The sequence below is a fragment of the Bacteroides clarus genome, assembly GCF_015555825.1.
In the GTDB taxonomy this organism is placed as follows: domain Bacteria; phylum Bacteroidota; class Bacteroidia; order Bacteroidales; family Bacteroidaceae; genus Bacteroides; species Bacteroides clarus.
Genome location: NZ_JADNLF010000003.1, coordinates 288,357 through 346,027, shown reverse-complemented (window position 1 = coordinate 346,027; position 57,671 = coordinate 288,357). Strand labels below are relative to the sequence as shown.

The window sequence follows — 57,671 nt, the reverse complement described above, 5'->3', positions numbered from 1 at the left end:
CGGAGCTTTCGAGCAAGTGAACCTTCTCTATGGTGAGAACCCTAACAAGGCAGTCCGCGCCTTTACCAAACCTTTCAACGATGCGGGCATACAGACCCACATGCTCGACCGCGGACTGAATGCGCTGCGTATGTATCCCGTTCCCGCCGATGTGCGCCGGCTGATGTACAAGGTGAAGCATGCGCAAGGCGTGGATATCACCCGTATCTTCTGCGGACTGAATGAAACGCGCAACATCATCCCTTCCATCCGCTATGCGCTCGAAGCGGGCATGATACCGCAGGCAACGCTCTGTATCACTCATTCGCCCGTACATACGGTGGAGTACTACGCCAGCATAGCCGACAAACTTATCGAAGCGGGAGCGCCCGAAATCTGCTTGAAGGACATGGCGGGCATCGGCCGTCCGGGTATGCTGGGCGAACTGACGAAAGCCATCAAGGAGAAACATCCCGACGTGCTGATACAGTATCACGGCCATAGCGGACCGGGGCTTTCAATGGCTTCCATCCTCGAGGTATGCGAAAACGGAGCCGATATCATAGATGTGGCCATGGAACCCATGTCGTGGGGAAAGGTGCATCCGGACGTTATTTCCGTACAGGCCATGCTGCGCGACAAGGGTTTCCGGGTGCCCGACATCAATATGAAGGCCTATATGAAAGCGCGCGCCATGACGCAGGAGTTTATAGACGACTTCCTTGGTTACTTTATGGACCCCACCAACAAGCATATGTCGTCCCTGCTCTTGAAGTGCGGGCTTCCGGGCGGTATGATGGGCTCCATGATGGCGGACTTGAAAGGTGTACATTCCGGCATCAACATGATACTGAAAGGTAAGAACCAGCCCGAACTCAGCATAGACGACCTGCTGGTGATGCTTTTCGACGAAGTGGAATATGTATGGCCTAAGCTGGGCTATCCGCCTTTGGTAACTCCGTTCAGCCAGTACGTGAAGAACGTGGCGCTGATGAACGTAATGCAACTGGTGAAAGGAGAAGAACGCTGGACGATGATCGATAATCATACCTGGGACATGATTCTGGGCAAGAGCGGACGTCTGCCGGGTGAGCTGGCTCCCGAAATCATAGAGCTTGCCAAGTCCAAAGGTTACGAGTTTGTCGACACAGACCCGCAATCCAACTATCCGGACGCTTTGGACGAATACCGCAAGGAAATGGACGAGAACGGCTGGGAATATGGTGAGGATGATGAGGAGCTTTTTGAACTGGCTATGCACGACCGCCAATACCGCGATTATAAGTCGGGTGTTGCCAAGAAACGTTTCCGTGATGAGTTGGAGCGTGTAAAGGATGCTTCTATGGCAAAGAGCGGATACTCGGAAGAGGAGATAAAGAAGCTGAAACGCGCCAAAGCAGACCCCGTTATTGCGCCGTCCAAGGGGCAGGTGCTTTGGGAAGTTTCCGTGGAAGGTCCGTCTGCGGCGCCGTTTATCGGGCGTAAGTATCAGCATGACGAGGTGTTCTGCTATCTCTCTACGCCGTGGGGCGAGTACGAAAAGGTAATGACCGGATTTACAGGCCGTGTTGTCGAAGTATGTGCCCGGCAGGGTGCTAACGTCAACAAGGGAGACGTGATAGCGTACATCCAGCGAAGCGATATCTTCGCGTAGCGGTTGTTATTCGGAACGGAGCGAGGAATCTCTTCTCTTCACATCGATAAAGAGAGGGGATTCTTCGTCGCTACGCTCCTCTGAATGACAGGATGTAAGCCTTATCCGGGCATTGGCGTATGCTTTCCTACTTTAAATATTTCTTTATCATTTCTTTCAGAACTTCTTGCGTATAGGGCTTTGTCAGGAAGTCATTGCATCCCGCGTCAATCGCGGCCTGTTTGTCGTGCTCGTAGGCATAGGCGGTGAGGGCGATGATGGGTGTCTTTGGCGAAAGCTCACGAATGATTTTCGTTGCGTCCAATCCGCCGAGATTGGGCATTTTCATATCCATCAGAATCAATTCAGGATGCAGTTCCTCGAACATGGTTACGGCTTCCATACCGTCTTTGGCACGTTCCAGGCGGCATAGCTTTCCTAAAATGGCTTTGACGAGGACGTAGTTGCTGTCCGTATCTTCGGCTATCAGTATGGTGGGGGCTTTAGAGGCTTCGGGCTCTTGAGGTTCTTGAAGCTCTTGCGGCTCTTTACGGGAGCCGGAAACCGTATCGCTCTTTTCTGTATTGCCGGATGCGTTCAAGCTTGTTCCGGACGTCTTGTTTTGTTCGTCTGCCGTTTCTTTTTGTCCGTCTGTCGTTTCTTTTTGTTTGGCTGCCGCTTCTTTTTTACTCTCCGACAGAGGCAGGGTAAAGAGGAAAGTCGTCCCTTTTCCCATTTCCGAGCTGACGGATATGGTGCCGCCCAACCGTTCGATAATGGTTTTGCAGATAGACAATCCCAGTCCCGTACCTTGCGCAAAATTATTCACCTTCACAAAGCGTTCAAAGACCTTTGACAGTTTGTCGGCCTCGATGCCGATACCCGTGTCGCTGACGTGGAACTCTATTTCGCTTCCTTTGCGGCGGTATCCGTAACTGACGCTGCCGTTTGTGGTAAATTTGAAGGCATTGCCGATAAGGTTGGACACCACCTGGAAAATACGGTTCTTGTCTCCCTCGATGACAATATCCTCGTCCGAAGCCTCGTAGACCAATTCTACTCCCATCGGACAACGGAATTTCAGCGCGTTGTATATCTCGTTGCAGAGCAGATGCAGACGCATCGGAGCAATGGTGAACTCTACCATGCCCGCCTCAATCTTGGAGAGGTCCAGAATTTCGTTTATCAGTTGCAGGAGCCTTTCGTTGTTGGCTTCCACGATGTCGTAGTAGTTTTTGCGTTCTTCGGCATCGGTACTCTCGGCGATGATTCTGGAGAAGCCTACGATGGCATTGAGCGGGGTGCGTATCTCGTGGCTCATGTTGGCAAGGAATGCCGACTTCAATTGGTCGGAAGTCTCCGCTTTCTCTTTGGCCACGAGCAGTTCCCGCTTCATCCGTTCCATTTCGGTGATGTCCCATTCGATGCTCAGCAGGATAGGGGGGAAGTCGTCGCTTTCGATGCGCATCTTCCGTTTGTCCAGAAAGATGGACTTGCCGTTTTGGTCGTGCTCCTCGGTAATCCAGTGTTTCTCTACTCCGGTTCGGGCTATTTCGATGTCCTGCGTTCTCTTTTCCTGTGCGACGTCGAAGGGGTAGAAGTCGAAGTCGTCCTTGCCCAGCGCTTCTTTCAGGGGAATGTTGCGGTTGTATGATTCACGGTTGCGGTACAGGTATTTAAAGCCGCTTCGGATGTCTTTTACCACGATGCCGGCGGGAAGATTCTCGATGGTCTTGTCCAGAATCTGACTGAACCGCTTGATTTGCTGCTCATTCTTGATGCGCTGGGTGATGTCCCGGCCGAAACCCCAGAGAATGGCTTCGCCTTTGTCGCTTGTCACCCAATAGGCGCTTCCTTCCATGGCCAGTACTTCGGGATGGTCGGGCAGGGGATTGTAGAGGACGAAACCGCTGCGTTTTTCTCCCTTTTTGAGGGAGTGGAGCAGTCCCTGCCAGAAGTTTCCGCCCGGCGTATTCATGTCTATCCGGTAGATGTTCAGTTCGCTGATGTCGTCTGCCACGCCGATGTTGTGATGCTCCCGGAAGCGGCGGTTGGCAAAGACGAGCGTACCGTCCTCGTGGGCGGCGAAGATGTCTTCGGTGGAGTTGTTGATGGCGTGTGTCAGCAGGTTGATGTCGTTGCGCCGCTGCTGGATGTCGGTGATGTTTTGTATGTACCCTTCCAGAAGGATGTTTCCGTCGGGTTGTTTCTCGTGCGAGAAGGTTTTCAGGCGGATATAGAACACCCGCTTCCGGAAATGGATGCGATAGTCTATGCTGGCTTCCATATCTCCTTGCAGGTTCTGTATCAGCCATTTGCCGAATACTTCCCTGTCTTCGGGCAGTATGTGCGTCTTGTAGTCTTCGAGCAGGATTTCCTGCTCCTCTTCGGTACACATCACGCCGGAGTGTCCGGTGTAGCAGAAAGATTTCTTGCCGGAGTCGTATTGCCATCTGCCGATGAGGGCGGCTTTCTGTATTTCGTTGAGTTCGCGATTCGTCTTTTCCAGTTTCAGTTTGCGCTGGCTTCGCTCGGTGATGTCACGGTATTGGCAGAGCACCATATCTTCGTAGGGGCGCATGATGCACTTGAAGAAGTAGGTGGTGTCGCCGATGGCCAGCTCGTAGTTCCGGCTGGAGACTTCCCTGCGCGTAAGTACTTTCTTGAACTCGGGGTATACCTGCCGGTAGGTGACTGGGGGAAGCAACCGGAGTATGTTCTTGCCCAGCAACCGGTCTTCTTTCAGGAACCACATGTCTACGTTGTACACTGCGATATCCACGCATATGCCGTTCCTGTCCAATAAAATCATGGTGTCCGAGGTCAGTTTCAGCAGCTCTTCGGCCTTCTCTGCGTTTTTCAGGATGTTTTTCATATTTCTCTTGTTTTATGCCCTTCGTGCTTTTTCCCATGCACCGCTGGTTTGCCCCCGTCGTTTGCGCAGATAGTTGAAACCACGGATAACGTTGATGTTCATGAAAAGGAAATAATAAGGAACAAAGAGTATCTTGTTTTTGATGTGTTTCGTTGACAGGTAATAACCCAGGCTCGCCATGAGGTAGAACAGCGTTTGCAACAGCCAGATGACGGCATAGAGCAGAGGACGGTCTGTCGTAAAAATAAGAATCGCGTTGAGAGGGAGCAGCAGGAATAACAGGACGGGCGTAAGCGACCACCTCAGTACGCGGTGGGATATGTATTGAAAGCTGAATACGCCGTAGCGGAACGGGTTGAGCAACGCACGCAGACGCCGGACGGACTGCAGGCCGCCGGCAGCGATGCGCACTTTGCGTTTTTCTTCTTCGCGCATGTCCGCCGAACCGCTTTCCACGGCATAGGCGTCGGCGCAATAGGCAATGGTATATCCACGCATCACGATGCGCAGAGAGAGGATGAAATCGTCCAGTAATGTGTCCGCAGGCATTTCCTCGAACAGCTCGCGACGGATGGCAAACAGCTCTCCGGCTGCTCCTACGGCCGAGTAGAGGCGGGAGTCGAGCTTCTTGAGGGCGGATTCGTATTTCCAGTAAAGACCTTCGCCGCCGGATGCGGCATTGTCTTCGGCCTGTACGGCGATGCGCTTTTCTCCGGCTACGCAGCCCGTTTCGGGATTGGCGAATGCGTGTACAATTTTACGCAGCGCTTCACGGTTGAGGTGCGTATTGGCGTCGGTGAATACGACAATCGGCGTGGTGACGAAGTGAATGCCACGGTTCAGAGCGGCGGTCTTGCCCTGTCTTTGGGGCTGATGAAGCACGGTGGCCTGAGGCCAGCGCGAAAGACGCTCGTTGGTACGGTCGTTGCTGCCGTCCGTAACCCAAAGGATGTGCAGCTTGTCTGCCGGATAGTCCAGCGCAAGGCAGTTGCGCATCTTATCGTCTATGACATCTTCTTCGTTGTAGGCGGCGATGAACAGGGTCAGTTCGGGAAGCCGGCTGTCTGCCGGCAGGGGCGGGATGACTGTTTTGCGAAAACATTCCTTTAGTCTGACCAGAACGTAAAGGAGCATTCCATAACCTATATACGTATAGAATACAATGAATAAACTTATCCAAAAGATAATTTCGCAAGTCTTCATCTGTATCAGATTCTTATATTTCTATTTCGGGAGCTTGGGGATTAACGCCCAAAATTATGGATAATCTTTTGGCGGTGCAAGGAAAAAGGAGAATTTATTAGTGGTTAGCGATTTAGGGCGGATGATTGGCATTTAGTGTTTAAAACGCTTCTGTCATGTTGAAGTAGAACAGCGTTTGTTTGTTTACCGTATTCTTGCCTAAGTCCAGACGAACGTTCATACGGGGCTGAACTTCGATGCGCAGACCTACGCCGTAGTTGGGCAGTACGCCTTCTATCTTGCCCATGGTAGGACCCATGAAGCCGCATCCCGTCCAGGCTACGAAGCCGATGTGGTGCAGCAGGCGTTTCATCCAGTTGCCGCGGTCGGTGTTTATCATCTGGCGGTATTCGGCCATGACGACGTGCGAGGATTTGTCACGATATTGTCCCATGTAGTAGCCGCGCAGGTCGAAAGGGGTACCGGTCAGCGAATACTGGGTGAGGGGGACGTTTCCGAATACGTTCTTGCTTTGCGCGGTCCAGGCGAATACCTTGCGGTGGCCTACGGACTTGTATTGGCGGTAGTCCAGTTCCAGACGGTAGAAATTGTTGTCGCTGCCGAACGCCTTGCTGTACATCATGCCCCGGAAGTCCAGATACACGCCCTTGTAGGCATTGGCGGGGATATCGCGGCTGTCGTAGGTCAAGAGGAAGCCGAGGCCGGAGTTGAAGTTCTTGTAACCGTTGGCTGTACCGCCGGCTGCCATGTAGTCGGGCTCTTCGATGAGATGTTTGGCGGGGTCGGTTATCTTGTCGTAGTTGATGTCTACCTGCGGACCGGCGAAGACGTTGCTTTCTCCCAGACGGAACAGGAACCACGGGTTGATTTGTATGCCGCTGTAACGGTATTTGCTGGTACTGTCGCTGCGGACATAATTCTTGTTGGTACTGTAACCGATGCCGTAGAAGTTGTCTTCCGTATTCTTGTAGACGAACTTTCCGAAGATACGGAAACGGTCGCCTTTAAAGAAAAGCTGCGGCTTTACCATCAGATTGACGCCGCCTTTAAACATATAGGCTATGGACATGGGCAGCACCGAACGCAACTGTGTGGTATCGCTGGGGTTCATGCGGAAAGTCATCAGCGCGCTTCCGCCTACCAGCGCGCCGAAATCGGGCGTATAGCTGGGACCGCCTAATATGTTATAATGGAAATTTCTGCGAGCCACCCTTTGTTTGCGCAATTCCTTTTTGGTCAGTGCGGGAGTAGTGTCGTTGGTAGCTGTAACGGTCTGCTCTTGTGCTGAAACAGTCGTCAGTATCAATATCAGAGTAAATATACCCAGTATGTATCTTTTCATATCGTACGAATGTGGCTGCAAAGAAAACTATTTTATTTGAATTGGTTTTGAGCGGAATAGATAATAAATCTAAAGAGGGCACTAAAATTATCAAAAAAGACATTACATTTGCTTTCCATTCCATGGTGAGGCAGTTTTTTCGGCCTGTCTTCATTATCGGATAACCTGCATGACAACTATTTTGAAATAAACAAACATATATTTGAAATGAACAAACGTATTTTATCCGTAATTGTTTTCAGCGCCGCGCTGCTGTCGGTGCAGGCGCAGGACGGCAAGGGCGGGATAAGCCCCGCCATGCTCGGCCGGATTCAACAGAGTTATCGAGGCACGCCTTCCGACAAGGCGCTGCGCAATGCCATTGGCAATAACGACATCCGCAAACTGGCGCTCAACCAGGAGAATATGCAGGACATGGACACCCATTTCTCCATCAAGGTGGACTCCAAAGGCATCACCGATCAAAAGTCTTCCGGCCGTTGCTGGCTCTTTACAGGGCTGAACGTAATGCGTGCCAAAACTCTTGCACGCTATGGCTTTCAGTCGTTTGAGTTCTCGGAGATATATCCTTTCTTCTGGGACCAGTTGGAGAAGTCCAATCTGTTTCTGCAAGGCATCATCGACACCGCCAAAAGTCCGCTGGAAGACCCGACCGTGGAATGGCTTCTGAAACATCCGTTGAGCGACGGCGGTACATTCACCGGAGTGGCGGACATCGTTTCCAAGTATGGCCTTGTGCCCAAGAGCGCCATGCCGGAAACGAACAGTAGCGAGAATACCGCCCGTATGGCCGCTCTCATCTCTTTAAAACTGAAGGAGTACGCCCTTCAACTCCGTAACCTTGCCGCCAAAGGCGCTACGCCTGCCGCCCTGGAGAAAGAGAAAACCGCCATGCTCGGTACCGTCTACCGTATGCTGGTGCTGAACTTGGGTGTTCCGCCTACGGAATTCGACTACGTGCGTACCGATGCCAAAGGCAACCCGGTAGAAACGGAACATCACACCCCGATGTCTTTCCTTGAGAAATACGGTGACAAACAATTGCTCACCAACTACGTAATGCTGATGAACGACCCCAGCCGGGAGTATTACAAATGTTATGAAATAGACTACGACCGCCACCGCTACGACGGCAGGAACTGGACTTACGTCAACCTGCCCGTAGAGGACATCAAGCAAATGGCTGTCGCCTCGCTGAAAGACAGTACCATGATGTATTTCTCCTGCGATGTCGGTAAGTTCCTGAATTCGGAACGCGGCTTGCTCGATGTGAAAAACTATGACTACGAGTCGCTCATGGGCACTATCTTCGGAATGAATAAGAAACAACGCATCCAAACCTTCTCCAGCGGCTCTTCCCACGCCATGACGCTCATGGCGGTAGACTTGGACAAAAACGGAAAACCCGTCAAGTGGATGGTTGAAAACAGTTGGGGCGCTGACAGCGGCTACAAAGGCCATCTCATCATGACGGACGACTGGTTCGACGAATATATGTTCCGTCTGGTCGTAGAAACCAAATACGTCTCCGCCAAGATAATGGAGCTCTTCAAACAGAAACCCGTCCGCCTGCCTGCATGGGACCCTATGTTCGCCGAAGAGAAAGAAATAGGGGTTAGTGATTAGCGATTAGTGATTAGCGATTAGTGATGAGTGATTAGGGGGTAGTAATGGGGGATGGGTACCCTGCGGAGTTATAGCGCAGCCCACTAATCACTCATCACTAACCGCTCATCACTATTCTCGTGTTCGTTAACGAAAGGAATTACGGAAATTTCTCCGTAATTCCTTTCTTTTTTGCTCTTTATTCACATTCTTTTTTGCTACTTTTGCGGGCAAATTAATGAAACCATTATTTTATATAAACGCATGGCAAATGTAATTAAGTTACGCAAAGGCCTTGACATTAACCTGAAAGGTAAAGCTGCCGAAGAGTTCATGTCTGTGAAAGAGCCGGGATTCTACTCGTTGGTTCCCGATGATTTTACAGGTATCACTCCGAAAGTGGTGGTGAAAGAGCAGGAGTATGTAATGGCCGGGGGACCCTTGTTTATTGACAAGAATCATCCTGAATTGAAATTTGTTTCGCCCGTAAGCGGCGTAGTGACGAGCGTGGAACGCGGTGCACGTCGTAAGGTGCTGAACATCGTGGTAGAGGCTGCCGCCGAGCAGGACTACGAGGAATTCGGCAAGATGGATCCGTCCAAGATGAGCGCGCAGGAAGTAAAGGACGCATTACTGCAAGCCGGTATGTTCGCTTTCATCCGCCAACGTCCGTACGATGTAATCGCCGACCCGACGGTAGCTCCGAAAGCTATCTTCATTTCAGCTTTCGACAGCAATCCGCTGGCTCCCGACTTCGAATTCGTTTTGAAAGGCGAAGAAGCAAACTTCCAGACAGGACTTGACGCTTTGTCCCGAATGGCAAAGACGTATTTGAACATCAGTGTAAAACAAAAAGCCGCCGCGCTCGTGCAGGCAAAGAACGTTACCGTTACCGCATTCGACGGACCCAATCCGGCAGGTAACGTAGGTGTGCAAATCAACCACATTTCGCCCGTAGTGAAAGGTGAGACGGTATGGACTATCGGAGCGGAAGCCGTACTCTTTATCGGCCGTTTGATGAACACCGGTCGCGTAGACCTCACCCGCACCGTAGCCGTAACAGGCAGTGAAGTGCTGAAACCCGCTTACTGCAAGCTGCAGGTGGGAGCATTGCTGACCAACGTCTTCAAGGGCAACGTAACCACCGATAAAGACCTGCGCTACATCAGCGGTAATGTGCTGACGGGCAAGAAGGTTTCTCCCAACGGCTTCCTCGGCGCTTTCGACAGCCAGTTGACCGTAATTCCCGAAGGAGATGAAATCCACGAAATGCTGGGTTGGATTATGCCGCGTTTCAATCAGTTCAGTGTCAACCGCTCTTATTTCAGCTGGTTGATGGGCAAGAAAGAATATGTAATCGACGCCCGTATCAAGGGTGGCGAACGCCATATGATTATGTCGGGTGAATACGACCGCGTGTTCCCCATGGACATCTTCCCCGAATATCTGTTGAAGGCCATCATTGCAGGAGACATCGACCGCATGGAAGCTCTGGGCATCTACGAAGTAGCTCCCGAAGACTTCGCGCTCTGCGAATTCGTATGCTCTTCCAAAGTAGAGGTTCAACGTATCGTTCGTGCCGGACTTGACATGCTTCGTGCCGAAATGGCGTAATTGAATTAAGAATTAAAAATTAAGAATAAAAAATGATAGTTGAAACATTGCGATATAACCTGCCAAGTGTATACGGTGCAGCCTATTTCTCAATTTTCAATTCTCAATTATCAATTTAATAAATGAAAGCGTTAAGAAATTATCTCGACAAGATAAAGCCGAACTTTGAAGAGGGCGGCAAATTCCACGCATTTCGTTCGGTGTTCGATGGCTTCGAGACATTCTTGTTCGTGCCCAACGCCACTGCGAAATCGGGAACGCATATTCACGACTCCATTGACAGCAAACGCATCATGTCGATGGTGGTTATTGCGTTGATACCGGCGCTGTTGTTCGGTATGTATAACGTAGGTTACCAGCATTTCCACGCTACCGGCGCTACCGGCAGCTTTATTGAAATGTTCGCTTACGGTTTCCTGGCAGTATTGCCTAAAATCATTGTGTCTTATGTAGTGGGTCTGGGCATTGAGTTCGTTGTGGCTCAGTGGAAGAAGGAAGAAATTCAGGAAGGTTTCCTGGTTTCGGGTATCTTGATTCCGATGATTGTGCCGGTAGACTGTCCGCTGTGGATTCTGGCGGTAGCCACCGCGTTCTCTGTAATCTTCGCCAAGGAAGTATTCGGCGGTACGGGTATGAACGTGTTCAACGTCGCCCTGATTACACGCGCCTTCCTGTTCTTCGCCTATCCTACGAAGATGTCCGGTGATGCCGTTTGGGTATCGGGCGACAGTATCTTCGGTTTGGGACAGACGGTAGACGGACTCACCGTTGCCACTCCGCTGGGAGCTGCCGCTACTGCGGGGGCTTATCCGGAGTTCTCGTGGGACATGGTGACCGGCCTCATTCCGGGCTCTATCGGCGAAACCAGCGTTATTGCCATCGCCCTCGGCGCTATCCTGCTGTTGTGGACAGGCATCGCAAGCTGGAAAACCATGTTCTCCGTATTTGTGGGCGGTGCATTCATGGGATGGGTGTTCAACACTATCGGTCCGGACACCGCAATGGCTCAGATGCCGTGGTACGAACACCTCGTATTGGGCGGTTTCTGCTTCGGCGCCGTGTTTATGGCTACCGACCCCGTAACTTCAGCCCGTACGGAAACAGGTAAGTATATCTTCGGATTCCTCATCGGTGCGATGGCTATCATTATCCGTGTGCTGAACCCCGGTTATCCCGAAGGCATGATGCTTGCCATCCTGCTGATGAATATCTTCGCTCCGCTGATTGACTACTGTGTGGTACAGGGCAATATCAGCCGTCGCGAGAAACGTGCAACCGCTAAGTCTAACAATTAAAATACCGGAAAAAGAAATGAATACCAATAGTAATAGTTATACTATCATTTATGCTTCGGTAATGGTTGTTATCGTTGCATTCCTGCTGGCATTCGTAAGCTCTTCTCTGCGTGCCACCCAGAACAAGAACGTAGAGCTGGACACGAAGAAGCAGATTCTTGCCGCCCTCAACATCAAGGATGTGAAGGATGCCGACGCAGAATATAATAAGTACATCAAAGGCGATATGCTGATGAACGAGGACGGTACGCTGACCGAGAACACCGACGCATTTGCCACCGCTTACGAAAAGGAAGCCAAGGAAAACCACCGTCTGCACGTATTCGTTGCCGAAGTGGACGGAGAGACCAAATATGTATTCCCTGTTTACGGCGCAGGTCTTTGGGGCGCTATCTGGGGCTATGTCGCCCTGAACAGCGACAAGGACACCGTTTACGGCGTTTACTTCTCTCATGCCAGCGAAACTCCGGGTCTGGGTGCTGAAATCGCGACCGCTCAGTTCCAGGCAGAGTTCAACGGCAAGAAGACACTGGAGAACGGCGAAATCGCCCTCGGCGTTGTGAAGAACGGAAAAGTAGAGAAACCTGACTATCAGGTGGACGGTATCTCAGGCGGTACTATCACCTCCGTAGGTGTGGATGCCATGCTGAAAACCTGTCTGAACAGCTACAAGAACTTTTTAACTAATAATAATGAGGAGAAATAAGAATATGGGAGCATTGTTTTCAAAAAAGAATAAAGAAGTATTCTCCACTCCGCTCGGACTGAACAACCCCGTTACTGTACAGGTGCTGGGTATCTGCTCTGCCTTGGCCGTTACCGCCAAGCTGGAACCGGCTATCGTGATGGGACTTTCCGTAACGGTGATTACGGCATTCTCCAACGTCGTGATTTCATTGCTGCGCAAGACTATTCCCAACCGCATCCGTATCATTGTTCAGTTGGTAGTAGTTGCGGCGTTGGTAACTATTGTAAGTGAGATTCTAAAGGCTTTTGCCTACGATGTAAGCGTACAGCTTTCCGTATACGTAGGTCTGATTATCACAAACTGTATCCTCATGGGACGTTTGGAAGCGTTTGCCATGCAGAACGGTCCGTGGGAGTCCTTCCTCGACGGTGTGGGCAACGGTTTGGGATATGCCAAGATTCTGGTTATCGTGGCTTTCTTCCGCGAGTTGCTGGGTTCGGGTACGTTGCTCGGGTTCAACATCCTTAACTACGAGCCTTTGCAGAAGATAGGTTATGTGAACAACGGCTTGATGCTGATGCCGCCTATGGCGCTGATTCTCTGCGCCTGCATCATCTGGTATCAACGTGCACGTCATAAAGAATTGCAGGAAAAGTAATATAAATGAAGAATGATGAATGAAGAGTGAAGAACGGGGCGGTGCTGTGGCGCTGTTATGTAGATTCTTGATTCTTAATTCTTAGTTCTTAATTAAAGGAATTATGGAACATTTATTAAGTTTATTCGTCCGCTCCATTTTTGTGGACAATATGATATTTGCGTTCTTCCTCGGTATGTGCTCTTATCTGGCCGTATCAAAGAATGTAAAGACTGCCGTAGGACTGGGTATCGCCGTAACCTTCGTGTTGGTGGTGACGCTTCCGGTCAACTATTTGTTGCAAACTAAGGTGCTGGCTGCCAATGCAATCGTTGAAGGCGTTGACCTCAGCTTCCTGAGTTTTATTCTTTTCATTGCCGTTATCGCCGGTATCGTTCAGTTGGTGGAAATGGTCGTGGAGCGTTTCAGCCCCTCGCTGTATGCTTCACTGGGTATCTTCCTGCCGCTGATTGCCGTAAACTGCGCCATTATGGGTGCGTCGCTCTTCATGCAGCAACGTATCAACGTGGGTGAGAGCGATCCGAAATACATCGGTGACGTTTGGGATTCCATCTCTTACGCATTGGGTTCGGGTATCGGCTGGTTGCTGGCTATTGTCGGTCTGGCCGCCATCCGCGAGAAAATGGCCTACTCTGACGTGCCTGCTCCGCTGAAAGGCTTGGGCATCACTTTCATCACAGTAGGTTTGATGGCAATGGCATTCATGTGTTTCTCTGGTTTGAACATCTAAAAGAAAGGAATAAGACAATGGATATGAATTTAATATTAGCGAGCATTGGAGTATTCCTTGTGGTTATTCTGTTGCTTGTGGTTATTCTGTTGGTAGCCAAGCAATTCTTGCTGCCGTCAGGTAATGTAAAACTGACTATCAACGGCGACAAGGAGCTGGAAGTGGCTTCCGGTTCGACGTTGCTGAACACGCTGTCTGTAAACGGCGTGTTCCTTTCCTCTGCTTGCGGTGGTAAGGGCTCATGCGGGCAGTGCAAATGCCAGGTTGTAGAAGGCGGCGGTGAGATTCTGCCTTCCGAAATACCTCACTTCAGCCGTAAGCAAGTCCAGGACCATTGGCGTCTGGGTTGTCAGGTAAAGGTGAAAGGCGACATGGGAATTAAAATCGACGAGTCCGTACTCGGCGTAAAAGAGTGGGAGTGCGAGGTTATCTCCAACAAGAACGTGGCTACGTTCATCAAGGAGTTTATCGTTGCGTTGCCTAAGGGCGAACACATGGACTTCATCCCCGGTTCTTATGCGCAGATTAAGATTCCTAAATTCTCTATGGATTATGACAAGGACATCGACAAGTCTCTTATCGGTGAAGAGTATCTGCCTGCATGGGAGAAATTCGGTCTGCTGGGCTTGAAGTGCCGTAACGACGAAGAGACCATCCGTGCCTACTCCATGGCGAACTACCCCGCAGAGGGCGACCGCATCATGCTGACGGTACGTATCGCTACTCCGCCGTTCAAGCCGAAAGACCAGGGTCCGGGCTTTATGGATGTAATGCCGGGTATCGCTTCATCTTATATCTTCACCTTGAAACCGGGTGACAAGGTAATCATGAGCGGTCCTTACGGAGACTTCCACCCGATTTTCGATTCCAAGAAGGAAATGATGTGGATTGGCGGTGGTGCCGGTATGGCTCCGTTGCGTGCGCAGATTATGCACCTCACGAAGACATTGCATACCACGGACCGCGTGATGAACTATTTCTACGGTGCACGTGCGCTGAACGAGGTGTTTTACCTGGAAGACTTCCTGCAAATAGAAAAGGATTTCCCCAACTTCAAGTTCCACCTTGCGCTGGACCGTCCGGATCCGGCAGCCGATGCGGCGGGCGTGAAGTATACTCCGGGCTTCGTTCACAACGTAATCTACGAGACTTACTTGAAAGACCACGAAGCTCCCGAAGATATCGAATACTACATGTGCGGTCCCGGCCCGATGTCCAAAGCCGTTGAGAAGATGCTCGACGACCTCGGCGTTCCGGCTCAGAACTTGATGTTCGATAACTTCGGCGGATAAGACGATACGTTGTTAAGACACATACAGGTAAAATAGTGAAGAAACTCCGGCAGGGCTGCGGCTCTTGCCGGAGTTTTTTTATAACCAAGTAGCGGGGCACTTCGGAAGAAATGACTATCTTTGCTTTATCGTAATCTAAAAACAGTGGACGGTATGAGCAATAAAATATATCCTATCGGAATACAGAACTTCGAGAAAATCCGCAAAGACGGATATTTCTACATCGATAAAACCGCCTGGGTTTATCAGTTGGCTAAGACAGGCAGCTACTATTTCCTCAGCCGTCCGCGTCGCTTCGGTAAAAGTCTTCTGATTTCCACCTTAGAGGCCTACTTTCAGGGGAAAAAGGAATTGTTCAAAGGATTGGCCATCGAGAAACTGGAGAAAGACTGGATACAGTATCCGATATTTCATTTGGATTTAAATATTGGTAAATATGATACTCCTGATAGCTTGGACAAAATATTGAACGACCATTTGGAACAATGGGAATCACAATATGGTACTCGTCCATCCGAAGTGACTTTTTCTTTGCGTTTTGCCGGAATCATTAAGCGTGCTTGCCAACAGACAGGTCAGCGTGCAGTCATTCTTGTGGACGAATACGACAAACCGATGCTCCAGGCCATCGGCAACGAGGAACTGCAAAAGGAATACCGAAATACGCTGAAACCTTTCTACGGCGTACTGAAAACCATGGACGGTTGTATCAAATTGGCTTTCCTTACCGGGGTCACCAAGTTTGGCAAGGTCAGCGTATTCAGTGACTTGAATAATCTGGACGATATTTCCATGCAGGAAATGTATGTCGGACTTTGCGGAGTGACCGAGCAGGAAATCCACGATAATCTTGAAGAAGAACTGCACGAATTGGCGGATGCGCAGAAAATGACCTACGAGGAAGCCTGCGCCGAGTTGAAGCGGAGATATGATGGTTATCATTTTGTAGAGAACACTGAAGGGGTCTATAATCCTTTCAGCCTGCTGAATACTTTTAAATATAAAAAGTTCGGCAGTTACTGGTTCGAGACGGGTACACCTACTTACTTGATAGAACTGCTGAAACGCTATCACTATGACTTGGAACACATGGCACACGCCGAAACCTATGCCGATGTACTGAACAGTATTTATGGGGATGAAGAGCCGTTGCCTGTAATCTTCCAGAGTGGTTATCTCACGATAAAAGGGTATGATGAAGAGTTTGGCATTTACCGTCTCGGTTTTCCGAACCGTGAGGTGGAAGAGGGATTTATCAAGTTCCTTATTCCTTATTATACACGCTTCAATAAGATTGAAGCGCCGTTTGAGATACAAAGATTTGTGCAGGAGATACGTGCGGGTGAGCCCGACGCTTTCTTCCGCCGCCTGCAAAGTTTCTTTGCAGATACGCCTTACGAGCTGGTGAAGGATTTGGAGCTGCATTATCAGAATGTGCTTTTCATCGTCTTTAAGCTGGTAGGTTTTTATGTGAAAGCGGAATATCACACTTCGCAGGGCAGGATAGATTTGGTGCTGCAAACCGACAAGTATATTTATGTAATGGAATTCAAACTGAATGGCACGGCGGAAGAGGCTTTGCTGCAAATCAATGATAAACGGTATGCGTTGCCTTTTGCTGCGGATAGTCGTAAAGTGTTTAAGATAGGAGTGAACTTCAGCAATGTTACGCGTAATATTGAACGCTGGGTGGTAGAGGAACTTTAGCGGAAACCATTCCTTTTGATATTTGATGTATATCAAATGGAATTATCAAGCGCATCAAACGATATTATCAAGCATATCAAACGGAATTATCATCGTAGAAAAAGATATTATCATCTTGACAAAAACATACTGTCTGTTTAAGGTAAACGCATTATCTGTTACACCCAAACAGATAATGCGTTTACCTTAAACAGATGGTGCGTTTTCCGCTAATCTTTTCGTATCTTTGCTCCACTAAATAAAAGAATTTTATGGAACAATCTGATATACTTCGTAACTTACGGATAGAACAGCTCACTCCGATGCAAGAGGCTGCGCAGGATGCCTATCAATCGGACAAAGACCTCGTCCTGCTGTCGCCCACGGGTTCGGGTAAGACACTGGCATTCTTGCTGCCGCTGGTACAGTCGCTCAAAGCGGAAATACAAGGCGTTCAGGCGGTGGTGCTTGTCCCTTCGCGCGAACTTGCCTTGCAGATAGAAACAGTTTTTAAGTCAATGAGTACGCCCTTTAAGGCAATGAGTTGCTACGGCGGACGTCCGGTAATGGAAGAGCACCGCACGATGAGAGGCGTTAATCCTGCCGTTATCATCGGTACGCCCGGTCGTATGAACGACCACTTGCGAAAGCGAAACTTTGATACCCGTTTCGTCACTGCGCTGGTAATAGACGAGTTCGATAAATGCCTTGAATTCGGTTTCCATGACGAAATGGCAGAGGTTATCGGGCAGTTGCCCGCCTTAAAGAAGCGCGTGCTGCTTTCGGCTACGGATGCCGAGGAAATTCCGCAATTTGCGGGAGTAGGGGGTGAAGCATCCGGTAACGCTGCATCATCGTCACGGGTCATTAAGTTGAACTTCCTTCCGGAAGAAGTCGTTTCCGAACGTCTGAATTTACAGAAAGTAATCTCACCCGAGAAAGATAAGCTGGAAACGCTGTACCGCCTGCTTTGTACGCTTGGCGACCATTCTACACTGGTGTTCGTAAACTACCGCGAAAGCGTGGAGCGTGTGGTTTCCTACCTGAAATCGAAGAAATTCCCTTGCGACGCTTTTCATGGCGGTATGGAACAGGACGACCGGGAACGGGCGCTTTACAAGTTCCGTAACGGCAGTTGCCCCGTTCTGGTATCTACCGACCTTGCTGCACGCGGATTGGACATTCCGGGTATCGACAATGTCGTGCACTACCACATACCCGTCAACGAAGAAGCCTTTACGCATCGTAACGGACGTACGGCACGTTGGGAAGCGCGCGGCTCGTCTTTCATTCTTCTCCATGCGGAAGAACGCCTTCCCGATTATATCCCGGAAGACATCCCCGTATTCGGGTTGCAGGAGCAGACGCCGAAACCAGCCAAACCCCGCTGGACTACCTTATATATAGGTAAAGGCAAGAAAGACAAACTGAACAAGGTGGATATCGTGGGCTTTCTATATAAGAAAGGCGGGCTGGTGCGCGAGGATGTGGGACAGGTAGACGTAAAGGAGCACTACGCTTTTGTGGCGGTTCGTCGCGGCAAGGTGAAGCAACTGCTCACGCTGTTGCGCGGAGAAAAGATAAAAGGCATGAAAACGCTGATAGAAGAAGCCCGGTAACTTCATGTTATGAAGCATGTCCGGTGATGTTATTAAGCATAGGAGAATAGTTTGTTTCTAATAATTATGCACTTTCTTTTCGGTTTTAATTCTTAGTAGAAAGTTATTTCCGTTTCTATCTTTCAGTTTACCTTTTAATAGCTTTTTTGGTAAGTATACATAACAGATTGGTGTATATTTCTTGTATATACCAATAAAAAGTAAGGTAAATGTGCTTTAAAGAAGGATTTTTATAAGGAAAGATTTGCAATACAGAAATAATTCCGTAATTTCGCCATGTCGTAAGACACAAAATGAACGAAATTGTATAACCAAAACAAACTTCAAATGAAAAAGCATAATTTCAATGCAGGACCTTCCATTCTTCCGCGTGAGGTGATAGAGGATACAGCGAAGGCTATTTTAGATTTCAATGGATCCGGTCTCTCTCTTATGGAGATTAGCCACCGTGCTAAAGACTTCCAGCCCGTAGTGGACGAAGCCGTAGCACTGTTCAAAGAACTACTTAACATTCCCGAAGGCTATTCGGTACTGTTCCTGGGTGGTGGTGCAAGTCTGGAATTCTGCATGGTACCTTTCAACTTCCTCGAAAAGAAAGCCGCTTACCTCAATACGGGTGTGTGGGCCAAGAAAGCTATGAAAGAGGCCAAAGGTTTTGGCGAGGTTGTAGAAGTTGCCTCTTCTGCTGAAGCCACTTATACTTATATTCCGAAAGATTACACGGTACCGGCCGATGCGGATTATTTCCATATCACTACCAACAATACTATCTATGGTACGGAATTGAAAGAAGACCTGGATGTAAACGTTCCTATGGTTGCCGATATGTCATCCGATATTTTCTCCCGTCCTATCGACGTGTCTAAATATATCTGTATTTACGGTGGCGCACAGAAGAATCTGGCTCCTTCGGGCGTGACATTCGTTATCGTGAAGAATGATGCGGTAGGTAAGGTGTCCCGTTACATCCCGACCATGCTGAACTATCAGACTCACATCGACGGCGGTTCAATGTTCAATACTCCTCCGGTTGTTCCTATTTATGCGGCATTGCAGACTTTGCGCTGGATAAAGGCTCAGGGCGGTGTGAAAGAAATGGAACGTCGTGCCATCGAGAAGGCTGATATGCTGTACGCCGAGATAGACCGCAACAAGATGTTCGTGGGTACCGCCGCCAAGGAAGACCGTTCTCGCATGAATATCTGCTTCGTAATGGCTCCCGAATACAAAGAACTCGAAGCCGACTTCCTGAAATTCGCTACTGAAAAGGGTATGGTAGGTATCAAGGGACACCGTTCCGTAGGTGGCTTCCGTGCATCTTGCTACAACGCCATGCCGAAAGAAAGCGTACAGGCTTTGATAGACTGCATGCAGGAATTTGAGAAACTTCATTAACAATATTCGTTCACCACAGAGGGCGCAGAGTCCCGCAGAGATTGGATAAAAGGAGAACTCTGTGAAACTCTGTGCGACTTTGTGGTGAATCTTTTTTTAATACCATTAAATCATGAAAGTATTAGTTGCAACAGACAAACCGTTTGCAAAAGTTGCGGTAGACGGTATTCGCAAAGAGATTGAAGCGGCAGGTTATGAACTTGCTTTGCTGGAAAAATATGGCGATAAAGCAAAACTGCTGGATGCTGTGAAAGACGCCAACGCTATTATTATCCGCAGCGACATCATTGATGCCGAGGTTTTGGATGCCGCCAAAGAACTGAAAATCGTGGTACGCGCCGGTGCGGGCTATGACAATGTAGACTTGGCTGCCGCCACCGCCCACAACGTATGTGTCATGAACACTCCGGGACAGAACTCCAACGCCGTAGCCGAACTGGCTTTCGGACTTATGGTAATGGCTGTCCGCAATATGTACAACGGTACTTCCGGTACGGAACTGATGGGTAAGAAGCTGGGTATCCATGCTTACGGTAATGTCGGTCGTAATGTAGCCCGTATCGCCAAAGGTGTCGGTATGGAGATTTACGCATTCGACGCTTTCTGCCCGAAAGAAGTTATTGAGAAAGACGGTGTAAAGGCTGTGGCCTCTGCCGAGGAACTTTACTCTACTTGTGATGTCGTTTCCCTGCACATTCCCGCAACGGCGGAAACCAAGAATTCCATCAACTATGCTTTGGTGAACAAGATGCCGAAAGGCGGTTTGTTGGTGAATACCGCCCGCAAGGAAGTTATCAACGAAGCCGAACTGATTCAGCTTATGGAAGAACGCGCCGACCTGAAGTACATGACTGACATCATGCCCGCAGCCAACGAGACATTTGCCGCCAAGTTTGCCGGCCGTTATTTCTCCACACCGAAAAAGATGGGTGCGCAGACTGCCGAAGCCAATATCAATGCCGGTATTGCCGCTGCCAAGCAGATTGTAGGATTCCTGAAAGACGGTTGCGAGAAGTTTCGTGTAAATAAGTAAATAGATTAATAATCTGATAGCCATGGCTACAATTAAACCTTTTAAAGGCGTTCGCCCGCCCCAAGACTTGGTAGAGCAAGTTGCATCCCGTCCTTACGATGTACTGAACTCCGCCGAAGCCCGTGAAGAAGCGGCAGGAAACGAAAAATCCTTGTATCATATCATTAAGCCCGAGATAGATTTTCCTGAGGGCACGGATGAGCATGATGAACGTGTTTACCGGAAAGCCGCCGACAACTTCCGAATGTTTCAGGACAAAGGCTGGCTGGTACAGGACGATAAGGAAAATTACTACGTATATGCCCAGACCATGAACGGCAAGACGCAATATGGTTTGGTGGTGGGCGCATACGTGCCCGATTATATGAATGGCGTCATTAAGAAGCATGAGCTTACCCGTCGCGATAAGGAAGAAGATCGCATGAAACATGTGCGTGTGAATAATGCCAACATCGAACCTGTATTCTTCGCCTATCCCGATAATGCCACGCTGGATGCTGTCATTGCCCGTTACACGGCTCAGAAACCTGTTTATGATTTTATTGCTCCGGGTGACGGCTTCGGTCATACATTCTGGATTATCGACAAACAGGAAGATATCGATGTCATAACCAAAGAGTTCGCCAAGATGCCCGCGCTCTATATCGCAGACGGACATCACCGTAGCGCGGCCGCTGCTCTGGTTGGCGCGGAGAAAGCCAAGCAAAATCCCAATCATCGCGGAGACGAGGAGTACAACTACTTCATGGCGGTTTGTTTCCCCGCCAATCAGTTGACTATCATCGACTATAATCGTGTGGTGAAAGATTTGAACGGTATGACGCCCGAACAATTCCTGGCTGCCGTAGGTAAGAATTTCACGGTGGAAGAGAAAGGAACGGAAATTTACAAACCGACAGGCTTGCATAATTTCTCCCTTTATCTGGAAGGCAAGTGGTATAGTCTTACTGCCAAGCCGGGTACTTACAACGATAACGATCCTATCGGTGTGCTGGATGTTACCATTTCATCCAATCTGATACTGGATGAAATCCTCGGTATCAAAGACCTCCGTTCCGACAAGCGTATTGACTTCGTAGGCGGTATCCGTGGTCTGGGCGAATTGAAGAAACGGGTGGATAGCGGCGAAATGAAAGTAGCTTTGGCTCTTTATCCCGTATCCATGAAACAATTGATGGATATCGCCGATACCGGTAATATCATGCCGCCCAAGACTACTTGGTTTGAACCGAAGCTACGTTCGGGACTGGTAATTCACAAACTAGACTAATCAGATATAATCTTGAAGAATGAATAGGAAACGGAGCATTGCATTACGCGATGCTCCGTTATTTTATTGGCCGTTTTCTTTCCTGTTATATAGAAAATGCTGACCTTTGCCGAAAAGGCCGGATTATATTTATGAAGATATTAATACTCAACAGCAGTCCTCGCAAAAATGGCAACATCTCGAAGATGCTGGAAACGATGAAACAGGAAATAGAATGTTGTAATGCCGAAGCGGTCTATGTCAGAGTGCCGGAGCTGAAAGTGCGTCCTTGTATCGGCTGTATGAAATGCCGCAGTTCGTTACGGTGCTGCTTGCCGGAAGATGACGCGCAGCGGGTATTGCAAAGTATCAGGGATGCTGATGCGCTGATAATAGGCGCTCCGTGTTATTGGGGAAATATGCCCGGAGAATTAAAAGTGTTGTTCGATCGTATGGTGTACGGCATGATGGGAGAGAATTCATTGGGTATGCCTCTTGCGCTTCATAAAGGAAAGAAAGTAATTATTGTAAGTACCTGCACAACTCCTTATCCTTTTAATATTCTTTATAACCAGACACGCGGGGTAGTGAAAGCCCTCAAGGAAATATTAAAGTGGAGCGGCTTCAAAGTTGTGAAAGCCATAGAGAAGGGTGGCACCAGAAAGCATCCGGATTTGACCTCCAAAGAGATATCACATTGTAAAAGAGCTGTACATAAGTTATTATAATACTGAATCGATATGAGCAAAAAAGAAGAATACAAGCTGAAGAACGAACAGTTTCTGCAAAGCCTGCGTACCGAAGAGGGCGTAAAAGAGTTGGGCGGCGGTGTGCTTTACCGTGTGCTGGAAAACGGGCAGGGCAGTGGCGCCACTCCCCGCTTAAACAGCATTGTGTCGGTACATTATAAGGGAACGCTCATCAGCGGCAGAGAGTTTGACAACTCCTGGAAGCGTAACTGCCCGGAAGCTTTTCGGCTGAACGAAGTAATTGACGGTTGGCAGATAGCTTTGCAACGGATGCGCGTGGGTGACCACTGGATGGTCTACATTCCTTATACCGTGGGATACGGCACACGTACCAGCGGACCTATTCCGGCTTTCTCCACACTGATATTTGAAGTGAAACTATTGGGTATTGCCTGAGAGAGCGTGAACAATCCTTCTTCTTCACATGTTACATTACTTATAACTTAAACTTTAACAATAAGTATGAATCAGGAAAAGAAGAAAAAGGAGTGTGATATCTTGAACGCATCCATCTCCCCGGAACAGCCGGTAAATGAAAACGAGAAAGAAACGCTACCCGGACAGCAAATCGGGCTGTATGGAAAAGCGGATAAGAAAGATGTTCGTCAAATGGTTAAGATATTGAACCCGGACAAGCACAGCATGGAAAGCAGAGGATAACCCTCTGCTTTTTATTTTATCCCTTTATCGGGTAGGTTACACCGCTATGTTTCGTATCTTTGCGGCAAAATACGAAACGGAATACGAAAATATCGAAATACGGTAGCGAATGTTACGGAACGGAGACCTTACCCAAGGCGGCATAACGAGTACGCTGTTGCGTTTTACCTTGCCTATGATGGCAGGTTCGTTGCTGCAACAATGTTATAATATAGCCGATACCCTTATTGTAGGACAGTGTATCGGTGCGGACGCCCTGGCGGCGGTAGGTTCGGCGTATACGCTGATGGTTTTCCTTATCTCCGTTCTTCTCGGTTTGTCCATCGGCAGCGGTACGGTATTTTCATTGCACTACGGCGCGGGAAACAGCTCTGTTTTGCGTCGCAGCATTTTTGTTTCATTCGTGCTGATAGGAGCGGTTACATTTTTGCTGAATGTGGCCGCATTTGTATGGTTAGACCCTATTCTCCGCCTGCTGCAAGTACCGCAGGACATCTACGGCATGATGCGCAGCTACTTGTGGATAATCTTTTGCGGCATTGTTTTCACATTCATCTATAATTTCTATGCGGCGCTGCTGCGTGCGGTGGGAGATTCGGTAACTCCTCTCTGGTTTCTGGCCGTCTCTGTCGTACTGAATATCGTGCTCGACCTGTTCTTTATCCTGCAATTGGGTTGGGGCATCGAGGGAGCGGCGATAGCCACAGTCATAGCGCAGGGAGCGGCTGCGGCGGGAATACTGCTCTATACCTGCAAGAAACGTCCGGAGCTGCGGCTGCATCGCGAAGACATGCACTTCGACCGTTGCAGTCTGAAAGAGATAGTTTCTTTCTCCACACTGACCTGTGTACAGCAATCGGTCATGAATTTCGGTATCCTGATGATACAAGGGCTGGTCAACAGTTTCGGTACAGCCGTTATGGCGGCCTTTGCTGCCGCCGTAAAGATAGACTCCTTCGCATATATGCCCGTACAGGAGTTCGGAAATGCTTTCTCCACTTTCATTGCGCAGAATTTCGGGGCGAAACGTTACGAACGTATTCGCCGGGGTGTTCGCAGCGCGTTTCTCACTACGGTTATCTTTTCGCTTATCGTCTCCGTAGTTGTATTCGTCTTTGCAGAACCGCTGATGCTGATTTTCGTTCATCCGAGCGAGACGGAAATCCTTGCTACCGGAGTGGAATATCTGCGTATAGAGGGTGCGTTCTACTATGGCATCGGCATCCTTTTCCTGCTTTACGGCTATTATCGCGCTATCCGCAAACCGGGGATGTCGGTCGTGCTTACGGTGATTTCGTTAGGTACTCGCGTCGTGCTTTCCTATATACTCGCCGCCATTCCTTCCATCGGGGTAACAGGCATCTGGTGGTCTATTCCCATCGGTTGGCTGCTGGCGGATGCGGTAGGAGTACTGTATTATAAAATGAAGAATGAAAAATGAAGAATTTCCTTGCGGCATACTTGCGCAGCGAAATTCTTCATTTTTCATTTTTCATTCTTCATTTAAAAGCAGTATCTTTGCGCCCGATTTTTAGAAAGAGATACTGCCATGACTAATGAGCGTTTGAAAGGATTTACTTACGGAGCTATTGCCGCAGCCAGCTACGGAATGAATCCGTTGTTTGCGTTACCCTTGTACGGGGCGGGGATGAATGCGGATTCCGTCTTGTTCTACCGTTATTTTCTTGCTATTGTGATGCTGGGCGTTCTGATGAAAGTAAAGAAACAGTCCTTCGCTCTGAAAAAGACGGATATACTGCCGTTGGCGGTGATGGGGTTGCTGTTCTCTTTCTCTTCGTTGTTCCTGTTCGAGAGTTATAATTATATGGATGCGGGCATCGCGTCTACCATTTTGTTTGTCTATCCGGTGCTGGTGGCTATCATTATGGCGGTGTTCTTCCATGAGAAAGTCTCGTTCATTACGATGTTTTCCATCGCAATGGCTTTTACGGGCATCTCATTGTTGTATGAGGGGGGCGACGGCAAGACGTTGAATATGTTCGGCGTACTGCTCGTTATTTTGTCCTCGCTGACGTATGCCGTATATATAGTAGGGGTCAACCGCTCTTCCCTGAAAGACCTGCCTACGGCGAAGCTGACTTTCTATGCTTTGCTGTTCGGTGTCATCATTTACGTGGTGCGTCTGGATTTCTGTGCGGCCTTGCAGCCTGTCCCTTCTCCGGTGTTGTGGGTGAATGTCCTTTCACTGGCTTTGTTCCCCACTATCATTTCATTGATTATGATGACGCTTTCCATTCATAGCATAGGCTCTACGCCGGCTGCCATTTTGGGAGCGTTGGAGCCTGTAACGGCTCTGTTCTTCGGGGTAGCGGTGTTCGGTGAACAACTCACGCCGCGCATCATGCTCGGTGTATTGATGATATTGACTGCCGTAACACTGATAATCGCGGCCAAACCCTTGCTGGAGCTGGCGAAGAAGCATACCCGGCACTGACGGGCGGTTAGCGGATAATCCTGCATATTTGCTCTACGGTACGGCGGATATTCATGCGCGCGAATTCCGGTTGCATGGCTTGTTCCAAAACGACGGGGCTTGGAGTGATGGAGAATATCCCGTGAAATCCGGCACGGGTAAGAATGTCCGTATCTTCTATGCCGCCCGCTATCAACACGACGGGAATATGCTGTTTTCTTGCTTCCGTCAGTATGCCGTACGGTACTTTCCCCATGACGGTTTGTCTGTCCGATTTCCCTTCTCCGGTGATAATCAAGTCGGCGTCTTTTATCTGTTCTGCAAAATTCTGCATTTCCAGTAAGAGCTGTATGCCCGGTTTCAGTTCGGCATTGAGGAATGCCGACAGACTTCCGCCCATTCCGCCGGCTGCTCCTGCTCCGGGACAGGAAGATATATCCTTACCGGTGGTTCGGAAGATGACCGCGGCCAAATGTCGCATACCTGTATCCAATGCCTCTATCATAGCCGCGTCGGCTCCTTTCTGCGGGGCGAATACGTATGCCGCTCCGTCTGTCCCGTAGAATGGGTTGCGTACATCGCAGGCGGCGGTAAAGGTACATCCGGAGAGCAGGGGATGAACGGACGAGGTGTCTATGCTATCGACCTTACCCATCATCTGTCCGCCATAGCCCGAAACATTCCCCGTTTTATCCGGGAAACGGAAACCTAATGCCCGAAGCATGCCCAATCCTGCGTCGTTCGTGGCGCTTCCGCCCAGACCGATAATGAAATGCCTGCATCCGCGTTGCAATGCGTCCCGTATCAGTTCGCCCGTTCCGAAAGTTGTTGTCTGCATCGGGTTACGCTTCTCCGGGGTGACGAGTGGAAGTCCGCTGATGGCTGCCATCTCGATGAAAGCCGTCTGCCCGTCACCGGAAATGCCGTAGCGGGCTTCGCGAAGTTCCATTAAAGGACCGTGAGCCTGCACGCTGATGCTCTTTCCGTGAGTGGCGGCAATCAGGACGTCCAGCATGCCTTCGCCGCCGTCGGCTACGGGGATACGGATAACTTCACATTCCGGCAGTGCGGCGTGTACGCCTTCGGCAGCCGCCGCTTCGGCTTCCGCGGATGTAAGGCAGCCTTTGAAGGAGTCTATGGCAAGAACCGCTTTTTTCATCGGGGGATAATATGGTTTCATAAGAGGATACTCTTTTTTCGTGGGAAGATAACTTCTTTCTCCTGCAAAGATAAAGTTTTTTGATAGCTATCAAAAGGCGGATAGCGAAAAGTATAGTATCTTTGCGGCATGAGTGAAGATACGTATAAAACCATTGCCACCCCGTCCGAAGGAATTTACACCGAGAAGCGCAGCAAGTTCATCGCTATCGCCTTGCCGGTACGTACGGTTGAAGAAGTAAAGGCGCATCTGGAAACTTATCAGAAGAAATACTACGATGCCCGCCATGTGTGTTATGCCTATATGCTGGGGCACGAGCGCAAGGATTTTCGCGCCAATGACAACGGAGAGCCGTCCGGTACGGCGGGAAAACCTATCCTGGGGCAAATAAATTCGAACGAACTGACGGATATTCTGATTGTCGTAGTCCGCTATTTCGGTGGTATAAAGCTGGGTACGAGCGGGCTGATAGTGGCTTATAAGGCTGCCGCCGCCGAGGCTATCGCCGCCGCTACCGTTGTTGAAAAGACTGTGGACGAAACGGTGACCGTTCTCTTCGAGTATCCTTTTATGAACGATGTAATGCGCATCGTGAAGGAAGAAGAACCGGAGCTGTCGGAACAGTCGTATGATATGGACTGCCGTATGACGCTTCGCATCCGCCAGTCGATGATGCCCAGGTTGCGGGCGCGTCTGGAGAAAGTGGAGACTCTACGTTTTGAGGAGGAGTAAAGTCTCCGGTTTCTTTTCAGACAACTCTTTCAATCCTCTTTACGGATAAATCGTTATAATGGATTTTGCGGTGCGTGCCGTCGCAAAAAGGTTGTTTGCAGGAGCGTCCGCAGCGGCAGAGGGCTATCCGGCCTTCCTGCATTTCCGCCTTTCCTTCCCTGTCTACCAGTTTAAAATTGCCTTCTACGATGAAAGGCCCGTTGGGTGTAGCTGTAATCGTTACTGTATTTTCTTCTTTTTCCATGTTCTCGGTCTTTATGTTTTACGTACTTGGTAGAACGTCTCCGCATGGAAATAGTTTGTTAATTCCATATCTTTTGTATGGATTTACTTATCTTTGCACACTTATTTAATCAAAATCGAGTTGATATGGCATTTGAAGCAACTAAGCGCGAATTGGGCGAGCTCTATACATTCTTCCGTCTGCTGGCGGACGGAAAAGTCTTTCCGGGTACTCCGAACGCCCAGAGAGAGGATAAAAAATGTTGGCCTGTGGCGCTGATACAGAGAGAGGAACATGACGGCACACGCCGCTATTATATCGGGGAAGAGGATGTACGCATTGTCAGCGGTACGGTGGAAAAGGACGGCACATTCACAGCGTCGGCAGAGAAGAAGGAGCTTTCGTTTCCCCGTGCGGACTTTGGCGACGCGGCGGAAATCATACTCCATCTGTTGAGAAATGAGCAAGGCGAGGAAGTGGAAGTCTCCGAAGGATTGGAAGCCTTTCTGGATGCTGTGAACATCTACGACCTGGAGTCCAAGACCGATGACCGTACAGACTTCTCCGTAGCTTTTTGGAGCGCGGACGCTCCGCTGACGGGATTTACCGTCCGCTGCCGTCTCGGCCGCATGAATCCTTTGCTGGACGGCGGGCGCACAGCCAACCTGAAGCTGGAGCAGAGCGGCGTGAAGTTTGCCGTGCCCACTGTGAACAAGGTGAACGCCTTGCCCGAATCGCCTGCGGAAGTTGCCGAACGCATGCTGATGATTGAGCGTCTGGGCGGTGTGTTGAAGTATTCCGACGTTGCCGACCGCGTGTTCCGTTGCAACCTGCTGATGATAGACCTGCACTTTCCCCGTATGCTTGCCGAAATGGTGCGTATCATGCATCTGGACGGTATCACCCGTGTTGCCGAGCTGACGGAACGCATCAAGGAAATGAATCCCCTGAAGATAAAGGACGAACTGATAAACAAACACTGCTTCTACGAGTTCAAGATGAAACAGTTCTTGCTGGCGCTTGCGCTGGGCATGCGTCCGGCAAAGATTTACAACGGTACGGACTCTGCCGTGGAAGGGTTGTTGCTGACCAACGGAGACGGTGAGGTGCTCTGTTATCACAAGTCCGACAGACAGACGTTTGCCGACTTTCTCTACAGGAACACCCGTTTTGAAAAAGGCTCGGTGGATAAAGACAAATACGGCTTCCTGGAACGGGAGAACGGTGTGTATTACTTTAAGCTGAATGTAAAGATAGGGTTGCTGAAACGCTGACCCGGTCATAGAATCCTAAAAACGAACGTACAATGTTGAACGAAGTATTGGAAAACATTAAGTCGCGCCGCAGCGTGCGCGCTTATACGGAACAACAGGTTTCCGCCGAAGATTTGAACCTTATACTGGAAGCGGCGACGTATGCTCCCAGCGGTATGAATTTCCAGACCTGGCATTTTACCGCCATTCAGGATGCCGCCGTACTGACCGAACTGAATGAGAAGATAAAGGGCGCTTTTGCCAAGAGTGACGATACCCGTCTGCAGGAACGCGGACACAGCCGGACTTACTGCTGCTATTATCATGCTCCCGCCTTGATTATCGTATCCAACGAACCGACCTGCTGGTGGGCGTCTATGGACTGCGCGTGCGCCTTGCAGAATATCTTCCTTGCCGCCAAGTCTTTAGGCATCGGCTCTTGCTGGATTAACCAACTGGGACAGACCTGTGACGATCCCGATGTGCGCGCTTTCCTTACCCAACTCGGTATTCCCGAGAATCATCGTGTGTACGGCTGTGCCGCTTTGGGCTATGCCCCTGCGGACGCTCCCGTGAAAGATAAGAAACTGGCGGAAGGCACGGTTACTGTAATCCGCTGACGGTGCGGCACAGGCGGAGAGTACACTTTTATATCTCCGCCAGAATGTACCACACGGCGACGAGGTGGCAGGCAGACCCCGCCAATACGAAGAAATGAAACGCCGAGTGCATATAGCGCACGTTGCGTATGGAATACAACGCCGCACCGCCTATATAGCATACTCCTTCAGCGATAATCCAATAGCAGGAAGCGGGCGCGATGGCAAAGAGTTGTTTGAACACCACCAGCACGGACAGCCCCATAAGGATGTAGCACACCGTTTCCACATAGCTGTGTTCTTCCATCTTGCGGAAGCTGATGATAGTGCCTGCAACGGCGCATAGCCAGACAAAACAGAACAGTCCCCAGCCCCATAGCCCCTCATCGCGTAAGGCGATCAGTGTAATGGGAGAGAAGCTTCCGGCGATATGCCAGTAGATAGCCGCGTGATCCCAATGGCGCAACCGCCGTTTCCACGGATTATGGTGCTTCAAGGAGTGGTAAAGGGTGGAAGATAAATAGGAACCGCCCATACCGAACAGGTAGAGCCACATACCGAGTATCGCCCACGGGTCTTGTGCCCGATAGCATTTCATCAGGAAGAATCCCCCGATAATAACTGCCATCGAGATGCCTATGCCGTGGGATAGGCTGTTGACGGTTTCTTCGCCTTTACTGTAAAAAAGGCCGTTTCTTTTTCTCTTGCGCGTTGTACTCATACACTTATTTGCGGTATAAAAGAAGAGAGGGTGTGTTTCGACACCCTCTCCCGATATTCTATTCAAAGCATCCGTAGCACGTTGGCAACAATTTGCGGTCGCCCAACGTATTGTCTACCCGCGCCACGTTCACCCAAAACTTGTTGTCGCGGACGCTTTCTATCGGATAGGCGGCTTTCTGCCGGGTATAACTGTGTTCCCATGCGTCGGCCACCACTTCATATTCGGGATGCGGAGCATTTATCAGCACGTTGTCCGTCTTGTCCGCTTCGCCGTTCTTCACTTCCTGAATTTCCTGCCAGATAGTGAGCATCACATGTACAAAGTTATCCAGCCCGGCAAGGCTTTCGCTCTCCGTCGGCTCTATCATCAGTGTGCCGTGAACGGGGAAGGAGAGGGTAGGCGCGTGATAGCCGTAGTCCATAAGGCGTTTGGCTATATCGTTTTCGCTGATGCCCGTTTCCTCGTGTACCTTGCGGCATTCCAATATCATTTCGTGTCCTACGAAACCCGTTGCTCCGCGATAAACGATACCGTAGGTGTCTTTGAAGCAGGCAGCCAGATAATTGGCGTTCAGAATGGCAGTCTTGGTGGCGCGTGTCAGCCCTTCCGTACCCATCATGCGGATATAGCCGTAGGTGATAGGCAGGATTCCCGCACTGCCGAAGGGAGCTCCCGATACTTGGTTGGCGGTATTGCCGAACAGTTCGTGACCCGGCAGGAACGGAACCAGATGTCCGGCTACGCAGATAGGACCTACGCCCGGTCCGCCACCGCCATGGGGAGAGGCGAATGTCTTGTGCAAGTTCAGGTGGCAGACATCGGCGCCAATAAATCCGGGGTTGGTCAAACCTACTTGGGCGTTCATGTTGGCGCCGTCCATATAAACCTGTGCGCCGCAGGCATGGATAATCTTGCAGATTTCCACGATTTCCGTTTCAAAGATGCCATGGGTGGACGGATAGGTAATCATTAGCGCGGCGAGGTCGGCCTTGTTCTCTTCGGCTTTGGCACGCAGGTCGGCCATGTCGACATTCCCTTGTTCGTCGCAGGCGCAGGTGACCGTGGTGAAACCTGCCTGAACAGCCGAAGCGGGATTGGTGCCGTGAGCCGATGCGGGTATCAGCACCTTGTTGCGGTGCCCTTGTCCGATGCTTTCCAGATAGGCGCGGATTACGCGAAGTCCCGCATACTCTCCGGCGGCGCCGGAATTGGGTTGCAGGCTCACTCCGGCAAATCCGGTTATCACTTTCAGTTCTTCGCTGAGGTTGTGTATCAGTTCGCGGTAGCCTTCTGCCTGGTCTTCGGGAACGAGCGGGTGCATACCCATGAATTCCGGACGGCTGAGCGGCAGCATTTCGGCGGCGGCATTCAGCTTCATGGTACATGAGCCGAGGGAAATCATGGAGTGCGCCAATGAGATATCCTTGCGGTCCAGTCGCTTGATGTAACGCATCATTTCCGTTTCCGTATGGTATTTGTTGAATACCTCGTGCGTCAGGTAAGCGCTCTGGCGCCGGAAAGCTTCCGGAATGGTACGGCTTTCGGGGATGTCGGCGGCTTTGGTATAGTCTTTTCCGGCTGCGATACCGAAAATGGAAAGAAGCACGTTGACGGCGGCCAGGTCTGTCGTTTCGTCAATGCTCATACCTACATCGCCGTTCTTGAAGTAGCGCAGGTTCACTTCCTTGCTCAGGGCGACGGTGCGCACTTGCTGCGCCGATACATTGTCGGGCAATGCGAAGCGGAGCGTGTCGAAGTACCGGGCATTCACTTGCCTGTATCCTAATTTATCGATTTCCTGTTCCAGATATGCGGCGATGTTGTGAATGCGCTCTGCAATGGTGCGGATACCTTCCGGTCCGTGATATACGGCATAGAAACCGGCCATTGTGGCCAGCAGCGCCTGTGCGGTACAGATGTTGGAAGTCGCTTTCTCGCGTTTGATGTGTTGCTCGCGGGTTTGCAGCGCCATGCGGTAACACGGCTTTCCGTATTTGTCTTTAGACCAGCCGATGATACGTCCCGGCATATTGCGCTTGTACTCGTCGCGTGTGGCGAAGTAAGCGGCCGACGGGCCGCCGTAGAACATCGGCGTGCCCAGTCGTTGGGTGGTTCCGAATACGATGTCCGCTCCCCATTCTCCCGGCGGGGTGAGCAGGGCGAGGCTCAGTATATCGGCGGCCACAGCCACTTTACAGCCTGCGGCATGCGCTTTCTCCACAAAAGCGCGGTAGTCTTCTATATTTCCGTTGGCGTCCGGGTACTGCAATATGCAGGCGAAGATGTCCGGAGCCGGTTCCAGTTCATTGTATTTACCCGTCCGTATCTCGATGCCCTGCGGGATGGCGCGGGTGGTGATGACAGCCAGTGTTTGCGGGAATACGTTTTCGTCCACAAACACGACGTTGGCTCCCGCCTTCTGCATATCGCGCGGGCGCAGCGCGTACATCATCGTAACGGCTTCCGCGGCGGCGGTCGCTTCATCCAGCAGGGAGCAGTTGGCAAGAGGCATGCCGGTAAGGTCGCAAACGGCGGTTTGGAAATTCAGCAGGGCTTCCAGCCGTCCCTGCGACACTTCCGTCTGATAAGGTGTATAGGAAGTGTACCAAACGGGATTCTCGAATACGTTGCGCTGGATTACGGCAGGCGTAATGGTGTTGTACCAACCCATACCGATATAGGTAGCGTATAGCTTATTTTTAGCTGCCAGTTCCGCTATGTGCTGTCCGAACTCATATTCGGTCATGGCTTCGGGCAAAGCCAGCGGTTCTTTCAGACGGATATCGGCAGGAATGGTTTTATCAATCAGTTCGTCCAGACTTGCCACGCCGATTTTGCGGAGCATCTGTTCTTCATCCTTCTTGCTGATGCCGATGTGGCGGTCAGCCAACAGGTCGTTTTTCATACGTACTATATTATTTAAAGTTATTACCTATCTAAAGAACGGGTTCTCCGCCTTTTCTATGCCGATGGTCGTAGGCGCTCCGTGCCCCGGATAGACAATCGTTTCATTGGGGAGTATGAACAGGCGGCTGCAGATATGTTCTATCAGTTCGTCGAAGTTGCCGCCGGCGAGGTCGGCACGGCCGATGCTGCCTTGAAACAGTACATCGCCGGAGAACATGCAATGGTCTGCCGCGCAATAGTACACCAGACTGCCCGGCGAGTGTCCCGGCACATGGATGGCTTCCAATTCCGTATTGCCGAAGGTGATGATGTCGCCGTCGTGCAGGTAAGTACCCAACGGTACGGGCGGTTCCTGCAACTGGAAACCGAACATACGGCTCTGTTTGGGCGCTTCGTCAATCCAGAACTCGTCGGCTTGGTTGGCTTCCGCCTTCAGTCCGAACTCTTTCAGCATGAAAGGGTTTCCGAAGATGTGGTCCAGGTGCAGGTGCGTGTTCAGCAGGTGCTTTACATTCAGCTCGTTGTGTATGATAAAGTTCTTTAAAGCCTGTTTCTCCTCTTCGTAGAAGCAACCGGGGTCGATGACTACGGCTTCGTTGGTTTCGTCCCACAGTACATAGCAGTTCTCCGGGAACATATTAAATTCAAATCTCTTTATCTTCATGATACTATATTTACTGTAATAGATTCTTTCTTCAGACTGTTACGTACACCGCTTTCTTTGTTTCGAAGAACTCTTCCCCGAAGAACTCCTTCAAGTCCCACATCGTAGTCTTGTTTCTGACGGGCATCGCCTCTTTCTCCAGTTCGCCGCCTTTCAGGCAGATAAGTCCGTTGGGCAGTGCGTTCTGCTGTTTGGGGGAGATATTCTTGCGGATGATTTTCAATAAATCGGTAAGGGGCATTACGGCACGGCTCACCACGAAGTCGAACAGTTGCTTTTCTTCTTCGGCGCGTGCATGACGGGTGGTTACGTTTTTCAGTCCGATGCTGCCCGCTACTTCGGTGGCTACGCGTACTTTCTTGCCGATGCTGTCCACCAGGTGGAACTGCACTTCGGGGAAAAGTATGGCCAGCGGAATTCCCGGGAATCCGCCCCCTGTGCCCAAGTCCATGATTTTCGTACCCGGGGCGAAGCGGATTACTTTGGCTATGCCCAGGGAGTGGAGAACGTGGTGTTCGTAGAGGTTTCCGATATCTTTACGTGAAATGACGTTTATTTTAGAGTTCCAGTCCGTATAGAGGTCGTAGAGCGCGGCGAATTGCCTTTTCTGTTCTTCTGTCAGGTTCGGAAAGTACTTCAGGATGAGTTCCATTGTTGGGTTATGAGTTATGAGTTATAAGTTATGGGTTGCGTACGTCGTTCAGCGCCATTGTTTCGTCGCTCAGCAGGTGCTGCATCATTTCGTACGGCAATGTTATCTTTACAGGTCCCATTACATAGGGGGCGATGTCGTATACATTATAATAGAACGTGATGCCGTCCTTGCTCAGATAGAAGTTCTCGGTCGGTGTCAGGTCGCCGGTAGTGACGTATCCCATATCTTCCAGTTCCTGACGGGTGGCTACCTTATTGTCGGCCATGAGCTGGTTCCACAAGAGGTCGGTGAGCTGTTCCTTGTAGTCGTTCACAAACAAGTCGTCCAGGCGGATGGGAGCCAGGGTGCGCAGGTCGAGGTTGAGGAAAGTGGACATGTAGATGCCGTGTGCGCCGCCGGTATATTCGTTGTAGTCTATACGGTAGACGAGCAGATGTCCGGTGTACAGTTGCACGTGGCTTTCGATACCTTTATAATAGGAGTACCATGCTCCCATGTCTTCGGCGTTCTCCTTGTCCTGTTCGTCTTTCCTGTACATCGGTTCCAGGTCTTTGCGGTAGTCGCCGACGTACTTTTCGGTGTACTTCTTTACGGCTTCTTCGGGAGTCATGCCCATGTACTTCTCGCCGAAGCAGGCGGAAAGGAAATAGGTGTTCAGACTGTCCTTCATCTTCTCGTCGGCCGACCGGGAAGCGTATGTAAGGTTGATGATGAGGTTGCATGCCGGTTTGGCGGTATCACCGAAGAGGTGGGCGGTTTCGTTCACTTGTATGCTGTCGAACTCCAGCGCTCCGGCGTTTTTGTTCATGATGTTACCGCAAGAAAAGAAAAAGCCGCTTGCCGCAAGCAGAAGGACAAGTAGGCTGACAGTTTGCTTTTTCATATCGAGTTTCGTTTATAAATCAACATTTCATTCGGGAATCTTTATCGACAAATATAGAACTTATTAACGAACTCCACACATAAAAAAGGAAAAATTAATTCCTGCGAACGGTTAAAACTTTCTATCTTTGCCGCCGTCTATGAAGAGGCTCCGTTACATATTCGCCATATTGATGTCCTCACTTATTATCATAAGTGGGGCGGGAGTTTCCATTATCCATTATTGCTGTTCGGGATGCCGGATGGAGCAACGTTGCTGCACGTCCGGTTGTTCGGAATGTGAGAAGGCGCACTACGCGTCGCAGGAAACCTGTAAAGATACGGGCTGTACCACCGTTCACTACAAAGTGGATGTGGTGAAGCATGTGCAGGAAGCGTCTTCGACAGTACCCGTATGCACGCTGTACTGCGAGCAGTTGCCGCAGTTCGGTTGCCTGTTGCCGGTGGAACTGCCGGTGACCGGAACGCAAGTCTATTCACCGCCGAGATATTGCGGTTTCAGGCATTATCTGGCGCTTTATTCCACACTGCTTATTTAGAGAGACATCCTTGCGGGACGGCGTTTGTTTCCTGCCGGGGAACGGTCTGTTCCTCACCGTGAAACATGTTGTTCCCTGCCGGGGAACGATACGTTTCATCCCATGGAACAAACAGTTTCATCCCGCGGAACGAATCGTTTCACCTCACGGGATTGGTATTTTCATTTCGTAAGACGGATATTTCCATCCAGTGAGGCGAATAATTGCTATGATTATCCGCAATGACGCCTTTATTATCATTTACGGGCGCCATGCCGGATAACCGTTTATTTGTTTTATTGTCACATTTCAAAATAAGAAAGAATCAGATATGAAATATATATGGTTAATGTTGCTGTTCTTCCCCTTTATCACTTTGCGGGCGCAGGTAAAGGGAACGGTAAAAGATAATCTCGGTGAACCGGTTGCCGGAGCCAACCTTTTCTGGATGGGAACGACACAGGGCGCCACCACCTCTGCCGACGGGAGCTTCTCCCTCGCAAAGCCTGCCGGTAAGCACATGCTGGTAGTCAGCTTCATCGGTTTCGAGAACGATACGATACATGTGAACGGACGTGATGAAACGCTCGACATAGTTCTTCGCGAAGGGGTGGAACTGAGCGAAGTCAATGTTGTCAGCCGTAAGCTCGGAACCATGAAACTGCGGGGCAGCGTGATGAACGAGGATATGATAAGCAGCGCCGAACTGACCCGCGCCGCCTGTTGCAACCTCGGAGAGAGTTTCGTAACCAACCCCTCGGTGGACGTGACCTATTCCGATGCCGCTACGGGCGCCAAGCAAATCAAGCTGTTGGGATTGTCCGGCACTTACGTACAGATGATGACGGAAAACATTCCCAACTTTCGGGGAGTGGCCGCTCCCTACGGGCTGGGCTATGTGCCCGGCCCGTGGATGCAAAGCATACAGGTGAGCAAGGGCAGCGCATCCGTCAAAAACGGTTACGAGGCCATCACCGGGCAAATCAATGTGGAGTTCAAGAAGCCGCAGTTACCCGAAGCCGACTGGCTCTCCGTCAATCTTTTCGGCAGCACCACCAACCGTTACGAAGCCAATGCGGACGCCACGGTGAAACTCTCCAAGCGTTGGAGCACTTCTTTGCTGGCGCATTACGAAAACGAAACCAAAGCCCACGACAGCAACGATGACGGCTTTGCCGATATTCCGCAGGTGAAGCAGTACAACGTATGGAACCGCTGGGCGTATATGGGCGACCGTTACGTTTTCCAGGCAGGCATCAAAGCCTTGTCCGAAGACCGCAACAGCGGGCAGGTGAGCCATGGCGGCAGCCATTCGGCCGACCCTTACAAAATATCCATCGGAACCGACCGTTACGAGGCGTTCACCAAAAACGCTTATATCTTCGATAAGGAGAAGAATACCAATCTGGCGCTCATCCTTTCCGGCTCTCTGCACAAGCAGGATGCCGTGTACGGACGTAAGCTGTACGATGTAGACCAGCACAACGCCTACGCGTCCCTTTTGTTCGAGACGGAACTCGGCAAGCGTCACAGCCTGTCTGCGGGACTGAGTTTCAACTACGATTCCTACAATCAGCGTTATCGGCTGACGAACGATGCGGAGCAACCTCTTACGAGGCGGTTCGTAAAGGAAGCTGTTCCGGGAGCGTATGTGCAGTACACCTATAATCTGGATGATAAACTTATCCTTATGGGGGGTATTCGCGGTGACCGCAGCAGCGAGTACGGTTACTTTGTCACGCCCCGTTTCCACGTAAAGTACAATCCCAACGAATACGCGCACTTCCGTCTTTCCGCCGGAAAAGGGTATCGCACCAATCATGTCCTTGCCGAGAACAATTACCTCTTGGCAAGCAGCCGCCGTATAGACATCGCCCGGAACCTCGACCAGGATGAGGCTTGGAACTACGGAGCGAGCGCTTCCTTTTACGTCCCCTTGTTCGGCAAAACGCTGAACCTGAATGCGGAGTATTACTACACGGACTTCCTCAAGCAGGTAGTGGTGGATATGGATACCGACCCGCATGCCGTTTTGTTCTACAACCTCGGCGGGCGGTCGTATTCGCAGGTGTTCCAGGTGGAAGCCACTTATCCGTTCTTCCCGGGATTCACCCTCACGGCAGCCTATCGCTGGACGGATGCCAAGACCACCTACGACGGGCAGTTGCGGGAAAAGCCGCTTACCGGCAAGTACAAAGGACTGCTTACTGCTTCGTATCAGACTCCGCTGGGCTTGTGGCAGTTCGACGCGACCTTGCAGCTGAACGGTGGCGGCCGTATGCCGAACCCTTACGAACAGGGAGACGGCGCGTGGTCGTGGGAACACCGCTATAACGGCTTTGAGCAGCTAAGCGCACAGGTCACCCGCTACTTCCGCAACTGGTCTGTCTATGTCGGCGGGGAAAACCTTACCAACTTCAAGCAGAAGAATCCTATTATCGACGCTTCCGATCCGTGGGGAAGCAATTTCGATGCCACCATGGTGTGGGGGCCGATGCATGGGGCAAAGGCGTATGTAGGCGTACGCTTCAATATTCCACGGATATAGCGGTTAATCAAAGAGATATGAACAGTGAAAACTAATTAAAAAGAAAACATCATGAAAACAAGAAAGATTTGCATCGCCCTTGCGGCCGTATTGCTGAGTGCAACGACAGCCGTGGCCAAAGACCTGCGCACCGTAGTGTTCAAAGTGTCACAGATGACGTGCGAGAACTGTGTGAAAAAGATAAACAGCAATATCCGTTTCGAGAAAGGGCTGAAAAAGTTCGATACGGACTTGAAGACTAAAACGGTGACCATCACGTACGATGCCGACAAGACCGATATTGAAAAACTGAAAGAGGGTTTCAGAAAGTTCCATTACGAAGCCGAGTTTGTGAAAGAGAGCAAGCAGGACGATAAGAAGTAATTGAACAAACGGCTCATTCCGGTTGTTGCTTTAGTGGATTCAGAGTAACAACCCCCTAAAATATAGAATGGAATGAGCAATATATTGAAGAAGGTATGTCCCGCGCAGGAATTACACTGCGCGGAATATGCCGATAGTATGGAAAGATGTAACATGGAAGAACGCAACAGGCAGTACCGCAGTCTGAAGATGCAGGCTGTCGGCGCGTGGCTGCTGGCCGTTCTGTTGTTGCTGCTTTCCATATTCGGTAATTATGTGTCCTATGGCAGCGAGATACAATTGCCGCTGGCCGCGCTTGCGCTGCTGTTTCTGGGAACATCTTTTTATACGGATGCCTGGAAACGGCTCCGTGAGGGACGCGCCACCATGGACACGCTGATTGCTTTCAGCGCTTCCGTGGCTTTTCTTTTCAGCTTGTTCAACACGTTCTTTCCGGACTACTGGCATGACGCGGGACTTCAACCGCACGTGTATTACGAAGTGACCGTACTGATTGTCGCAGTGGGGCTGACCGGTAAAGTGTTCCGGTTCCTGCCCGAAGAACTGCATGGTGAAGACCGCATAGCCAATATCATCTTTCCCGTGCTGACGGGAACGGCGGTTGCCGTGTTTTTTATCTGGATATTGTTCGGCGGTGTGGAAGCCGTGCCGCATGCGCTTTATTCGGTTATTTCCATTTTCATTGTCGCTTGTCCGTGCGCGTTGGGTTTGATAACACCCGTCGCGCTGATGCGCGGGATAGGCAGAGCCGCCGATATGCATATCTGGATAAAGGACTCCCTCGCTTTGGAGCGGCTGAACAAGGCCGATGTGGTGGTCTTTGACAAGACCGGGACGCTGACCGAGGGACATCCCACCGTTACGGCCTGGTTGTGGGCGCAGTACCAGGAAGAATATTTTAAGATGGTGCTGCTGGCTGCGGAAATGAACTCGTCCAATTCGCTGGCGGCCGCCATCACCGCCGCCCTGCGGGAAGAGCAGATTACGCCCGTCCGTTTGGACGGCTGCGAGATTCTGAAAGGAAAAGGGATGAAAGCCGCCTATAAGGGTATGGAGTATTGGGTGGGCAGCCATAAGCTGTTGAAGGATTATCAGGTTTACCTGTCCGACGTGCTGGGCGATATGCTGGTGGAGTATGAGTCCGAGGGAAACAGCATCGTTTACTTCGGTCGTGAGGGTGAGCTGCTCGCCATAATTGCCGTTAAAGACCAGTTGAAAGTCACTGCGCTCGGTGTGGTGAAAGAGCTCAGAGGGCAGGAACTCGATATTTGTCTGCTGACGGGCGACGGCGAACGTACCGCTTCGACCATAGCGGGGAAGCTGGGTATCATCCGCTATCTGTCCGATGCCCTGCCGGACGACAAGGAGACTTTTATCCGCGAGCTCCGGTTGCAGGGAAAGACGGTCGTTATGGTGGGCGACGGCATCAATGACGTGCAGGCGCTGGCGGGTGCGGATGTCAGTATCGCCATGGGCGGCTATGCCGACGATACGCTGACGGATGAAGCCATGATAGTGATAAAATCTTCCGATTTGCAGTCGCTGCCCAAGTTGTTCGGCCTGTCACGCCATACGCTCCGGCTGATGCGCCAGAACTCGTTCTGGGTGATAATCTATCATCTGGCAGGCGTATTGATAGCCGCGGGCATCCTTTATCCGGTGTACGGAATACTGTTGACGCCCATGCTGGCCGCAATAGCCATAGTGCTCTCCTGCGTAACGCTGATGAGAGGGTAGGTCAGCTGTTCCTGTATTCCAGCGGGCTCATTCCCATGTGCCTCTTGAAGTACTTGCCGAAGAACGAGGCGCTGGGGAAGTTCAGCGAGTAGGCGATTTCCTGAATGGTCATGTCGGTGGATTTCAATTTGGCTTTTATGTCGATGATGACGACATGCGCAATGATGTCCAGCACGTTTTTCCCGGTCACCAGTTTGATGGTGGTGCTGAGGTGTTGCAGGGATATGCCCAGCTTTTCGGCATAGAACTGCGCACGGCGTTCGGTGGTGTAGTTTTCGATAACCAGCTGTATGAACTCACGGCAGATTTCCTCTTTCCGGCTTTTAATCCTGTTTTGGGAGTCCGGACGGTTGCTGTATAACTCGTTAACGCCGTAGAGAAGCGTGTCCAGCACGTTCTGCGCCATTCGCGTTTTGGGCATGTACGGTCCGGTGGAAACGCGTGCCAGCAATGCGAAGTAGTCCCTGAAGTAAGAGGCGACGGTTTCGTTGAGCGGTATCACGGGAGCTTCTATAATCTTGGAGTACGAGCTCATGGTGGATTGGATGATGTTGACTCCGTTGAGACAATGCTCGGAGAACCCGGCAAAACCTATCCGCACCTTTTCTTTCTGTCCGTGAAACTGGATGATGGTGCCGGGAAGGAGTGTCACAAAGTCGCCTTGTTTGATTTCGGTGTCCATCAGGTTGATGGATACCGTAATGGAACCTTCGGTGCACAATGCGAAGATACATGCCTTCAGACGGCATGATTGCTTGTATATGTTCAGAATATCTTCTGTTACATCCGTCCATGCAATCAGGTCTACGGGGAGATCGACTTGGGGAAATTCCATAAGTGTTGTCGTTTTTGGTCTGCACAAAGTTACGCTTTTTTGCTGAAAAGTATCGAAAAACTTGCAATCGGACAGGGATTTTTTTAATTTTAATTGTTATTAAAGTTAAGAGTGTTAATCTTATAACAGATAGAACTATGAAACAATACCGCAAACTTTTCTTCCTCGGATTTATATGTGCCGCGTGGCCGGTGTCGTACGCGCAGGCGCAGGATGTGTCGGCCGGCGTTCCCGACTCATTGCTCACCATAGGATATACCGTGGGGCATACCCGTAATATATCTTCCCTTGTGGAGAGTTTCACCGGCAAACAGCTGAAAGCAGACCAGATAACCAATCCGCTGGAAGCCATCTACGGCAAAGTGCCCGGCCTTACCATACAGCGCGCTGCCAACGGTACGGCCGCTTTGGATGCCGTACGCCTGCGCGGCACTACCTCGCTGACCAGCGGCAACGACCCGCTGATTATCATCGACGGCGTATTCGGCGATATTTCGATGCTTACATCCGTTTATCCTACGGACATAGAGAGCTTCACTATCCTGAAGGATGCTTCCGAAACGGCGCAGTACGGTTCGCGGGGTGCATCCGGCGTCATCGAGATTACGACCAAGAAAGGAGTGAAGGGTAAAACGAGGGTAAGCTATAACGGTAGTTTCGGCGTGGCATCTGTCTATAAGAGCCTGAAAATGCTGTCGGCGGATGAATTCCGCAAAGTGGCGGAGCAGACGGGCGTTTCCATTATCGACAAGGGGAACAATACCGACTTCCGGAAAGAGATACAGCAGACGGGATTCCAACAAGACCATCATATCGCTTTTTACGGCGGACGGGATGAGTCGAGCTATCGTGTGTCATTGGGTTATATGAGCCGGGAAGGGGTGATTGTCAACGAAAACATGAGGAATTTTACATCGAATATGAATATGACGCAGAGCCTGTTCGACGGTTTCATCCGGTGCGATGTCGGCATGTTCGGTTCGGTGCAGAACAACCGCAATCTGGTGGACGAGCAAAAGACTTTCTATTCGGCGGCTGCCTTTAATCCGACCTTTCCCAATCATAAAAACGGGGACGGCTCTTGGGACGGCGTGACGAACGCCAGCCAGATAACCAATCCGCTGGCATGGATGGAAGTGAAGGATAAAGAGTCTGTTTCGCGTATCAGCACACATGCCAAGCTGTTGCTGAACTTCACGCCTGACCTGAAGATGCGGCTGTTCGGTTCGTACTCGTATAACATGGTGGAGAACTCCCAATATCTGCCGACCGGCGTATGGGCGCACGGACAGGCGTATAGAGGCGTGCGCAAGTCGGAGTCGTTGGTGGGCAATGCCATGCTGACCTACCGGAAACGCTTGAAGCGTCACTTCATTGATGCGTTGGCGCTGGCGGAAGTGCAGGAAGAGAAGTTTTCCGGCTTCTATACGACGGTCACCAATTTCAGTTCCGATTTATTCGGCTTTGATAATTTGCAGGCGGGCGCGCTGCGCCCGTGGGAAGGGACGAACTCTTATTACGAGCGTACCCGTTTGCTTTCTTTCATGGGACGCGCCAACTACACCTATGCCGACCGCTATGTGCTGACGGTGAATGCCCGTGCGGACGCCTCTTCCAAATTCGGCGACAATCATAAATGGGGCTTTTTCCCTTCGGTATCGGCGGCCTGGAATGTGACGGAAGAGGATTTCATGAAGCGGTTTCCGCAGGTCAATAATCTGAAAGTACGTGTGGGCTACGGTCTGGCGGGTAATCAGAGCGGGATAAACTCGTACACGACCTTGCGTCTGGCGCAGCCCAACGGGGTAGTGCCTGTGGGCAGCGCTCCTGTGGTGTCCTTGAGCGAATTGAGAAATACGAATCCCGATTTGAAATGGGAAGTGAAGCATAACTTCAATGCCGGTTTTGATTTGGCGCTGTTTGCCAACCGGCTGCTGTTCTCGGTGAATTATTACCTCTCCAAGACTACCGACATGCTGTATATGTATAATGTCAGCGTGCCGCCGTTTACTTATAATACGCTGGTGGCAAATATCGGCTCGATGCGCAACAGCGGCGTAGAAATCGCGGTAGGGGTTACTCCCCTGAAAACGAAAGATATGGAGCTGAACATTAATGCGAACGTGTCTTTCCAACAGAACAAACTGCTTTCGTTGAGCGGCGTTTACAATGGCGAACGCATTGCGGCCGCCGAATACAAGAGCATCTCCAGCCTGGACGGCGCGGGTTTTCATGGCGGGTATAATCATATAGCTTACCAGATTGTGGGGCAACCGCTCGGCGTGTTCTATCTTCCTCATAGCACGGGGCTGGTGTCGGACGGAAACGGCGGATATAAATACGGTGTAGCCGATTTGAACGGAAACGGTATCAGTCTGGAAGACGGCGAAGACCGCTACATTGCCGGGCAGGCTGTACCCAAAGCAACGGTAGGCTCCAATATCAGTTTCCGCTACAAGGATTTCGATTTGTCGGTACAGATAAACGGGGCGTTCGGGCATAAGATATACAACGGCACTTCACTTACGTATATGAATATGGGTATCTTTCCCGACTATAACGTGATGAAAGGCGCTCCGCAAGTCAATATCAAAGACCAGACCGCAACCGACTACTGGCTGGAAAGGGGCGATTATGTGAACTTCGACTATGTAACGGCAGGCTGGAATGTTCCGTTGCGGGGTACGAAGAGGTATGTTCAGAACTTGCGTCTGACCTTTACAGTGAACAACCTTGCCACCATCACCGGCTATTCGGGGCTTTCGCCGATGATAAACAGCGCTACGGTGAACGGCACTTTGGGATTGGACGACAAACGGAACTATCCGCTGGCCCGAACCTATACATTGGGATTGAGTATTAATTTCTAAAGGAATAAGGATATGAAGAAGTATCGTATAGTATATTGGTTGGCGGCGGTGTGCTGTCTGCCTTTGTTTACTGCCTGCAACGGCTTTTTGCGTGAAGACCCTCGCGACGGAACAGACCATGCGGATGCGTACCGTACGCTGTCGGACGTATATCTCAATGCGGTGGCGTCTCTGTATAACTACGTGGGCGGTTATGCCGACAGTCAGGGATTGCAAGGTACGGGACGGGGTGTTTACGACCTGAATACGTTTACCACCGATGAGGCCATCATGCCCACCCGGGGCGGTGACTGGTACGACGGCGGCTTCTGGCAGGGATTGTATCTGCATAAGTGGGGAGTGAGCAATGATGCCGTTCAGGCTACGTGGGAGTATCTGTATAAAGTGGTGATGCTGAGCAATAAGTCGGTAGAGCAAATCCAAAAGTTCGGGGAAACTCACGACGACCCCGAACTGCCGGCCTATTTGGCCGAGGTGCGTGCTATGCGTGCCATGTACTATTATTATCTGCTGGATTTATTCGGCAGAGTGCCGCTCGTACTCTCTTCTTCCGCATCTATGAGCGATATTGTGCAGAGTGAACGGAAAACGGTTTTCGATTTTGTTGTGAAAGAACTGCAGGAAGCGGCTCCGCTATTGGCGGAAAGCCGCAGTAACCGGCCGGGCGACTATTACGGACGCATCACCCGTCCGGTAGCTTATTTCTTGCTTGCCAAGCTGGCTCTTAACGCGGAAGTGTATACGGATAATGACTGGACGGACGGTGTGCGTCCCGACGGCGGAACTATAAGCTTTACCATAGACGGGCGGCAACAGAATGCGTGGCAGGCGACAGTGACTTATTGCGACCGGATTACTGCGATGGGGTATGCGCTGGAACCCCTGTACGAAACGAATTTCGCCGTATATAATGAATCCTCGGTAGAGAATATCTTCACTATTCCGATGAACAAGACTTTATATACCAATCAGATGCAGTATCTGTTTCGTTCGCGGCACTATAATCATGCCAAAGCCTACGGGCTGAGCGGCGAGAACGGGTCGAGCGCTACGAAAGACGCGTTACGTGTGTTCGGGTACGATACGGCCGAGGTAGACCCTCGTTTTGATAAGTGTTATTTTGCCGGTGTGATGTACGATTTGAAAGGGGAGTTAATCAGGCTGGACGATGGAACCGTATTGGAGTATCATCCTTGGGAAGTGGCGGTGGATATATCGGATATGCCTTATGAAAAAACGGCAGGCGCACGCATGAAGAAATATGCCATTGATACGGACGCAACCAAGGACGGTAAATTAATGGAGAACGATATCGTTCTGTTCCGTTATGCGGATGTGCTGCTGATGAAGAGTGAAGCGAAAGTTCGCAATGGGGAAAACGGGGATGCGGAATTAGCGCAGGTACGCAGCCGAGTGGGAGCTGTTGCACGTCCGGCAACATTGGAGAACCTGCTGGACGAAAGATTATTGGAGTTTGCATGGGAAGGATGGCGGCGGCAGGATCTTGTGCGTTTCGGACGATTTACCCGTGCGTACAGCGACCGTCCGCAACTGGCGGGCGAGGAGAGTGGATACACCACCGTGTTTCCTATTCCGGGCAATGTGCTGAAAATGAATGAGAGGTTGCGGCAGAATAAGGGGTATTTAATGAGTGATTAGGGGTTAGTGATTAGGGGTGAATGTTAATGAATTATGATTGATGATGGATGACCGGTGATTAAATTGGGTAATAATCGGTGATTTGAGGGTAATGGTGCGGAAATAAAGAAAAAGTAGTATATTTGTTTTATGAGACTGGAAATATCAGATTGGAAAACTGTTCCCTATGCCGCGGCATGGGACAGACAGACGGAGTGTTTCGATACGCTTGTACAAGCCAAACAAGCAGGTGGGGAGTATGTAAATCATATTGTTCTCTGTGAGCATCCGCATGTATATACGTTGGGACGCAGTGGCAAGGAAGGAAATATGTTGCTGAGTGAAGAACAGTTGCATAAAATAGGGGCGTCGCTGTATCATATAGACCGGGGTGGTGATATTACCTATCATGGGCCGGGACAACTTGTTTGTTATCCTATCTTGAATCTGGAAGAGTTCTCTTTGGGCTTGAAAGAATATGTGCATTTGCTGGAAGAAGCCGTAATTCGTGTTTGCGCTTCTTACGGGATAACTGCCGGACGCGTGGAGAAAGCTACCGGCGTATGGTTGGATGGAGATTCACCGCGTGCCCGTAAAATCTGCGCTATCGGTGTACGTAGCAGCCATTATGTTACGATGCATGGTCTGGCGCTCAATGTCAATACGGATTTACGCTATTTCAGCTATATCAATCCTTGCGGGTTTATAGATAAAGGGGTAACTTCGCTCCAAAAAGAATTGGGACGGGAAGTGCCGATGGATGAGGTGAAAGAACTGCTTTGCCGTGAGTTGAGAGGTATGCTTGGAGATAGGCAATAGAGAATATATTCTCTTTTATATCATGAGGGTGTCAATCGGAGTTACAGCATCCTTGTTTCTTTGATGTTAATATACAGGCGCACTGATGTTAACTTATAGCTTCTGATGATGTTAACTTATTGTGCATAGTGATGTTAACTTGCTATTCCCCATGATGTTAACTTCGGTGGGAGTTGTCTTGTTTTTACTTTGTGGATACAAAAAGGAATGGGGAAGAGTATGCCTGAAAGTGTTTTTTAGACGTTCGTTTAATAAATGCAAAGATATGGCAGTTTTTTGTATTGGCAAAATGTTTGATAGAAATTCTTTGAAGTTTATAGTCAATAGAATATATAATAGTCTGTATATCAACAAATAAACCATTATAATAACCTCTGTTAATCTTTACTTATTTCCATATATTTCTACTGGATGCGATTTGCATTTGAAAAGTGTTTATTAAACGAACGTCTAAAAAACATATTCGTTTTTAAATCATTCGTTTACAGCTTTTTGAAAGCTTATTGATCACATAACTGTTTCAACGTTCTCTTTCTGTGATAGTGGGGAGCTTTGGGATAATATGGATGCAGACTAAACTATTGACTATAATTGCATTACATGAATTGACCGGAAAGAGTTATCTTATCCCGGTGTCCCCAAAGAATACCCTTTTCACAAGGCTTTATTTCCCTCGAACTCTTACAATTCATACTTTGTAATGCCCGGCTTATCGGAAAAGATTAAATCTGAATCGCAGCACACCCCCGCTTGTCAACAGAACAAAGATTGCCAATTACATTGGTATGCTGTCCGTGTGACGTACAGTCGCGAATTGTCTTTAAAGGACTATCTCGACAAGGAAAATATAGAGAATTTCATTCCTATGCACTACGAATATATCATCAGGAATGAACGCCGTGTCCGCAAACTCGTTCCCGCCATACACAATTTGGTATTTGTCCGTTCCACTCGTGCGTGTATTGATGAAATCAAAAACAATCCGGCTCTGAATATCCCCGTCCGCTACATCATGAATCGCGAAACCCGCCAGCCGGTTATCATTCCGGATGCGCAGATGCGTAGTTTCATATTGGTTGCAGGTACGTACGACGAGGCTGTTATCTATGTGGAACCGGAAGAACTGAAATTAGTAAAGGGTACCAAAGTACGTATTATAGGCGGGGTGTTTGAAGGAGCTGTCGGCGAATTTGTCCGTTTGCGCCATGACCGCCGTGTAGTGGTGAATATAGAGGGTGTCATGGCAGTTGCCACTACATTTATCCACTCTTCACTTATAGAACCGATAGATAGAAACTGAAATATTTGTAACTCAATAACTTCTATATTTTAGATAAAATGAACGATCACGTTTCATCCTTGTATGCCCTTGCCCATGAGCTTCTGAATCTGGGTATGGACGGCAGTCCTATTTACAGCGACCACTTCGCCCGTCTGAATCGCGAAGTTTATGAACAAGCGCTCAATCTGTACAACGCTCCGGAAGGTAACACACCGGAAGAAGAAGCCGAGCTTTGTCTTTCTATTCTTCTGGCCTTGAATGCAACTTTTTATGACAATGGCCGAAAGCAGCAATTCATCCAGCATCTTCTTGACCGTTGCTGGAATATTCTTGACAAACTTCCGGCTTCGCTTCTGAAAGTTCGTCTTCTTACCTGTTGCTATGGGGAAGTGTATGATGAGAAACTCGCCAGCGAGGCACATTCCATTATTGACACTTGGGATGCGTCTTCTTTAACTCCGGAACAGACGGAAATCATCGGTGAGTTAAAGAATATGGAAGAAAATCAATACCCTTTCGAGATTGTAGATTAATTCCGCCTGACAGTCTTTCCCCCTTCTCTCGGTCACTAAGCGTTTAAGTTTTCAGCTATCAATCGCTAATCACTAAACAACAATTATCATAGTGAACTTCTTTTTTATCATTCTGACCTTTCTGATATCGGCGTTTATCGCCCGTATCCTGATACCCCGTATCTTGTTGATATCCCTGCGCAAGAAACTTTTTGACATTCCGGATAATCGTAAGATACATAAAAGAGCTATACCCCGTCTGGGTGGCGTATCTTTCTTTCCAACCACCTTATTCTCTTTTTGCCTTGTCTATGCTCTCCGTTTGTTGGGTGGTGACAGTGTTTCAACAGTCTATGCAAGCTATCTGCTGCCGGAGTTATTGTTATTTGCCTGCGGTATGACCTTGCTTTATCTGACGGGTATCGCCGACGACCTTGTCGGTGTCCGTTATCGCCAGAAATTTGTTATCCAAATCTTCTGTGCCTGCCTTTTCCCTTTATCGGGAATTTGGATAAACGATTTATACGGCTTGTTCGGTATACACGAGTTATCGGCTTATATCGGTATGCCCTTCACCGTTCTGATTATAGTATTCATTACCAATGCCATCAATCTGATAGACGGGATTGACGGTCTTGCTTCCGGTTTAAGCAGTGTGGCGTTATTGATTTTTACTTTCTTGTTTATAAATAAGGGACTGTGGAGTTATGCCATGCTTGCCGCAGGTACTTTCGGCGTGCTTGTACCGTTCTTTTATTACAACGTATTCGGTAGCGTGGAGCGTGCCCGCAAGATTTTCATGGGTGATACGGGGAGTCTTACTTTAGGTTATACGCTCAGTTTCCTTGCCATAAAGTACAGCCAGCACAATACGGATATAATGCCGTATACCGCAGGTGCTTTTATCATAGCTTTCAGCACCATGATAATTCCCGCATTCGATGTTGTCCGTGTTGTTTTAGTCCGTATTCGTGAGGGACACAGCCCTTTTGAACCGGATAAGAATCATATTCACCATAAATTGCTGGCGGTAGGATTGTCGCCGAGAAAGGCAATGCTGAGCTTGCTTTTCATGTCTTGTGCTTTTAGTGCAGCCAATATTTTACTGGTGCCTTATGTAAATAATACGATGATGCTGATAGCTGATATCGTGATTTGGATAGGGCTGAATCTGTGGTGGGATTATTTGAGAGATAAAAAGTAATATTATAGATATGATAAATATAGATAATTTTATAAAAGAGAATATCACTTTGCGTCCAGTCAGCATGTTTGCAGCTGATATCAAAGCGCATGAAGAACAACTTTTTCAGGCAATAAAGGGTAGAAGTGTTTTGGTAATTGGTGGTGCAGGTTCTATTGGTTCATCATATATTCGTGCTCTCCTTCCTTTTGAGCCTTCTAAATTAGTTGTAATCGATTTGAGTGAAAACGGTTTGGCAGAATTAACCCGTGATCTTCGTTCTACTTATGGTATGTATGTTCCTGAGGAATACCGTACATATACTTTGAATTTCGCAGACCCTATTTTTGAACGAATATTCCGCGAGGAAAAGGGTTTTGATATCGTTGCTAATTTTTCTGCCCATAAACATGTACGTAGTGAGAAAGATAGGTATTCTGTGCAGGCGTTGATGGAAAATAATGTCATTAAGGCTAAACGTTTGCTTGATTTGTTAGCCGAATACCCACCAGAGCATTTTTTTTGTGTATCAACAGATAAAGCGGCTAATCCAGTGAATATTATGGGAGCTAGTAAACGCATCATGGAAGATATGATAATGTCTTATACTTCTAAATTCAAGATTACGACTGCCCGTTTTGCCAATGTCGCCTTTTCTAATGGTTCTTTACTCGCTGGTTTTGTAGATCGTATTATGAAGAAACAACCATTGGCTGCTCCTAACGATGTACGTCGCTATTTTGTTTCTCCTGAAGAAAGTGGGCAAATTTGTATGCTTGCTTGTATGTTGGGACGTAATGGTGAGATTTTTTTCCCTAAGTTAGGAGAAGAAAAGATGATAACTTTCTCATCTATTTGTGATCGTTTCCTTGAAACTTTAGGTTATGAAAAGAAAGAATGTGCTAGTGACAATGAAGCTAAGAAGTTTGCAGCTGAAATGCCGGAAGATAGTAAGGTATATCCTGTAGTTTATTTTAAAAGTGATACAACGGGAGAAAAAGATTATGAAGAGTTTTATGTTCCTGGAGAGAAACTTGACATGACCCGTTTTTATTCTTTGGGTGTAATAGAGGGAATAGAACAGCGGTCAATAGAAGAACTGAATCGTTTTTTCGAAGACCTTGAAAGTATCTTTCATAAAACAGATTTCTCAAAATCTGAGGTTGTATCTGCTATAAAACGTTTTCTTCCGAACTTTGAACACATTGAAAAAGGGAAGAATTTGGATCAGAAAATGTAATAAACTTATTCATATGTGATTATGTATAATGATATAGTGAACTTTATTCATAAGCTCTATAGAACTGAAGAGTTTGTACCTTTACATGCTCCTTTGTTCATTGGCAATGAAAAAAAATATTTGGACGAATGTATTGATACTACATTTGTATCTAGTGTTGGCAAATTTGTAGATCGTTTTGAAGAAGAGATTGCCGCTTATACTGGTGCAAAGAAAGCAGTGGTATGTGTCAGTGGTACTAATGCTCTTCACATGGCTATGCTACTTGCTGATATTAAGCGTGAGGATGAAGTCTTAACACAAGCTTTGACTTTCATAGCTACTTGTAATGCAATTAGCTACATTGGTGCTCGTCCGGTTTTTATTGATGTAGATAAGGATACTTTGGGACTTTCTCCGAAAGCGATAGAGCAGTGGTTAGAAAAGAATGCAGAGTTAAAGAATGGTACATGTTATAACAAGAACTCTGGTAGGCGGGTAAGGGCTTGTATTCCAATGCATACTTTCGGGCATCCGGTTAAGATAGATGAACTGGTTGATATTTGCAAAGATTGGCATATCGAACTTATTGAAGATGCAGCAGAAAGTATCGGCAGTTTTTATAAAGGTCAGCATACTGGTACGTTTGGGAAAGTAGGTGTCATTAGTTTTAATGGGAACAAAACCATCACTACAGGTGGGGGTGGTATACTTTTGTTTCAGGACGAAGAGTTAGGTAGATTGGCAAAACATTTGACTACTCAAGCTAAGGTTCCTCATCGTTGGGCTTTCGTACACGATCATATAGGCTATAATTATCGTATGCCTAATATCAATGCGGCTTTAGGATGTGCACAATTGGAGAATTTGGAACGTTATGTAGAAGATAAGCGAGAAACTGCTGATATATATAAAAAATTCTTTACTACAATATCTGATGTTACTTTTTTTACAGAACCAAAGAATTGCCGTTCTAATTATTGGCTGAATGTTATTATAATGAAAGATAAGAAAGCACAGCAGGATTTTCTTGAATACACGAATGATAATGGTGTTATGACTCGTCCTGTTTGGGAACTAATGCCTCGTTTGAAAATGTTTGAGCAGTGTGAGGCGGATGGACTAGTAAATACAGAGTGGCTGGCGGATAGAATTGTAAATATACCGAGTAGTGTAAGATTGGAGAGATGAAGAATATTTGTGTAATTACGGCCACTCGTTCTGAATATGGCTTATTGCGTTGGATAATAGATCTCTTGTCAAAAGATGAAGATATTAATCTGCAAATTGTAGCAACTGGAAGTCATTTGTCTGAAGAATTTGGTATGACTTATCATTTTATTGAAGATGATGGCTATCATATTGATGAGATGATAGATATGGAACTTCATACTGAAGACCTATATACAATTCCTCGTTCTATGGGTATATGTGCAGAAAAAATAAGCTATGCTTTCAATCGTCTTAATCCTGATATGGTTGTCATACTGGGTGATAGATATGAATTACTTCCTATAGTAAGTACAGCATTATTATTCAATATTCCCATAGCCCACATTTCTGGTGGAGATATTACAGAAGGGGCAATAGACAATGAAGTGCGTAATGCGGTAACGATGATGTCTACTCTTCATTTTCCTGGTACAGAGGAAGCTGCAGAGAGGATAAGACGAATGCTTGGTACAAATAACAATATATTTACAGTTGGTGAACCCGGTCTTGATTCTTTTCTACACTATCAATTAATGAATCGTAGTGAATTAGCTCGGCAGTTAAATCTTGATGAAAATAAAAAGTGGATGCTTGTGACTCTACATAGTGAGACAAAAGAGTCATTGGATTATAATATTCAGATGTCAAAGAATCTTTATCATGCTATGCTTCAGCAAAAGAACGTTCAGTTTGTAGTAACAAAAGCTAATGCGGATTTTGGTGGTAGTCATATTAATGTATATTATGCCTCTCAAAGAAATGATAATCTACGTGTTGTTGCATCATTGGGACAAAAACGATACTTGAGCTTTATGCATCAAGCAGCCTGTGTATTGGGAAATTCATCATCAGGTATAATAGAAGCTCCTTTTTTAGGAATACCTGTTGTTAATATAGGCGACCGTCAGAAGGGAAGGTATATGTGTCGTAATGTAATTTGTTGTGGAATTCAGCAAAAAAATATTTGTGATGCAATATCTCAGATTGATAATTATCGTTATGTTGATAATTATTGGGGAGATGGACATGCTTCTGAAAAAATAGTGCAGCATATAAGAGAGTTTTTTAAAGAGAAGAAATAAAGTATCGGATATATTTGTATCCATGCAGGTTTAAGGGAACTTAAATAGGGTGGGGATAGGTACTCTTTTTTGTTATAAATAATGTCGTAAATTGTATTCAAAAGAATGAAAGCATTGATGTATAAAAGGTTTTTCAAGTTTTTAAACGTAATATTTAACTCGTAAAGATGGAGATATTATTTACAAAACACTGGAATCTATATTTTGAGTTCTTTTCTGAAGAACAATATGATATTTATTTTAAAGAAGAATATGTATATCTCTATAAGTCTACAACAGAGGAACCATGTTGTTTGGTAATACATGAAGGTAATTTCTATATGCTTTTCCCGTTCTTAAAAAGAACGTTTTATTATCAACATCAATGCTACTTTGACTTTGAAACAGCATATGGGTATGGCGGACCTGTTTATAATACATGTGATGAATCTTTTATTAAGAACTCATTATCTACACTATATGAAACATTTAACAAACATTTTTATATTGCAGGTTTTGTTCGTTTTCACCCTCTTATGGAAAATTATTATGGTTTTGAAGCCATAGGTAAGATTATATTTGATAGAAAAACTATAGCTATAGATCTCTCTCAAAGTGAGTCTGTCATGTGGATGGATGAAATTCATACTAAGAATAGAAATGTGATAAAGAAAGCTGAGAAAAATGGTCTAGAGTTTATTGTAGATGAGAATTTTCTTTATTTGCCAAGTTTTATTAAACTATATAATTCTACAATGGATAAACTGTCTGCTGATGGTTTCTATTACTTTTCAACCAGTTATTATCAGAATTTAAGAAAGCACATAGCAAATAGTTTCTTGGGTATAGTTAAAAAGAATAATGATGTGTTATCTGCTGCAATTTTTTTCTATCATCCACCTTACTCCCATTATCATCTTTCTGGCAGTAATAAAGAATTTCTTTATTTGTCACCTAATAATTTTATGCTTTACCAAGCTGCATTAGAGTTGAAAAGAAGAGGAGCACAGCTATTTCATTTAGGTGGAGGAACTACGTCTAGCGAGAGTGACTCTTTATATTGTTTCAAAAGCCGTTTTTCAAAAAATAGATATCAATTCGCTATTGGTAAACTTATATTTAATAGTTCCGTTTATCAAAACCTTTGTCATGACTGGGAAGTGTCTAATCCTGAAAAGGTAGAACAATATAAATACTTTTTATTAAAATATAAATATTAATTTTTATGGCTGTATATATTATAGCTGAAGCGGGTGTAAATCACAACGGATGTCTTGACTTAGCTTTGCAACTTTGCGATGAAGCTAAAGTAGCAGGGGCTGATGCCGTAAAATTTCAGACTTGGAAAACGGAGAAGATTGTTACACATGCAGTTGAATTAGCTTCTTATCAAGAAAATAATATTTCCGATAAGTCAAAATCTCAATTCCAAATGCTAAAAGAGCTTGAATTGAGCTATGATACTTTTAAAGTAGTAAAAGAACATTGTGATAAAATAGGCATTCAGTTTCTTTCTACTCCTGATGAAATTGATAGTTTAGATTTTCTTTATAGTTTGGGACTTCCTTTCATAAAATTAGGTTCAGGTGATGTTACAAATATTCCTTTTCTTAGATTCGTAGGTTCAAAACATGTAGATGTAATTCTTTCTACCGGTATGTCTTATCTTAGTGATGTAGATTTGGCATATCATACATTGCTTGAAGCGGGAGCCACTTCAGTTACTTTACTTCATTGTACCACTAACTATCCTTGTCCTATGCAAGAGGTTAATCTACGTGCAATGCAGACTCTTAGAGATGCTTTTAAATGCAAAGTAGGCTATTCTGATCATACAATAGGTTTGGAAGTTCCGATAGCTGCTGTAGCTATGGGAGCTGAAATCATAGAGAAACATTTTACCCTTGATAAAGAGATGGATGGTCCCGATCATAAAGCATCTCTTAATCCGGACGAACTTACGCAGATGGTCAATTCCATTCGTAATCTTGAATGCGCCTTAGGTAATGGTCTAAAACAGCCAAATGAGAGCGAAAAAGTCATTTCAGAAGTGGTTTTAAAGCGTTTGGTTGCATCTGTTCCTATTCATAAAGGAGATATTTTGTCTGCTGCTAATATGACAGTAAAGCGTAGTTCTGATGGAGCTAAAGCTTCTTTATGGGATTTAGTTGTTGGTAGAATGGCTACTAAAAATTATGAGATAGATGAGCCTATAATTATATAATGTATTGGATATGAATATACTTGTTGTTATTCCAGCTCGTGGTGGCAGTAAAGGAATTCCTCATAAAAATATAAAAAAACTGAATGGTAAGGAACTGATTACATATTCTATTGATGTTGCTCGTCAATTAACCTCTGATGATAACATATGTGTATCGACTGATGATGATAATATTATTGCTACTGTAGAAAATTATGGTTTAAAAGTCCCCTTTAAAAGACCTATAGAGCTAGCTACTGATTCTGCTGGTACAAATGGTGTATTGTTGCATGCACTTGATTTTTATGAAAATCAAGGTAGAACTTATGATGTTATTGTTTTATTACAACCTACTTCTCCATTTCGTTCTATTGATTCACTTTCTGCTGCTGTAGACCTTTATACTCCTGATGTTGACATGGTTGTTTCTGTAAAAGAGGCAGTAACTAATCCATATTATAATAGTTTTGAGGAAAATGATAAAGGGTTGTTGGTGATCAGTAAAGGTGAGGGACTGATTGAACGACGTCAGGATGCTCCTAAAGTATGGGAGTTCAATGGTTCTATTTATGTAATCAATACTACACGTTTGAAAGAGGTAGGATTATCTAGGCTGAATAGAATAAAAAAATATGTAATGGATGATTTTCATTCTATTGATTTGGATACAATGATGGATTGGTATATGGCAGAGTATATCATTAGTAATCATTTAATTGAACTGTAGTTTTATGAATTCAAATCATATCATTTCTCAATCTTTGTCTATTATTGATGCGATTCGATGTATAAATGAGATACATGACGAACCACTGGTTCTTTTTGTTGTCGATGAAAACAATGCTATGTGTGGTACGCTTACTGATGGTGATGTACGTCGTGCTTTGATTAAAGGAGTTACTTTGAATGCTCCTATTGCTGATGCTATGCATCGTAATTTCAATTTCCTTCGTAAAAACGTCAATGATGGAGTTGAAGATATTCATCATCAACGTGATATGAAGATGCGTTTGGTTCCTATTCTTGATATTAACAATCATATATGTGAAATTATAAATTTAGAAAAGTATCGTACTAAACTTCCAATTGATGCTGTACTTATGGCTGGGGGAAAAGGGGAACGTCTTCGCCCATTGACAGAGAAAATCCCGAAGCCACTCATAAAAGTTGGGGATAAATGCATAATTGATCACAATATTGATCGCCTGATTTCTTATGGTTTACAACATATTTCTGTCACAGTTAACTATTTAGGAGAACAGCTTGAAGAACATTTTCATGATGAACGTGAAGGGGTAAAAGTTGTAACAGTACGCGAACCAAAATATCTTGGTACCATTGGTAGTATTAAATTTGTGGAAACATTTTATAATGATACAATTTTAGTGATGAACTCTGATCTTTTTACCAATATAGATTATGAGGATTTCTTTTTACATTTTTGTCAGCATGATGCAGATATGAGTGTAGCTTCAGTTCCTTATGTCGTGAAGATTCCTTATGGGGTATTTAATCTTGATGGACGTGAGATAAAAGGAGTGATGGAAAAACCGACATATAGTTATTATGCAAATGCTGGTATCTATCTGATAAAGAAACATTGTTTAGAACTTATACCTGAAAATGAATTCTTTAATGCTACAGATTTTATGGATAAATTGATCGCTACTCGTCATAAAGTAATTCGTTATCCGATATCCGGTTACTGGATTGATATTGGCCAACATGATGAATTGGTGCGAGCAAAAGAGATGGTAAAACATATGAAAGGATTTTGAAGGAATAAAATATGTGTGTTATGATATTTTCATATTATGCTGTAAGGTGTATTTTAGCCGAATATAAATAAAATAATTTTAATATTGGTTAGATAAGAACATGGATTATGAAGGGGGAATAAATGTTTTTTTGTAATTACGAGTTGGAAAATAGTAATCTATGAATATATCTTCTTTATTGACGAAATCTATATGGTTTGGAATTATCCCTAAATTACCAACGTTTATAAATATTCTTATACTTCCTTTAGTAACACCATACTTGACTGCAGGTGATTATGGTGTATGGGGGATTATATCAAGTTATATGGGTATCTTTATATCTATATATACTTTGGGGTTACACATGCATTTAA

50 protein-coding genes (2 of these 50 cut by a window edge) are annotated in these 57,671 nt (G+C 47.7%); 39 read left to right on the top strand and 11 right to left on the bottom strand.

Features of this window, described 5'->3' with window-relative positions; genetic code table 11:
* A protein-coding gene (locus tag I2F54_RS05560; protein ID WP_195500687.1) for an oxaloacetate decarboxylase crosses the window boundary here: on the top strand, positions 1-1,633 show its 3' portion. The gene continues 143 nt to the left of window position 1, outside the view; 1,633 of the gene's 1,776 nt are visible here — the last part of the coding sequence; its start codon lies beyond the left edge, outside the window; its stop codon occupies positions 1,631-1,633.
* A gap of 127 nt (positions 1,634-1,760) precedes the next feature.
* Here the strand turns inward: I2F54_RS05560 and I2F54_RS05555 are convergent, their stop codons facing one another.
* The 3 genes from I2F54_RS05555 to I2F54_RS05545 form a co-directional block, all read right to left on the bottom strand.
* Complete coding sequence (locus I2F54_RS05555) at positions 1,761-4,487, bottom strand: hybrid sensor histidine kinase/response regulator (protein WP_195500686.1); 2,727 nt, start codon at positions 4,485-4,487, stop codon at positions 1,761-1,763.
* A gap of 12 nt (positions 4,488-4,499) precedes the next feature.
* A complete protein-coding gene (locus I2F54_RS05550; protein ID WP_195500685.1) occupies positions 4,500-5,690 on the bottom strand; it encodes a glycosyltransferase family 2 protein in 1,191 nt (396 codons plus the stop codon).
* A 139-nt stretch (positions 5,691-5,829) separates the two neighbouring features.
* Positions 5,830-7,032 carry a BamA/TamA family outer membrane protein gene (locus I2F54_RS05545; RefSeq protein WP_039950396.1) on the bottom strand — a complete coding sequence of 401 codons (1,203 nt, stop codon included), beginning with the start codon at positions 7,030-7,032 and terminating at the stop codon, positions 5,830-5,832.
* 207 nt (positions 7,033-7,239) lie between these two features.
* On the opposite strand from I2F54_RS05545, the gene I2F54_RS05540 reads away from it, so the two are divergent.
* The 17 genes from I2F54_RS05540 to I2F54_RS05460 all read left to right on the top strand — a co-directional run bounded on the left by I2F54_RS05540 (position 7,240) and on the right by I2F54_RS05460 (position 25,760).
* Positions 7,240-8,658 (top strand): C1 family peptidase, encoded by a 1,419-nt coding sequence (locus I2F54_RS05540; RefSeq protein ID WP_195500684.1) that lies wholly within the window; start codon positions 7,240-7,242, stop codon positions 8,656-8,658.
* 243 nt (positions 8,659-8,901) lie between these two features.
* Positions 8,902-10,251 carry a Na(+)-translocating NADH-quinone reductase subunit A gene (locus tag I2F54_RS05535; protein WP_009121209.1) on the top strand — a complete coding sequence of 450 codons (1,350 nt, stop codon included), beginning with the start codon at positions 8,902-8,904 and terminating at the stop codon, positions 10,249-10,251.
* A 122-nt stretch (positions 10,252-10,373) separates the two neighbouring features.
* Complete coding sequence (locus tag I2F54_RS05530) at positions 10,374-11,546, top strand: NADH:ubiquinone reductase (Na(+)-transporting) subunit B (protein ID WP_004290754.1); 1,173 nt, start codon at positions 10,374-10,376, stop codon at positions 11,544-11,546.
* A 16-nt stretch (positions 11,547-11,562) separates the two neighbouring features.
* A complete protein-coding gene (locus I2F54_RS05525; RefSeq protein ID WP_087411835.1) occupies positions 11,563-12,252 on the top strand; it encodes a Na(+)-translocating NADH-quinone reductase subunit C in 690 nt (229 codons plus the stop codon).
* A 4-nt stretch (positions 12,253-12,256) separates the two neighbouring features.
* Positions 12,257-12,892, top strand: a complete 636-nt coding sequence (locus tag I2F54_RS05520; RefSeq protein WP_004294324.1) for an NADH:ubiquinone reductase (Na(+)-transporting) subunit D — start codon at positions 12,257-12,259, stop codon at positions 12,890-12,892.
* A gap of 103 nt (positions 12,893-12,995) precedes the next feature.
* Complete coding sequence (gene nqrE / locus I2F54_RS05515; RefSeq protein WP_009121207.1) at positions 12,996-13,622, top strand: NADH:ubiquinone reductase (Na(+)-transporting) subunit E; 627 nt, start codon at positions 12,996-12,998, stop codon at positions 13,620-13,622.
* Positions 13,623-13,639: 17 nt separating this feature from the next.
* A complete protein-coding gene (nqrF, locus tag I2F54_RS05510; RefSeq protein WP_039950388.1) occupies positions 13,640-14,914 on the top strand; it encodes an NADH:ubiquinone reductase (Na(+)-transporting) subunit F in 1,275 nt (424 codons plus the stop codon).
* A gap of 153 nt (positions 14,915-15,067) precedes the next feature.
* Positions 15,068-16,621, top strand: coding sequence for an ATP-binding protein (locus tag I2F54_RS05505; protein ID WP_195500683.1), 1,554 nt, complete (start codon positions 15,068-15,070; stop codon positions 16,619-16,621).
* 251 nt (positions 16,622-16,872) lie between these two features.
* Positions 16,873-18,219, top strand: coding sequence for a DEAD/DEAH box helicase (locus I2F54_RS05500; protein ID WP_195500682.1), 1,347 nt, complete (start codon positions 16,873-16,875; stop codon positions 18,217-18,219).
* A 327-nt stretch (positions 18,220-18,546) separates the two neighbouring features.
* Positions 18,547-19,614: a 3-phosphoserine/phosphohydroxythreonine transaminase gene (gene serC, locus I2F54_RS05495; RefSeq protein ID WP_009121198.1), complete on the top strand. Its 1,068-nt coding sequence runs from the start codon at positions 18,547-18,549 to the stop codon at positions 19,612-19,614.
* Between the two features lie 112 nt (positions 19,615-19,726).
* Complete coding sequence (locus I2F54_RS05490; protein WP_009121197.1) at positions 19,727-20,647, top strand: NAD(P)-dependent oxidoreductase; 921 nt, start codon at positions 19,727-19,729, stop codon at positions 20,645-20,647.
* 22 nt (positions 20,648-20,669) lie between these two features.
* The gene (locus I2F54_RS05485; RefSeq protein ID WP_087411839.1) at positions 20,670-21,917 is read left to right on the top strand and encodes a DUF1015 domain-containing protein; all 1,248 of its coding nucleotides are present in this window, start codon (positions 20,670-20,672) and stop codon (positions 21,915-21,917) included.
* Positions 21,918-22,048: 131 nt separating this feature from the next.
* Entirely contained in the window at positions 22,049-22,624 is a 576-nt protein-coding gene (locus I2F54_RS05480; protein WP_087412033.1) for a flavodoxin family protein, read from the top strand.
* Between the two features lie 12 nt (positions 22,625-22,636).
* A complete protein-coding gene (locus I2F54_RS05475) occupies positions 22,637-23,041 on the top strand; it encodes an FKBP-type peptidyl-prolyl cis-trans isomerase (RefSeq protein ID WP_087411840.1) in 405 nt (134 codons plus the stop codon).
* Positions 23,042-23,107: 66 nt separating this feature from the next.
* A complete protein-coding gene (locus I2F54_RS05470) occupies positions 23,108-23,305 on the top strand; it encodes a hypothetical protein (protein ID WP_087425920.1) in 198 nt (65 codons plus the stop codon).
* 109 nt (positions 23,306-23,414) lie between these two features.
* Positions 23,415-24,746, top strand: coding sequence for an MATE family efflux transporter (locus I2F54_RS05465; protein ID WP_195500681.1), 1,332 nt, complete (start codon positions 23,415-23,417; stop codon positions 24,744-24,746).
* A 108-nt stretch (positions 24,747-24,854) separates the two neighbouring features.
* Complete coding sequence (locus I2F54_RS05460; RefSeq protein ID WP_009121190.1) at positions 24,855-25,760, top strand: DMT family transporter; 906 nt, start codon at positions 24,855-24,857, stop codon at positions 25,758-25,760.
* A 7-nt stretch (positions 25,761-25,767) separates the two neighbouring features.
* Here the strand turns inward: I2F54_RS05460 and I2F54_RS05455 are convergent, their stop codons facing one another.
* Positions 25,768-26,898: a glycerate kinase family protein gene (locus tag I2F54_RS05455; RefSeq protein WP_195500701.1), complete on the bottom strand. Its 1,131-nt coding sequence runs from the start codon at positions 26,896-26,898 to the stop codon at positions 25,768-25,770.
* Between the two features lie 129 nt (positions 26,899-27,027).
* Here I2F54_RS05455 and I2F54_RS05450 point away from each other — a divergent pair, with 129 nt between their 5' ends.
* Positions 27,028-27,630 carry an IMPACT family protein gene (locus I2F54_RS05450; protein WP_195500680.1) on the top strand — a complete coding sequence of 201 codons (603 nt, stop codon included), beginning with the start codon at positions 27,028-27,030 and terminating at the stop codon, positions 27,628-27,630.
* Between the two features lie 16 nt (positions 27,631-27,646).
* Here I2F54_RS05450 and I2F54_RS05445 read toward each other — a convergent pair whose 3' ends face one another.
* Positions 27,647-27,874, bottom strand: a complete 228-nt coding sequence (locus tag I2F54_RS05445) for a CDGSH iron-sulfur domain-containing protein (protein ID WP_009121187.1) — start codon at positions 27,872-27,874, stop codon at positions 27,647-27,649.
* Positions 27,875-27,999: 125 nt separating this feature from the next.
* Between I2F54_RS05445 and I2F54_RS05440 the strand changes: the two genes are divergently transcribed.
* On the top strand, positions 28,000-29,127 hold the full coding sequence (locus I2F54_RS05440; RefSeq protein ID WP_118046709.1) for an HpaII family restriction endonuclease: 1,128 nt from the start codon (positions 28,000-28,002) through the stop codon (positions 29,125-29,127).
* 32 nt (positions 29,128-29,159) lie between these two features.
* Positions 29,160-29,726 (top strand): nitroreductase family protein, encoded by a 567-nt coding sequence (locus tag I2F54_RS05435; RefSeq protein ID WP_195500679.1) that lies wholly within the window; start codon positions 29,160-29,162, stop codon positions 29,724-29,726.
* Between the two features lie 28 nt (positions 29,727-29,754).
* Here the strand turns inward: I2F54_RS05435 and trhA are convergent, their stop codons facing one another.
* Genes trhA through I2F54_RS05410 form a run of 5 tightly spaced genes read right to left on the bottom strand, consistent with a single transcriptional unit; the run spans position 29,755 to position 35,538 of the window.
* Positions 29,755-30,426 (bottom strand): PAQR family membrane homeostasis protein TrhA, encoded by a 672-nt coding sequence (gene trhA / locus I2F54_RS05430; RefSeq protein WP_195500678.1) that lies wholly within the window; start codon positions 30,424-30,426, stop codon positions 29,755-29,757.
* A 58-nt stretch (positions 30,427-30,484) separates the two neighbouring features.
* Entirely contained in the window at positions 30,485-33,334 is a 2,850-nt protein-coding gene (gcvP, locus tag I2F54_RS05425) for an aminomethyl-transferring glycine dehydrogenase (RefSeq protein ID WP_195500677.1), read from the bottom strand.
* 27 nt (positions 33,335-33,361) lie between these two features.
* Positions 33,362-34,000 (bottom strand): MBL fold metallo-hydrolase, encoded by a 639-nt coding sequence (locus I2F54_RS05420; protein WP_009121182.1) that lies wholly within the window; start codon positions 33,998-34,000, stop codon positions 33,362-33,364.
* A gap of 31 nt (positions 34,001-34,031) precedes the next feature.
* Positions 34,032-34,652, bottom strand: a complete 621-nt coding sequence (rsmG, locus tag I2F54_RS05415; protein WP_195500676.1) for a 16S rRNA (guanine(527)-N(7))-methyltransferase RsmG — start codon at positions 34,650-34,652, stop codon at positions 34,032-34,034.
* A gap of 28 nt (positions 34,653-34,680) precedes the next feature.
* Positions 34,681-35,538 carry a DUF3298 and DUF4163 domain-containing protein gene (locus I2F54_RS05410; protein ID WP_118046699.1) on the bottom strand — a complete coding sequence of 286 codons (858 nt, stop codon included), beginning with the start codon at positions 35,536-35,538 and terminating at the stop codon, positions 34,681-34,683.
* Positions 35,539-35,677: 139 nt separating this feature from the next.
* Here I2F54_RS05410 and I2F54_RS05405 point away from each other — a divergent pair, with 139 nt between their 5' ends.
* From I2F54_RS05405 to I2F54_RS05390, 4 genes are all read left to right on the top strand, one after another.
* On the top strand, positions 35,678-36,076 hold the full coding sequence (locus I2F54_RS05405) for a hypothetical protein (protein ID WP_195500675.1): 399 nt from the start codon (positions 35,678-35,680) through the stop codon (positions 36,074-36,076).
* A 310-nt stretch (positions 36,077-36,386) separates the two neighbouring features.
* A complete protein-coding gene (locus I2F54_RS05400) occupies positions 36,387-38,603 on the top strand; it encodes a TonB-dependent receptor (RefSeq protein ID WP_195500674.1) in 2,217 nt (738 codons plus the stop codon).
* 51 nt (positions 38,604-38,654) lie between these two features.
* The gene (locus I2F54_RS05395; RefSeq protein ID WP_195500673.1) at positions 38,655-38,966 is read left to right on the top strand and encodes a heavy-metal-associated domain-containing protein; all 312 of its coding nucleotides are present in this window, start codon (positions 38,655-38,657) and stop codon (positions 38,964-38,966) included.
* A 72-nt stretch (positions 38,967-39,038) separates the two neighbouring features.
* The gene (locus tag I2F54_RS05390; RefSeq protein WP_195500672.1) at positions 39,039-40,703 is read left to right on the top strand and encodes an HAD-IC family P-type ATPase; all 1,665 of its coding nucleotides are present in this window, start codon (positions 39,039-39,041) and stop codon (positions 40,701-40,703) included.
* 1 nt (position 40,704) lies between these two features.
* Here the strand turns inward: I2F54_RS05390 and I2F54_RS05385 are convergent, their stop codons facing one another.
* Positions 40,705-41,538, bottom strand: coding sequence for a helix-turn-helix domain-containing protein (locus tag I2F54_RS05385; protein WP_009121175.1), 834 nt, complete (start codon positions 41,536-41,538; stop codon positions 40,705-40,707).
* Positions 41,539-41,675: 137 nt separating this feature from the next.
* Here I2F54_RS05385 and I2F54_RS05380 point away from each other — a divergent pair, with 137 nt between their 5' ends.
* From I2F54_RS05380 to I2F54_RS05315, 14 genes are all read left to right on the top strand, one after another.
* The gene (locus tag I2F54_RS05380) at positions 41,676-44,408 is read left to right on the top strand and encodes a SusC/RagA family TonB-linked outer membrane protein (protein WP_195500671.1); all 2,733 of its coding nucleotides are present in this window, start codon (positions 41,676-41,678) and stop codon (positions 44,406-44,408) included.
* Between the two features lie 12 nt (positions 44,409-44,420).
* Positions 44,421-46,067: a RagB/SusD family nutrient uptake outer membrane protein gene (locus tag I2F54_RS05375; protein WP_087411852.1), complete on the top strand. Its 1,647-nt coding sequence runs from the start codon at positions 44,421-44,423 to the stop codon at positions 46,065-46,067.
* Positions 46,068-46,196: 129 nt separating this feature from the next.
* Positions 46,197-46,865, top strand: coding sequence for a lipoyl(octanoyl) transferase LipB (gene lipB / locus I2F54_RS05370; protein WP_009121172.1), 669 nt, complete (start codon positions 46,197-46,199; stop codon positions 46,863-46,865).
* Between the two features lie 700 nt (positions 46,866-47,565).
* Positions 47,566-48,165, top strand: a complete 600-nt coding sequence (locus I2F54_RS05365; protein WP_229097134.1) for a UpxY family transcription antiterminator — start codon at positions 47,566-47,568, stop codon at positions 48,163-48,165.
* A 38-nt stretch (positions 48,166-48,203) separates the two neighbouring features.
* Positions 48,204-48,680, top strand: a complete 477-nt coding sequence (locus I2F54_RS05360; protein ID WP_195500670.1) for a UpxZ family transcription anti-terminator antagonist — start codon at positions 48,204-48,206, stop codon at positions 48,678-48,680.
* A 91-nt stretch (positions 48,681-48,771) separates the two neighbouring features.
* Positions 48,772-49,863 (top strand): MraY family glycosyltransferase, encoded by a 1,092-nt coding sequence (locus I2F54_RS05355; protein WP_039950382.1) that lies wholly within the window; start codon positions 48,772-48,774, stop codon positions 49,861-49,863.
* 10 nt (positions 49,864-49,873) lie between these two features.
* Positions 49,874-51,082, top strand: coding sequence for a UDP-N-acetylglucosamine 4,6-dehydratase (locus I2F54_RS05350; RefSeq protein WP_195500669.1), 1,209 nt, complete (start codon positions 49,874-49,876; stop codon positions 51,080-51,082).
* 21 nt (positions 51,083-51,103) lie between these two features.
* Positions 51,104-52,252, top strand: coding sequence for a LegC family aminotransferase (locus I2F54_RS05345; RefSeq protein ID WP_195500668.1), 1,149 nt, complete (start codon positions 51,104-51,106; stop codon positions 52,250-52,252).
* Positions 52,249-53,355 (top strand): UDP-N-acetylglucosamine 2-epimerase, encoded by a 1,107-nt coding sequence (gene neuC / locus I2F54_RS05340; RefSeq protein WP_195500667.1) that lies wholly within the window; start codon positions 52,249-52,251, stop codon positions 53,353-53,355. Before I2F54_RS05345 ends, neuC begins: the two co-directional genes overlap by 4 nt.
* A 167-nt stretch (positions 53,356-53,522) precedes the next feature.
* Complete coding sequence (locus tag I2F54_RS05335; RefSeq protein WP_195500666.1) at positions 53,523-54,554, top strand: GNAT family N-acetyltransferase; 1,032 nt, start codon at positions 53,523-53,525, stop codon at positions 54,552-54,554.
* Entirely contained in the window at positions 54,554-55,558 is a 1,005-nt protein-coding gene (neuB, locus tag I2F54_RS05330; RefSeq protein ID WP_278731233.1) for an N-acetylneuraminate synthase, read from the top strand. The genes I2F54_RS05335 and neuB overlap by 1 nt, the downstream gene beginning before the upstream one ends.
* 10 nt (positions 55,559-55,568) lie before the next feature.
* Positions 55,569-56,264 (top strand): acylneuraminate cytidylyltransferase family protein, encoded by a 696-nt coding sequence (locus tag I2F54_RS05325; protein WP_195500664.1) that lies wholly within the window; start codon positions 55,569-55,571, stop codon positions 56,262-56,264.
* Positions 56,265-56,268: 4 nt separating this feature from the next.
* Positions 56,269-57,315 carry a nucleotidyltransferase family protein gene (locus I2F54_RS05320; RefSeq protein ID WP_195500663.1) on the top strand — a complete coding sequence of 349 codons (1,047 nt, stop codon included), beginning with the start codon at positions 56,269-56,271 and terminating at the stop codon, positions 57,313-57,315.
* A gap of 160 nt (positions 57,316-57,475) precedes the next feature.
* Positions 57,476-57,671, top strand: partial view of a lipopolysaccharide biosynthesis protein gene (locus I2F54_RS05315; RefSeq protein ID WP_195500662.1) — the 5' portion only. Its footprint extends 1,223 nt past the window's final position; only the first 196 of its 1,419 coding nucleotides appear in the window; it begins with the start codon at positions 57,476-57,478; its stop codon lies beyond the right edge, outside the window.

Coding starts and splice junctions, on each gene's coding strand:
- I2F54_RS05555 (WP_195500686.1), bottom strand. CDS start 4,487: ATGAAAAACATCCTGAAAAACGCAGAGAAGGCCGAAGAGCTGCTGAAA.
- I2F54_RS05550 (WP_195500685.1), bottom strand. CDS start 5,690: ATGAAGACTTGCGAAATTATCTTTTGGATAAGTTTATTCATTGTATTC.
- I2F54_RS05545 (WP_039950396.1), bottom strand. CDS start 7,032: ATGAAAAGATACATACTGGGTATATTTACTCTGATATTGATACTGACG.
- I2F54_RS05540 (WP_195500684.1), top strand. CDS start 7,240: ATGAACAAACGTATTTTATCCGTAATTGTTTTCAGCGCCGCGCTGCTG.
- I2F54_RS05535 (WP_009121209.1), top strand. CDS start 8,902: ATGGCAAATGTAATTAAGTTACGCAAAGGCCTTGACATTAACCTGAAA.
- I2F54_RS05530 (WP_004290754.1), top strand. CDS start 10,374: ATGAAAGCGTTAAGAAATTATCTCGACAAGATAAAGCCGAACTTTGAA.
- I2F54_RS05525 (WP_087411835.1), top strand. CDS start 11,563: ATGAATACCAATAGTAATAGTTATACTATCATTTATGCTTCGGTAATG.
- I2F54_RS05520 (WP_004294324.1), top strand. CDS start 12,257: ATGGGAGCATTGTTTTCAAAAAAGAATAAAGAAGTATTCTCCACTCCG.
- nqrE (WP_009121207.1), top strand. CDS start 12,996: ATGGAACATTTATTAAGTTTATTCGTCCGCTCCATTTTTGTGGACAAT.
- nqrF (WP_039950388.1), top strand. CDS start 13,640: ATGGATATGAATTTAATATTAGCGAGCATTGGAGTATTCCTTGTGGTT.
- I2F54_RS05505 (WP_195500683.1), top strand. CDS start 15,068: ATGAGCAATAAAATATATCCTATCGGAATACAGAACTTCGAGAAAATC.
- I2F54_RS05500 (WP_195500682.1), top strand. CDS start 16,873: ATGGAACAATCTGATATACTTCGTAACTTACGGATAGAACAGCTCACT.
- serC (WP_009121198.1), top strand. CDS start 18,547: ATGAAAAAGCATAATTTCAATGCAGGACCTTCCATTCTTCCGCGTGAG.
- I2F54_RS05490 (WP_009121197.1), top strand. CDS start 19,727: ATGAAAGTATTAGTTGCAACAGACAAACCGTTTGCAAAAGTTGCGGTA.
- I2F54_RS05485 (WP_087411839.1), top strand. CDS start 20,670: ATGGCTACAATTAAACCTTTTAAAGGCGTTCGCCCGCCCCAAGACTTG.
- I2F54_RS05480 (WP_087412033.1), top strand. CDS start 22,049: ATGAAGATATTAATACTCAACAGCAGTCCTCGCAAAAATGGCAACATC.
- I2F54_RS05475 (WP_087411840.1), top strand. CDS start 22,637: ATGAGCAAAAAAGAAGAATACAAGCTGAAGAACGAACAGTTTCTGCAA.
- I2F54_RS05470 (WP_087425920.1), top strand. CDS start 23,108: ATGAATCAGGAAAAGAAGAAAAAGGAGTGTGATATCTTGAACGCATCC.
- I2F54_RS05465 (WP_195500681.1), top strand. CDS start 23,415: ATGTTACGGAACGGAGACCTTACCCAAGGCGGCATAACGAGTACGCTG.
- I2F54_RS05460 (WP_009121190.1), top strand. CDS start 24,855: ATGACTAATGAGCGTTTGAAAGGATTTACTTACGGAGCTATTGCCGCA.
- I2F54_RS05455 (WP_195500701.1), bottom strand. CDS start 26,898: ATGAAAAAAGCGGTTCTTGCCATAGACTCCTTCAAAGGCTGCCTTACA.
- I2F54_RS05450 (WP_195500680.1), top strand. CDS start 27,028: ATGAGTGAAGATACGTATAAAACCATTGCCACCCCGTCCGAAGGAATT.
- I2F54_RS05445 (WP_009121187.1), bottom strand. CDS start 27,874: ATGGAAAAAGAAGAAAATACAGTAACGATTACAGCTACACCCAACGGG.
- I2F54_RS05440 (WP_118046709.1), top strand. CDS start 28,000: ATGGCATTTGAAGCAACTAAGCGCGAATTGGGCGAGCTCTATACATTC.
- I2F54_RS05435 (WP_195500679.1), top strand. CDS start 29,160: ATGTTGAACGAAGTATTGGAAAACATTAAGTCGCGCCGCAGCGTGCGC.
- trhA (WP_195500678.1), bottom strand. CDS start 30,426: ATGAGTACAACGCGCAAGAGAAAAAGAAACGGCCTTTTTTACAGTAAA.
- gcvP (WP_195500677.1), bottom strand. CDS start 33,334: ATGAAAAACGACCTGTTGGCTGACCGCCACATCGGCATCAGCAAGAAG.
- I2F54_RS05420 (WP_009121182.1), bottom strand. CDS start 34,000: ATGAAGATAAAGAGATTTGAATTTAATATGTTCCCGGAGAACTGCTAT.
- rsmG (WP_195500676.1), bottom strand. CDS start 34,652: ATGGAACTCATCCTGAAGTACTTTCCGAACCTGACAGAAGAACAGAAA.
- I2F54_RS05410 (WP_118046699.1), bottom strand. CDS start 35,538: ATGAAAAAGCAAACTGTCAGCCTACTTGTCCTTCTGCTTGCGGCAAGC.
- I2F54_RS05405 (WP_195500675.1), top strand. CDS start 35,678: ATGAAGAGGCTCCGTTACATATTCGCCATATTGATGTCCTCACTTATT.
- I2F54_RS05400 (WP_195500674.1), top strand. CDS start 36,387: ATGAAATATATATGGTTAATGTTGCTGTTCTTCCCCTTTATCACTTTG.
- I2F54_RS05395 (WP_195500673.1), top strand. CDS start 38,655: ATGAAAACAAGAAAGATTTGCATCGCCCTTGCGGCCGTATTGCTGAGT.
- I2F54_RS05390 (WP_195500672.1), top strand. CDS start 39,039: ATGAGCAATATATTGAAGAAGGTATGTCCCGCGCAGGAATTACACTGC.
- I2F54_RS05385 (WP_009121175.1), bottom strand. CDS start 41,538: ATGGAATTTCCCCAAGTCGATCTCCCCGTAGACCTGATTGCATGGACG.
- I2F54_RS05380 (WP_195500671.1), top strand. CDS start 41,676: ATGAAACAATACCGCAAACTTTTCTTCCTCGGATTTATATGTGCCGCG.
- I2F54_RS05375 (WP_087411852.1), top strand. CDS start 44,421: ATGAAGAAGTATCGTATAGTATATTGGTTGGCGGCGGTGTGCTGTCTG.
- lipB (WP_009121172.1), top strand. CDS start 46,197: ATGAGACTGGAAATATCAGATTGGAAAACTGTTCCCTATGCCGCGGCA.
- I2F54_RS05365 (WP_229097134.1), top strand. CDS start 47,566: ATGCCCGGCTTATCGGAAAAGATTAAATCTGAATCGCAGCACACCCCC.
- I2F54_RS05360 (WP_195500670.1), top strand. CDS start 48,204: ATGAACGATCACGTTTCATCCTTGTATGCCCTTGCCCATGAGCTTCTG.
- I2F54_RS05350 (WP_195500669.1), top strand. CDS start 49,874: ATGATAAATATAGATAATTTTATAAAAGAGAATATCACTTTGCGTCCA.
- I2F54_RS05345 (WP_195500668.1), top strand. CDS start 51,104: ATGTATAATGATATAGTGAACTTTATTCATAAGCTCTATAGAACTGAA.
- neuC (WP_195500667.1), top strand. CDS start 52,249: ATGAAGAATATTTGTGTAATTACGGCCACTCGTTCTGAATATGGCTTA.
- I2F54_RS05335 (WP_195500666.1), top strand. CDS start 53,523: ATGGAGATATTATTTACAAAACACTGGAATCTATATTTTGAGTTCTTT.
- I2F54_RS05325 (WP_195500664.1), top strand. CDS start 55,569: ATGAATATACTTGTTGTTATTCCAGCTCGTGGTGGCAGTAAAGGAATT.
- I2F54_RS05320 (WP_195500663.1), top strand. CDS start 56,269: ATGAATTCAAATCATATCATTTCTCAATCTTTGTCTATTATTGATGCG.